This window comes from Dyella sp., from assembly GCF_035277725.1.
In the GTDB taxonomy this organism is placed as follows: domain Bacteria; phylum Pseudomonadota; class Gammaproteobacteria; order Xanthomonadales; family Rhodanobacteraceae; genus Dyella_B.
Window position 1 is genome coordinate 1 of record NZ_DATEJY010000057.1, and the last position, 56,735, is coordinate 56,735.

Sequence of the window (56,735 nt, forward strand, 5' to 3'; positions counted from 1 at the left end):
CTTCGCCGATGTCACCGCGGATTTCGTCTATGCACGGTTGATGCGCTCGCGCAGCGAGATCGCCACGGGCTACGACAGCGACGAGCTGGATGGCTGGGCGAAACGTGCACACGCGTGGGCAGATGGCGCGCAGCCGGCGGATCTTCCCTATCTTGATAAAGAGCGCGCACCGCAGCGCACGCGCGATGTCTTTGTTTTCTTCATCAGTGCTGCCAAAGAGCGCAACCCGGCCGCAGCCATGGCGCTGATCGAGCGACTGGGTAGCTAGGTAGGTCGGGTTAGCGCTAATGGCACTAACTTAGGCACTTTTATCCCGAATACTGCAAAAAATTTTGAACCCGTCGTCCCGGCGAAAGCCGGGACCCAGTGACGTTTTTAGGCGCCCAAGTCACTAGGCCCCGGCTTTCGCCGGGGCGACGATGCCTAAGTTAGTGCCGCTGGGGGTAGCGCAGCGCAACCCAACGAATTTGGTTTCGAGGCGATATCGTGGGGTTACCCGATCAAGTCCTGGGTAACCCAACCTGCAAGAGCGCTCGTAACGAGTCTTCCCGCTGCGCCTTACGCTCCTTCGCCAGCGCACGCACGCGCTCAAAGAACGGCGTCCATTGATTACCTGCTTGCTTGAACAACACGGCAAACGCCGGCTTCCACTGATCGTACAGACCAAACGGCAGCAACGTGGCGTTGTTGATCGGCTGCGCCACCCACTTGTCGTAGCGATGATCGTTCGGCCAGTTCGCGTCGCGCCATGCGGTATAGCGCTTGCGGAAGTTCTCGATCTCCCGCTGCTTCCCTGCCGCCATCGCCTGTTCGTCCACGCCGCTGGCGTAAAGCTTCTTCAGGCGTTCGCGCAAATCGAGCACCAGTTGGGTGAAACCGTCATCCATCACCTGATCGTGATCATCGCCGACCGGCTCGCCCCGCGCACGATGCCATTCGCGCAGGCCTTCATCCTCCACGAACATCGCATAGCTTTCGTTGAAAGCCGTATCGCCTTTCACGTAGATCTTCTGATGCGCCAACTCATGGAAGACCGTGCCGACCAGTTCGTCGTCATCCCAGCGCATCATGCTGCTCAGAATGGGATCGGCAAACCAGCCCAGCGTCGAATAGGCCGATACACCTCCGATATAGACATCGTCGCCGTTCGCGCGCAAACGTTCGGCACTCGCCCTCGCCTTCTGCTCGTCGAACCAGCCACGGTACGCCACGCAACCGGCGATTGGAAAACACTGCGGAACAGCGTCCACCGAAAAGCGCGGCGTCGCAAAGACATTCCACACCACATAAGGACGATGCAGCGGCACGTAATAGGTGTAGCTGCGGTTGCGCGGCAGATCGAGCTGCTCGGATGCGAATTGCCGCGCCTGCTGGGAAAGCTTCAAGCGCGCCGCCAGCTTGGGATCGGTGGCCGGATCGCTGATGACCTTGCTAACGGAACGTCGCTTGAGCAACAAGGCGCTTTCGCCATGCGTGACGTGTGCGTAATAGCGCAGATCGGCACATGCACCCAGCAGAGCAACCACCATGATGCAGACAATCCATCGCGTGGCGGATAGAAAAAGGCGGGGACGAATCATCCCCGCATTCTGACAAAAGACGAGTACTCAGTGCCCGTGACCGTTCCAACCGCCGCCGTGGCCGCCGGACCAATGGCCACTGCTGTGACCCCCACTGCCATGCCAATTGCCGTGGCCGCCATGCCAGTCGTGGCCACCGCGTCCCCAGTAATGTCCTCGGCCGTACCAGCCGCCATAGCCGTAATAACCCACGCCGCCGTAATAGCCGTAGGGATAACCGTAATAGCCATACGGCTCATCGTAGACAACGGCAGGGGCGCTGCCGTAATACGCATCGCCCGCGTAACCGTTGCCTCGCACATAGCTATAGTCCGGGGCGACGTAACAGCCTGAAAGCAGGCTCATCAGGCCAGCCAGCACCATGCCGGCAAGCACACGTTTGACTGCGATGTTCATGGTGGGGACTCCATGCGCTCTACGGTTTGCAGCCTAGTCCTGCGGCGATAAATGCGCCCTGAGCAAAGCCGGTCCAGCATGACAACCTTGATGACATATCTGGGCACGTTGCGTCATCCCAGCGATGTGCCGGGATGACGACCATGCCGATCAGCTCTTGCCACTTTTGGTCTGATCGCCGCGGGCATGTGAAAGGTGATGCAACGGGCCACTGCCGGCATTGCCGCCGCCATGTTGGGCATGGCCGTTGGCCGCGCCCGGGTTCGACGTGGCTCCGGGCCAATTGGGCCCTTGTTTCAAGCGCTCCTGCTTGGCCCGCAACAGCGCCTGGATATGCGCGACGGCTTCTTCAGGACTGAGATGCGAGGGTTCCGGGGTGGGCGCTGCGGCAGGCTTGGCCGCAGTTTTTTTCGCCGGGTTGGTCTTGGCCGCCGGTGTCTTCGCTTTCGCTGTTTTTGGCTTGGCCGGCGCCCGCGATGCCGCCTGCTTGGCCGTTTTCTTCACGGCTGCTTTCTTGGCGGTTGCCTTCTTCACCGCTGTTTTCGCTGCCGGCTTGGCCGCCGCCTTCTTGACCGTTTTCTTGGGAGCAGGCTTTTTAGCGGCTTTTTTACTGACCGAGGCCGATGTACCGGCAAGCTTGTTCTTGGTCGAATCCTTACCCTGGCTTGCCTTGCGAGCCGCGGACTTCTTCGCAGCAGACTTGCGCGTCGTTGCCATGCGTACGTACTCCAGCGGTGGTAGGTACTCCCATCATCGCGAAGTGCGCGCGCGCGGCAAGTGCCAAACGCTGGCTACATGCCTGGCCGCAACAAGGCTCCCAGGAAATGCGGCAACACCGGCGGATTGGCCAGCACGGTAAACACCACGCCGTAGGCCGCGCCCCATAGATGAGCACTATGGTTGATGTTGTCTCGCCCTTGCCGATCCATGTAGATGGAATAGCCCACATACAGCACGGCATAGATGATCGCCGGCACCGGTATGAAGAACACCCAAATGCGCGTCCATGGCGCATACAGAATGAAACCGAACAACACCGCGGACACCGCGCCGGACGCACCCAGGCTGTGATAGTTCGTATTGCGGCGATTCTTCAAATAGGTCGGCAGGATCGACACGATCAACCCGCCCAGATAGAACAACGCAAAGCCGAACGCACCCAAGGCGCCGTTGTAAATCGGCTCCATGATTCGGCCGAAGAAAAACAGCGTCATCATGTTGAACAGCAAGTGCATGGGATCGGCATGCAGCAGGCCGTAGGTGACCAGCCGGTAATACTCGCGCTTACGTTCGATCGCGGGCGGCCACAGGATCAGATCATCCACCAGGCGCCGATTGTTGAACGCCATGAAGGAGACGATGCAGGTGGCGGCGAGGATGATGAGCAGCGTAATCGGTATGGACATATGACGAATTGGACGAACTTCGGAATCCGCCCATCTTGACGTTCACGCACCGAGTTGTCGACCGTTAGAATGCATGACCGCTCTCGCTTCGTGCTTCTCCTAGTCGTATGAACCCGATCCGCTACATGCACCTGGACGTTTTTGCCGCGAGCCCCGGCGGCGGCAACCACCTGGGAGTAGTCACCGACGCCAGCGGATGGAGCGAGGCCGATATGCAGCGCTATGCCCGCTGGACCGATCTGGTCGAAACCACCTTTCTGTTGCCGCCCGGCGATGCCAAAGCCAGCTATCGCGTGCGCATTTTCACGCCAGATAAGGAAATCGCCTTCGCCGGCCACCCCAGTGTGGGTAGTGCGCATGCAGTGCTCGAATGCGGTCTGGCCGAACCGAAAGACGGCGTGCTGTGGCAGGAATGCGGCGCCGGCGTGCTGCCGATCCGCGTCGAAGGCACCGGCGCGCAACGCGTGCTGATGCTGCAATCCCCTGAAGCACGCGTTGTAAAAACCGGCCTGCATGCGCATCCGCTGCTGGCCGCCACGCTCGACAGCATCGGCTTGGGCAAGCTACCGCCGGCCCTGGTGGACGGCGGCCGTCGCTGGTGGCTGGCCGAATGTGCGGATGAAGCGAGCCTGCGTGCGTGGACACCCGACCACAGCGCCATCGGTGCGCTGGCAGTTGCCAGCGGCAGCATGGGCTTGTGCGCGTTTGCACGCAGCAGCCATCCGGATTACCAACTTGTGGTGCGCGCCTTTCCGTCCGGCGTCGGCATTGTCGAGGACCCCGCCTCGGGTGCCGCCAATGGATTGATCGCCGCCTATATTGCGCACGCGGAACCTGACGGACCACTGGCGCGTGGCTATGCCGTCAGCCAGGGGCGCGAGATGGGACACGATGCGCAGCTGATCGCGCATATCGTGAATGGCACGATCTGGATTGGCGGGCGCACGAATACCGTCATCGACGGCACGCTGCATTGGAGCGCGCACCATTCGTAATCCACGGCCGTCATTCCCGCGGAGGCGGGAATCCATCTTGCTTTTCGTACCAGAGCAAATGGATTCCCGCTTTCGCGGGAATGACGGCGATACATTCCCGCGCATGGACATGGCGATGCTGGCATTTCATCCCAGCCTGCGTTGCCGTGCTACGCGCGGCGATCCAGATTCGCCCGACGCGCGGAGACCTGCGCCAACGCAGCAAGATCCAATCCCTCGGCACCATTGGCCAACGCTTCGATCAAGCTGTCGCGCAGCACGCTCGCCAACGGCATCGGCACCTTCTCCGCTTGCGCGGCATCCTGCGCCAGCATCACGTCCTTCAAGCCCAGCGGCAGTGCAAAACCCGGCGGCGTGAAACGCTCTTGCGCCATCGCTTTGCCATACCCCTGATACACCGGCGATGCGAACAAGGTGCTGGTCATCAGCTCAATGAAATCGACCGCGCTCACGCCATAAGCGCGTGCAAGCACCGATGCTTCGGCCATGCTTTCGATCGCCGACACGATCATGAAATTGCCGGCCAGCTTCACCGCATTGGCGCGTTCCGGGCTATCACCCATCGGCCATAGCTTTGCCGCCATGGTTTCAAGCAAGGGTCTCACTTTTTCGATAGCTCCGTGCGCGCCGGCCACCAGCATGTTGAGTTTGCCTGCGGCCGCCACGTCCGGACGGCCGAACACCGGCGCGGCGACGTAACTCAAGCCGCGCTTGGCATGTTCTTCGGCCAGTTGCTTGGCGAGCGCGACAGAAATGGTGGCGTGGTTGACGTGCACAGTGCCGGGATCCATCGCATCGAGCAGGCCGCTATCGAGGATCACGTCGCGCACGGCCTGATCGTTCGCCAGCATGCTGTGCAGCACCTCGCCCTGCGCGGCGCGATCCGGCGTGCTCATCACTTTGGCGCCCAGCGATTCCAATTTCTGAGCTGCCGCTTCGGAGCGATTCCACACCAGCACCTGATGGCCGGCCGCTACCAGGTTGCTGGCCATGGCGCTGCCCATCGCGCCGAGTCCGAGAAAACCGACTTTCATGAGGAATCTCCTAAATACAGATGCCTAGTGGAGCATGGCCGATGTCCAACCGAAGCGAAGTTCTAGACGACTTCGCCGGCCGCATGGCCCGACGCCCAGGCCCATTGGAAGTTGTAGCCGCCTAACCAGCCGGTGACGTCGACCACTTCACCGATGAAATACAACCCGGGCACGCGCTTGGACTGCATGGTCGCGGAAGAAAGCTCATCCGTATCCACGCCGCCGAGTGTAACTTCGGCCGTGCGGTAGCCTTCCGTACCGCTGGCAACGATCGGCCAATCATGCAATCGCGCGCCTGCATCGTGCAGTTCTGCATCGCGATACTGGCGCATCGGTTTGCTGCCCAGCCACAGCTCGCACAGACGCTGCGCCAACCGGCGCGGCAGCAGATCGCCCAATACATTGCGCAGTTCCGCTGCCGGACGCGCAGCGCGCTGGGCGACCAGCCAATCGCCGATGTCCTGCTCGGGCGACAAATCGATACGCAACTCGTCGCCCGCTTGCCAGTAGGAAGAAATCTGCAGCACGGCAGGCCCGCTGATACCGCGATGGGTAAACAACAATCCTGCGCGAAAACGCCGCTTGCCCACCCGCGTTTCGACTACCGGCAACGCCACGCCGGCCAACTCCTGGTAATGCTCCAGATGCTTGCCGCTCAAGGTCAGCGGCACCAGGCCTGCACGCGTCGGCAGCACGTTGTGGCCGAACTGCCGCGCCAGTTCATAGCCCAATCCAGTCGCGCCCATGCTGGGAATCGAAAGCCCCCCAGTGGCGATCACCAACGAGTCGGCATGCACTTCGCCGTGCGCGGTCACGACCGCAAAGCCTTCGTCCGTTTTGCGAACCCGCTCCACCGCGCAACCGGTTTCAACGCGCACGCCTGCCGCCGTGCATTCGTCCAGCAGCATGCGCACGATCAGCTTGGAGGATTCATCGCAAAACAGCTGCCCCAGCTCTTTCTCGTGATAGGCAATGCGATGCTTGTCCACCAGCGCAATGAAATCCCATTGGGTATAACGCGCCAGCGCGGATTTGCAGAAATGCGGGTTGGCCGACAGATATTGCGCCGGCGTCGCGCCCAGGTTGGTGAAGTTGCAGCGCCCGCCGCCGGACATCAGGATTTTCTTGCCCGGCTTGTTCGCATGATCCAGCAGCAGCACACGCCGCCCGCGTTGCCCGGCGGTGATCGCACACATCAAGCCAGCGGCACCGGCGCCGATCACCAGAACGTCCACTTTCACGCGAGCATCGCCCTTCTCATACGTCCGCCCATTATCCAATAAACTTGGCGCCTACCTTGCTACGGACTTAAAGACCATGCCTTCTTTCGACGTCATCTCCGAAGTCGACAAACACGAATTGACCAATGGGGTCGACCAGGCCAATCGCGAATTGTCCAACCGCTTCGACTTCAAGGGCAGCGATGCGAAGTTCGAGCTGGACAAGTCGGTGATCACGCAAAGCGCACCCAGCGAATTCCAGTTGCAGCAGATGCTGGACATCCTGCGCGGCCGCCTGGCAGCACGGAAGATCGACCTGCGCGCGCTCGACATCGCCGATCCGGAAGTGAACCTGGGCGGCGCGCGGCAGAAGATCACCGTGAAGCAAGGCATCGAGCAGCCCATCGCCAAGAAGCTGATTGCCACGTTGAAGGAAGCCAAGCTGAAAGTGGAAGCGCAGATCAATGGCGACAAATTGCGCGTGAGCGGCAAGAAGAAAGATGACCTGCAGTTGGCGATGGCGGTGCTGCGCAAGGCGGATGTGGAGCTGCCGTTGCAGTTCGATAATTTCCGCGATTAAGACATGCAGTCGCGTAGGCTGGGATGAAATCCCAGCATATACAGGCATGGTGATGCTGGGATTTCATCCCAGCCTACGCGCAGCGCCTCGCGTCTAGGCTAGGCCAGCGGCGATGTTCACGCTGATCGCAATAATGAACACGTTGAAGAAAAACGCCACCACGCTATGCAGCAGCGCCGTGCGGCGCAGCGTGCAACTGGTGATCTGCACATCCGACACCTGAAAGCACATGCCGATCACGAAGGCGAAATACAGGAAGTCCCAATAATCGGGATGGGTGGTACCGGGAAATTCCAGCCCTTCGTGCTGCTTGCCGAAATCGCCGTAATAGCCATGCGCATAGTGCAGCGCATACATGGTGTTCATGAACAGCCATGACAACACGATACTGAGTGCTGCCATGCCCAGCGCCTGAATGCCACCGCCCTTGGCGGCATGCAGCTCGGTGGTCAACGCCACCAGCACCACCACCGATAGCGTTACCGCCACCCACAGCGTGCCGCGCCGCCCGGTATCCTGGCATTGCGCCTGTCTTGCCATGTGTTCGGCGGTAGCGCGATGAAACATGCGCGCCACCATGCTCAGATAAAGCAGCGCACCGGCATCGAAGCCAAGCAGCAAGGCTGAGGCGGGTTTCGCGCCAGTGGCCAGCAGCGCAGCGCACACCGCCACGAACACGATGCTGGATATCGCCAACCACGGACGCGCACGCACAAAACGCACCGGCGCCCAGCGGTGAAGCGTCATGCGCTTTTCATGCGAAGTCGTATTCATGCGCGCAGGTCGCTGTAGGCCGGATGGCGTTCCATCCACACCTGCGCATAACTGCACGCCGGCACCACTTTCCAGCCTTCGCGGCGCGCGGTGTCGAGCGCGGTTCGCACCAGTTCGCTGGCAATGCCGCGTCCGCCTACCTGCTCGGGCACGCCGGTGTGGGTAATGGTCATCACCTGGCCATGCAGGTTGTAATCGAGCTCGCAGACATGCCCATCGACGGTGGTTTCAAAGCGATGTGCTGCAGCGAGGTGCCGGATATCCAAACCCATGATGCCGCTCCGCGGAAGTCGAAGGTGCAAAGCATAGAATGCCAGCCCCGCGTCGGGGAGAGGTGCGGCATCAGGCTGCCACGACCTGCCCCGCCACCCGCTCGCGGCGCACCCGTACCGCCTTGGCCAGGCGATCGAGCACCTCCACCGTGGTATCCCAGCCGATGCAGCCGTCGGTGATGCTCTGCCCGTAGATGAGTTCGCAGCCGGGCGTCAGGTCCTGGCGCCCGGCCACCAGATGGCTCTCCACCATCACGCCATGGATACGCGTTTGGCCACCTTCGAGCTGCGCGGCGATGTCGGCCACCACGCGCGGCTGGTTTTCCGGCTGCTTGGCGCTGTTGGCGTGACTGGCGTCGATCATCAGGCGCTGCGCGATGCCCGCTTTCGCCAGCACGCCGCAAGCACTGTCGACGCTGGCGGCATCGTAGTTGGGCAGCTTGCCGCCGCGCAGAATCACGTGGCAGTCCTCGTTGCCTGCCGTCGCCGCAATCGCCGTGCGCCCGTGCTTGGTCACCGCCATGAAATGATGCGGCCGTGCTGCAGCGAGCACGGCGTCCACGGCAATCTTCACGTTGCCATCGGTGCCGTTCTTGAAGCCCACCGGACACGACAGGCCAGAAGCAAGCTCACGATGCGATTGGCTTTCGGTCGTGCGCGCGCCGATCGCGCCCCACGCCACCAGGTCGGCGATGTATTGCGGCGTGATCAGGTCGAGGAATTCGGTACCGGCCGGCAAGCCCAACGCGTTGATGTCGCACAACAGGCGCCGCGCCAGATGCAGGCCTTTGTCGATGTGATAGCTCTCGTCCAGGTCCGGATCGTTGATCAGCCCTTTCCAGCCCACCGTGGTGCGCGGCTTTTCGAAATACACGCGCATCACGATTTCCAGCGTATCGGCATGCCTCGCGCGCTCGACGGCCAGGCGCCTGGCGTATTCCAGCGCGGCAGCGGGGTCGTGAATGGAGCACGGGCCGATCACGACGGCGAGGCGATCGTCCTGGCCATGCAGGATGCGGTGCAGCGCGTTGCGCGCATCCGCTACGGTGGCGAGGGCCTCATCGCTCGGCGGGCAATCCCGCATCACGTCGGCGGGGGTGGGTACTTCCTTGATTTCGCGGATGCGAAGGTCGTCGGTACGGCTGGTCATGGCAATGTGTTCCTGTTGGTTTCCCGGCGACTGAATGAAAAAAGCCGCCAGGGTGACTGGCGGCTTTTTGGAAAGTGGGTGATCTTGACTCGTTACGATCGCGCACCATGCTCCGCCGCCGGTTTCGGATGGCGATACCAAAAGTAATAGCGGCTGGAGGTGGTGAGAATCATGGAGGCCAGTGATACCACATCATTGCTGCAATGCAAACTGAGGGAATGGACTATGGTCGGCCGCTACGATGCGCTACTGTCCCGCCGCCATCACTTTTTTGGAGTTTTCCATGCCGCGTCCGTTCGCCTTCCTCGCCACCGTCCTGCTCGCCCTGGGCGCCCTCGGCTCGCAGCCGGCCCGGGCCGACGACGTGCCGTCGATGGTGATCAAAGACGTGGTGGTGGGCACCGGCAACACCGCGCGCGACGATTCAGAAGTGCGCATCCAGTACATCGGCTGGCTGTACGACGCCAAGACGCCCGACCACCATGGCGCGAAAATCGATAGTTCCTACGACAACGGCCGCCCGCTCACCTTCTCGGTCGGCGCGAACGAAGTCATCGAAGGCATGGATAGCGGCGTGCGCGGCATGAAAGTGGGCGGCAAGCGCACCGTCATCATTCCTTCCCGCATGGGTTACGGCCGCCGCGGCGCCGCGCCCGATGTACCGGGCAACAGTGCGCTGGTGTTCGACATCGAACTGGTGGATGTTCGCTAGGGCCACGTAGGTTGGGGTGGGCGGAACGCGAACCCCAACGTTGCAGATCATGTTGGGGTTCGCACCCCAACCTACGGCCTGCGTTTCAATTAGGAATCTTGGGCGCTAGGCGCCTATGCCGAATGGCGGCATGATGATCCGGCAGTGACGTCGTACGCCCCCATCCGGAGGATTGCTCGATGAAGCGAATGCTGTGGTCGTTGATCGCCGCCGTTTTCACCCTGGTTCCAGCAGCCGCGTTTGCGGCGCAGGGCTACACCGTCGCCACCGTGAACATGCTGGCTGGCCCTGATCCGCAATACCCGTTGATCTATACGCTCGATGCCGGCACGCCGGTGGACGTGCAAGGCTGCACGGACGGTTGGCAATGGTGCGACGTGATTGCCGGTGGCAGTCGCGGCTGGATCGCCGGTCCGTATATCGAATACCTGTACAACGACCAGCCGGTGATCGTGACCGACTATGGCGCACGCATCGGCATTCCGATCGTGACCTTTGCGATCGGGGCGTATTGGGGCCGCTATTACGTCAATCGACCTTTCTATCGCGATCGCACCCGCTGGTATGGACGACCCATTCCCGTTCGCCCCTACCCCGGGCCACGCCCACCGATCCGGCCGATGCCACGCCCACCGTACGGCGGCAACCGGCCCGGTCCCGGCAATCGCCCACCGGCAAAGCCCGGTACGGGCGGACAGGGCGGCAACTATCCGCCGCCCGGCAGCGGTGGGCACGGTGGCAACTACGGACCCGGCGGCAACCGTCCGACACCGCCGCCCTCCGGCGGCCAAGGCGGAAATGTCGGCCCGCGCCCTGGTAACAACGGCCAGCAAGGCGGCAACGCCGGCGCGCGTCCCAACAACGGCCGTGGCCCGCAAGGCAACCGGCCGGCACCGCAGCCCCGCAATCCGCCGCAACAGGGAAACAACGGCAACAACAACGGCGGCTAAGCTTTTTTATGGCGCAGGCCGGGCTATCCGGCCTGCGCTCAAAATCCGGGCAATGCAGGTTGCGCCAGCTCCGGGCGATCGCCGGCCAGGGCCTGAGCCTTGCTTCGATACTTCTCCCACGCCTGCATCTGTCCCAGCGCGCGATATACGCAGGCTTCCGCCCACGCGGCGCGCCAATCCAGTTCGCTCCAGCTTGAAAGACGGCCGCTGATCGCCACCGCCTGATCGACGTTGCCCGCACTCACCAACGCCAAGGCGTACGACTGTCCAACGCTGACGATAAGTTCTGGCACACCGAGCTTGTCCGCCACGGCCATGGCGAGCTTGAGCTGTTCGAGCGCCTGCTGGTGTTTCCCTTCGCTCCATGCCTGGGCAGCCGTGGCGCGCATGACGTAAAGCGCAATCCACTCATCCTGTTCCATCAGCGGCGCGGCCCAGGCCTTCATGGCTGCCACCGTGCGCTGCACATCATCCGCACGACCGGCGCGCAACAGGATGTTGATCTGGATAAGCCAGGCCTGCGCGACATTGCGCTTGTCATCGTCCTGCTTGAGTGCCGTGCCGTCCATCGCCTTCGTGATCCACGTCAACGCTGCCTGCGTTTCTCCGCGCTCCAACGCCAGTTGAGCCAACAAGGCTTGCGTGGATGCGCGCTGCGCCGGATCGTCGTCTGGCTTCAATTGCCCGAGCAGTTGTTCGAGCACCGTACTCGCTTCGGACGTGCGGCCGTTATCGGCCAACGCGACGGCGCGCAGGATCGCCAACGCATTGCGCACATAGTTGTCGCAAAACCGCATGTTCTTCTGTTCGAACGGCCAATACAGCTCGGTCGTCGCCAGCTCGTCGGGAAATTGCAGCAGCATCTTGTGCGAATACGTCAGCCCTTGCAGCGGCATCGACAACAGCTCGCGCATGCCCATGCGCTGGAAATGCTCATACGCCTGCTGCAGCAACATCAGCGCCTGCGCAAATTGCCCGCGTTGCATGGCAATTTCGGCCATCGATACATCTACTTTCGATTGGCCCACGGTGTCGCCTGCCAAGGTGTATTTGACGCGGGCAAGGCCAAGGTCCATCGCTGCCATATCCAGCTTGGCGTCAAAGAACTCCAGATGCGATCGGTCGAGATAGGCGGTCGCCAGGGCCTCGACATCCTTTTGGCCTTGCAACAGGTGAATCGCTTCGCTCAATGCCGCTTCGCCCTGCGCGTACTGATGCTTGCGGTAATAGCTGTACCAGAGGCTGGTCAACACCTTGGCGCGCAGCACCTGCTTGTCGGCCGGCAATTGCTTCAACAAATCATTGAACGCCTGTTCGCAACGTTCAAACTCGCCCGCATTGCAATGGAAATCCGCTTCCACGTACGCAAACTCGGGCGTGCGGCGCAGATCGGGCGGCGCCTGGGCAAGCAGCGATTGTGCAAGATCCGGATGGCCGGCCAGCTGCGCCGCCTCAATGCGCAACAAGTATTGCTGTTGCGTATCCCCGCCACGATGTTCGGTGCCTGCGCTATAGCCAAGCTGCGCCAGCAAGAGATCGCTCGCCGCGTGCGCCGCATCGAGCACATCGGCGGACGAGGATTCCACCTGCCAGGCTTGCCCCTCACGGCTCTTCGCATCCAGATGCACATGCCAGGTATTGGCAACCAGCGTCACGCGCGGACTGATGACCAGCGCAAACGATGCCAGGCTACCGCTTCCTTTATCCGCCTGGTTCAGCAGATTGAGCACGTATTGGCTGCTTTCGGTAGGCACCTTCGCCGTGCGCAGCTGATTGGAGATCAGATCCATCAAGCCGATCTGCAACCATTTCCAATCGTCTGGCCCGCTCACCGTGGCAGGCAGCACGACGGCGGAACGGTGGTCGAACTGCAATGCGGATGGTGCCGCTTTGGCACTGTGAAACTGCGATCCCCAATACATCGCTGCCAGTGCAACCGTAAACAACAATGCCGTCAGCAAGGCGGGACGCACGCGCTTCGTACGTTGCGGCACACCGCCGTTCTCCGCGATGACAGGCGCGGCAACCGTCGGTTGGGCTTGCGTTGAAGGCGGCTCGGTAGCCTGCACGACTACCGACGTCTCCAGCATCCAGCGATAACCCACGCGCGGCACCGTCTTGATGCAGCGCTGCTCGTTACCCGCATCACCCAGCGAGCGCCGCAAGCGCACGACGGTCTGCGCCAGCAAATTGTCGCTGACGTCGGCGCGTCCCCACACGGCGGAGATCAGCTCGTCCTTGCCGACCGGACGCGCCCGGTTCTCGATCAAGTACACCAGGCAATCGAATGCGCTGGCCGGCAACGCGACCGACACATCGTTTCGAGTCAATTCCCGCGCAAGAGGATCAAGACGACAATCGTCAAAGCAATAAACTGGATTCCCCATGCGGAAATTTTATCATCCAGGTACGTGTAGCCGTTATTTCAAACAGTCAGGATGCGAACTGCGTAAAGTTTTGCTTGCCTGACAAATAACGCAACAGCGATCGGCAGATATCGCAATATCGATTGCGTTCGGCACGCCTGTCACTTGCTTTGGTTTGGCTGCGAATCTTTGTTGCGCGCTCGGAAGCACGGCGTAGCGCATGGCAAGTCCGATCACCTTCTGTTTTGCGCTGTGGCGTATTCGCCGGAGCGACCCGTAGCGTCCTGGAAAGACAGCTTCCTGCAAGCCAACTTGTGATGCAGCCGGCATGTCGATCGCAGCTCTCGCGAACTGGTGGACAGACACGCGCGTAAGTTGGGGTGAGCGAACGCGAACCCCAACCTATGTCATGAGCTGCAGGAGAGCATGGAACAACCTGCGCGGTGCTTCGCCCACTCCGGCCGCTTCTGCGCAAACTGCTCGCAGCCTGGTTGTTCTTCGTACGGGTGACGCAGTACCTCAAGCAACGTATGGATACCTTCGTAATCACCTTGCGTTGCGCGATCGATCGCTTCCTGCGCCAGATAATTGCGCAGCACATAACACGGGTTCGCCGCATTCATGCGCTGCAGACGCTGTTCCGGCGTCCAGGCATCTTCACGCACACGCACGACGTAGTCGTCCAGCCAGCGCAGGAAATCGGCTTCCGCCGCTTCACGCTTGGCACCGTCGTAGAACGCATGCCGCAGTGGCTGCAGTTGCGGTGCGTGAAGATCGACATGGCTGAGTGCGCGGAAGAACAAGGTCATGTCCACTTCCGCCTGGTGCATCAGCCGTTGCAGCGTTTCCATGCGCGTAACATCATCGTCGCGGCATTCCATCAGGCCGAGTTTTGCGGCGATATCGCGGCGTGTCTGCAAACTGTATTCGGCCGCATAGCGATCCAACCCTGCTTGCAAGGGCGCGATGTCGCCGAACAACGGTGCAATCGCTGCCGCCAGGCGGCTGAGATTCCACCACGCCACGTTCGGTTGCTGGCCGAAACGATAACGCCGGCGCATGGCGTCGGTGGTGTTGGGTGTCCAGTCCGGATCGAAATCATCCACCCAACCGTAGGGACCGTAGTCGATAGTGAGGCCGAGTATCGACATGTTGTCGGTATTCATCACGCCATGCACGAAACCCACGCGCATCCAGTGCGCGATCATCGTCGCCGTGCGCGCACAAACCTCGCCAAACCAATCGGCGTACAGCGTTTCGCCTTCGCCGCGCAGATGCGGGAAATCCCGGCGAATCGTGAAGTCGGCCAGTTGGCGCAGCAGGTCGATCTCGCCACGTGACGCCGGCAGTTCGAAATGCCCGAAGCGAATGAACGACGGCGCCACGCGGCAGACGATCGCACCGGGCTCGTTCTGCGGGTGGCCGTCGTAGAACATGTCGCGCTCCACCATGTCGCCCGTCATCACCAGGCTCAGTGCGCGCGTCGTGGGCACGCCGAGATGGTGCATGGCTTCGCTGCACAGAAATTCGCGGACCGATGAGCGCAGTACCGCGCGTCCGTCTGCTCCGCGCGAATACGGCGTGGTGCCTGCGCCTTTGAGTTGCAGTTCCCAGCGCTTGCCTTGCGCCGTCACGACCTCGCCGAGCGACATGGCACGTCCGTCGCCGAGCTGTCCCGCCCACACGCCAAACTGATGGCCACCGTAATTGGATGCCCACGGCTGCATGCCTTCGAGCACGCCATTTCCACCGAATACTTGCGCAAAAAACGGACTGGCGATGTCGGCATGCGTAAAGCTCAACTCCGCCGCCATCTCGGGCGACCAGGCGATGGTGTGCGGCGCGGACACCGGGCTGGGATCGACATGGGAATACAGCGCGCCAGTGACTTGGCGCGCGCCACGACCGTGGTCCGGATCGCCGGGCAAATCACGGATGAATGCGTTATCGAAGTGGAGAGGCGTCAGCGTCATGAAAGTCATATTCGGTCGGGACCATGCTTGTGCAAGGCAGCAAAATTGCGAGCGGCAGCACGTTCTTCACGGCACCTATACATCCGCCGTTAAAGCTTGATACAGTTTGCTCGCGGCTACGCAGGGGTAGTCGGTGGAGTAAAAAATTATGCACATGCTTCTCGCTCGTTCCGCCCTCGTACGCGGAATGCAGCTGGTAGCAGGGATGCTTTCAAACCACACGCAGGACAGTCACACGCACGCCGTCAGCGACGCGCTTGCGGAATTCAAGCTGGTCTCCTGGACATCCAACGCACGGTCGCGACGCGAAGACGAACTGGCTCGCAGTCATGAGATGCAAGCCAAGTCTTAAATGACAAGTCCGGCAACTCATGGAGCTGCCGGTTCAAAGATTCGCGCTATGTCATCCTCTCCCAGCCGACGCCATTCGCCCGGCGGCAAATTTTCCATCTGCAACTGACCGACAGCCGTGCGCTGCAAGGTTTCGACATGGTTGCCGGTAGCGGCGAACATCCGACGCACTTGGTGGTAGCGCCCTTCGGTGATCGACAGCCGCACATGTCGCGGCGCCAGCACGTCCAGCGTGGCCGGCAATAACGGCGTGGTTTCCGATTCCAGCAGCAACGTGCCACTGGCAAACAGCGCCTGTTCGTCGCCGCGCAGATCCTGCGCGAGCGTGGCTTCGTACACCTTGGTGATGTTCGCGCGCGGTGAGATGACCCGATGCAACAACGCACCATCGTCGGTGATGAGCAGCAAGCCCGAAGTGTCGCGGTCCAGCCGGCCAACCGTGGAAAGCGCGGGACTGCGCTGGCGATAACGTGGCGGCAGCAGGTCATACACCACGCGCCCCGGATCCTTGCGCGAACACGTCACACCCAGCGGCTTGTGCAACATCAGCATGATGCCGGCCGGCGGATCGAGCGGTTCGCCATCGATATGGATCTGCGCGTGCTCCACCTTGTCATCAGCGTACAAGACCTCGCCATCGGGACTGGTAATGCGTCCTTCGCGGAACATCCAGGCAACGTCTTTGCGGCTGCCATAGCCGAGATTGGCGATCAGCTTGACCAGCCTCATGTGCGTACATCCTTTGCTTCAATCACTTTGAAACCATCCCGCATGGCCACGCTGCGCACGTGCTCGAAGTGCGTAGCGAGCGTTGCCTCGTAGGGCAGATGGCGATTGGCCACCAGCCACAGACGCCCTTGCGGTAGCAGCGCCTGTGCGGCCTGCGTAATAAAGGCACGGCCCAGGTCTGGCAAGTCCGCCCTACCCTGATGGAACGGCGGATTGCACACCACGGCATCAAAGCGCCGCACGACGCCTTGCGTGACGTCGTGCCAATGCAGCTCGAAGGCAAGCTCGCGTGCGTGCTCGCGCAGGGCGTATTCGATATTCAGCCGCGCAGGCTCCAGCGCGCGCGCTTCGGCTTCGTACAGCGCCAGCGCGGTGACCTTGGGGCAACGCGCGATGATCTGCGCCGCGAGATAACCGTAGCCCGCACCGAAGTCGGCGACGCGGCCGTGCAAGTCCGCCGGCAGATGTTCCGCCAGCAACGCCGACGCGGTATCCACGCGATCCCAGGCAAACAAACCCGGGCGGCTGACGTAACCGGCGCCATTGGCGCGCGGACGATCCAACGCGAGCCATGCTTCAAGCAGCGCCTGGTCGCACGACGCATCCGAGACACCCCAGAACACGCGGCATTTGTGCTTGGAGAGATGGCTTACCGAGCCCAGCAATGCCGAGAGATCGGCCTGCGCGGATTTCGCGCCTTCGGCATTCGGTACGCACGTCACCACCACGCCGCCGCCTTCGGCATAACGCGCCGCCTTGGCGAACCAGGCACGCGCCTCATCACGCTGCCGTGGCGGCAAGACCAGCACCAGCCTGAAGCGTGCATCGGCATCAGCCTCACCCACGTTGCAGCCGCTGCGAATCAGGGCATCGGCAAACGGCTTGAAGCTTTGCTCGCATAACCAGTTGCGCTGCGCGACTTCGCGCAGGCGAAAGCCGTCACGTGCGCGCAGAAACAGTACGCTGTCATCGGCGGGGAGTTGCAGCAGGCCATCCGCGAAAGGCAGGAAGAGTGCATCGAGCACTGCTTCGGGAGCGGATACGTGAAAACCTGGCGTAGTCAAAGCGGTGCCTGAAATTGCGTAGGCTGGGATGACATCCCAGCATGAGGAAGCCAAGGAAAGCTGGGATTCCATCCCAGCCTACTTTCAAAGCCTCGAGCTTAAGAATGCTTCGGCCAATACATGCATGCGATGTTGGGGTTCGGCTGCGCCTAACCCCAACCTACTTGCTCTGCACGTCAGCTATTGCGCCCCATCCGCGCAATCCAGCGATACATCGCAAACGTCACTGCCGCAAAGGCGATCGTGCCGATCCACACCGAGGTGTTCTCAAAACTGTCACCCACCAGTGCGAGCGGCGCCGGCTTGCCGGAGAACACCACGATGGCCGCCACCACCACGCCGATGATGCTTTCGCCCACGATCAGGCCGGAGGCGAGCAACACGCCCAGCTGCTTGGTGGCTTCCGCCTTCGGCGTGCGATCGGCGCGCTTGTCGAAATACCAGCCGACGATGGCGCCGACCACGATCATCAACGTGGTGGACGTCGGCAGATACATGCCCAGGCCGACGGCAAGCGGCGGCAGGCGCACGGACTTGGTGGTGCCCGCAAGCATCGCATCCAGCACGATCAGGCCCGCGCCGATGACGGCACCGATGATGATCAGGCTCCAGTCGATATTGTTCTGGATCACGCCCTGTGCCAGCGCGGAGATCAAGCCGGCCTGCGGTGCCGGCAGCGCATGCGCGGGATTGACGCCGGGCGCGCCGAGGAAGCCATAGGCTTCGTTGAGCAACCCCAGCACCGGCGGAATCACCACCGCGCCGGCGATCACGCCGATCACCAGCGCCACCTGCTGGCGCCACGGCGTGGCGTTCACCAACTGGCCGGTCTTTAGGTCCTGCAGGTTGTTGTTGGCGATCGCCGCGACCGCGAACACCACCGAGGTAATGAACAGCGCAAACGCCACCAGCGCCTTGCCCGAATCGACCGGCAGATCGGACTTCACACCGGCCACCAGCAGCAGCGCCGCGATGATCACCACCAGGATGCCGATGCCGGAGAGCGGACTGTTGGACGAACCGATCAGGCCCGCCATGTAGCCGCACACCGTCGACACCAGGAAGCTCAGGATCAACACGAACACCACGCCGCCGATCACCAGCAGCGTGGTGTGCGAAGCCAGCCCGCTGACCACGCTGAAGTGTCCCAGCAGATACGCCACCGGGATCATGCACAACAGCACGATCAAGCCGACGATGCCGATCGGCATGTCGCGCTCGGTCAGCGGCAGCGTGTCGCCCTTGCCGGCCTTGCGCACGCGCGAAGCGGCCATCGCCGAGGTGAGGCCGCTGACCACCGGCTTGACCAGTTTGAGCAAGGTCCAGATCGCCGCCACGCCGATCGTGCCGGCACCGACGAAGCGCACGTATTTGCTCCAGATGCCCTGCGCAACGTCCGCCACGTCACCGACGCCCGGATGCAGCAGGCTGAAATGCGGCACCGCCCAGCCCCAGCTGATGATGGCGCCGACCAGCATCGCGACGCCCACCCACAGGCCGACCAGATGCCCCACCGCAAACAGCGCGAACGAGAGCGAAAAGTCGTAGCCGCTGGACGCACCCCGGTCGCCGATGCGGAAATATTGCGCGAGGTCCGACGCGAACAGCTTGGTCTGCACCACCACGTAGAACAGCGCCGAGACGATCGAGCCGACCACCACCGCCTTGAGGCCCGCGCTGCCGCCTTCCACCGCGGCCGAGTCGGAGGCTTCCACCTCTTCGCCCGAACCCACCTTCAACACTTCGGCGCAGGCCACGCCTTCCGGATACGGCAGGTCGGAATCGGTGACCAGCGCGCGGCGCAGCGGGATGGTGTACATCACGCCGAGAATGCCGCCCGCCGCGCAGATACCGAACGACACCCAGAACGGAAAGCCGGTCCACCAGCCGACGATGATCAGGCCCGGCAGCACGAAGATGATCGACGACAGCGTGCCGGCCGCCGAGGCGACGGTCTGCACGATGTTGTTTTCCTGGATCGTCGCGTCCTTCATCGCGCGCAGGATGGCCATCGAGATCACCGCCGCGGGAATCGAGGTGGCGAAGGTCAGGCCGGCCTTGAGGCCGAAGAACACGTTGGCCGCCGTAAACACCAGCGTGATCACGATGCCGATGATCAGGCCGCGTACGGTCAATTCGGCGCGTTCCGCACCGGGTCGGGGTACTGCATTCACGGGTGGTCTCCCCAGGATGTCCAGCGCGGAAGATTAGCGTGGATCGCCCTGAGGTTGTTGCCGCATCGCAGGATCACCCAACGCCTTGGTAGGCTGGGATGACATCCCAGCATCGCCATGCCAACACATGCCGGGATTTCATCCCAGCCTACGGACTTGCTATTCCCTCAAGGCCGATCAACGCGCCACTTTGCGAATGTCCCCACGCATCTGCGCGGCGATATCTTCCGCGCCATCGGCCAGCAGCTTGGGCAGCGCCTGGGCATACGCCTGATCGCCCACGCCGCCCGCTACCGACGCCGACGGCTGTGTCTTGTAGTCGTGATCGGTCTGGAAGCCATGCGCCCACAGCGAGCAATGCAGGCCCAATTCCATCGCGACGTTGCCGGGCGACTTGTCTTCATTGACGCGCAGGCTGGTGGTCAGGCCGTTGCAGGTCACGACCAGGTCCTGCACGTAGTTGGAGGCCAGTTGCGTGCCCAGCTGCGATTGCACGGCTGCCGCCAGATCCGGCGACGGTTCCAGCGTGAGCTTGTGGTCCAGCCCGCGCACCTCGAGTTTGTCCGCGCCGCCGGTCACCGTCAGCCAAGGCGCTGTGCCCGGCTTGACCAGATCGCCGAGCGATGCCGCTTCGTGCACGTTCTGTCCACCGCAGGCAGCAAGCAGCGCGGTAGTGGCGATCACCAGAAAACGTTTCATGTGCAACCCCTGTCTCCCCAAAATCAAGCGCCGAATTTAATGCAGCGCAGCAACTGCTTCAATCTCTGATTCCGCAAAAACGTGATCCATGCCTTTGGGCACAATGCCGCGGACGCCCGCTTGGCTACTCTTGCTGGATTTCATGCACCTGAAGGAACCCTCGTGCGCAAAGCTCTCCCATCCACCCTCCTCGCCGCGCTGCTGGTTGCTGCAGCACCTTTTGTTCACGCCGCCGACGATGCCAAACCGGCATCGTCGCAAGATGGCGCAGGTGGCGATGCTTTCCATCTACCGCCGCTGCCGGCCGATGCGCACGTAAGCCAAGCCGTCGACGTGGACGGACGCACGCTGAAGTACACCGTCACCGTCGGCAAGCTGCCGGTGCGCGACGAAAAAGGCACGGTCACCGGGCAAGTGGTGTTTACCGCGTACACGATGCCCGGCAAGAACCGGCCGGTGACCTTTGCGCTCAATGGTGGCCCGGGCGCGTCGTCGGTCTACCTCAATTTCGGCGCGATCGGCCCGAAGCGGGTGAACTTCGGCGTGGACGGCGCCAACCCTTCCGACCCCGCCGTGCTGCATGACAACCCGGGCACCTGGCTTGGCTTCACCGACCTGATCTTCATCGATCCGATCGGCACCGGCTACAGCCGTGCGCTGGTGCCGCAGGACAAGGCCACCAAGCTGTTCTACAGCACCGACAGCGACATCAGCTATCTGTCGCGCATCATCTACGACTGGCTGGTGAAGAACGGCCGCATGGAATCGCGCAAATACCTGGTGGGCGAAAGCTACGGCGGCTTCCGCGGGCCGCGCATCACCGAATACCTGCAGACCCAGCTCGGCGTGGCGATGAATGGCGTGGTGTTGCTATCGCCCTATCTGGACGCTGGCGCATCCGACAACGAGAACGTTTCGCCGCTGCCGTGGATGCTCACCCTGCCCTCCATCGCCGCCGCGCACCTGGAGCGCGAGCACCGGCTGACGGCCGATGCGATGGCGCCGATCATCGACTACACGCGTGGCGATTACGCTGTCACGCTGATGCGCGGCCACACTGATCAGGCCGCCACCGATGCGATGATCAAGAAAGTGACGGAACTCACCGGCCTGGATCCCGTGTTCGTCAAACGCTCCGGCGGACGCCTGGAAACGCAGGCCTATCTGCGCGAGGTGTATCGCAGCGAAGGCAAGCTCGGCAGCCGCTACGACTCCAACGTCACCGCATGGGATCCGTTTCCGTATGCGCCGCACCAGGTCGGCGGCGACCCGATCCTCAACGGCATCATCGCGCCGACCACCACCGCCATGGTCAACTTCGTCACGCAGACGGTGGGCTGGAAATACGACGGCCGCTACAGCGCGTTGAGCTATGACGTGAACAAGGCCTGGCACGATGACGACGACGCCAACGAAGGCTCAGTAAAACAGCTGCGCGAAGCAGTGGCGAATGATCCCAACCTGCACGTACTGATTGCGCATGGCTGGGACGATCTGTCCTGCCCGTTCATGGCCTCCGTGCTGATCGTGGACCAGATGCCTGACATGGGCGATCCCACGCGTGTACAGGTCAAGGAATATCCCGGCGGCCACATGTTCTACACGCGGCCGAGCAGCCAGGCGGCGTTTCTGCAAGACGTCAAGGCCATGTACGGCGTGCGCTGATCAACGCGGCGCGAGCGTTTCCGGATCCACGCCGGGATGACGCTCGCGCCATGCCGCCAGTGCCTGGCGATAGTGCTGCCGCGCCTCCTCGTACAGGTCGAAGATGCACGGATCGCAGCCGTTGCCGCAGCAGTCGCCAGCATCGGGCTCGACCGGCGGACGCGGTGGCGGATCGTCGTGCAGGCGTTTTTCGGTTGGGGAAGATGTGTCGTTCATGGGCAAGCGGAAATCAGACATCATCAACATGGTAGCCCGCCGCCGCGGCATCAAGCGCCCGGTGAATCATCGAATGAATTGAAAGGAGTGTAGTGATGCATAACGTTCCGCCTCGAGCAGGCCGATGGATGGCCGCCCTGCTGTTGCCGCTGCTGTGCGCGGCAAGCAGCGTCGCCATCGCCGACGCTTCGCCGTCGTCATATCGCGTCGTCGGCTACGCCACCGGTTGGGAACCGGCGCAGACCAAGGACGTCGGCAAGATCGACACGCTGATCTTCGCGTTTGCGCAGTTCAAGGACGGTCGCGTGACGCTCGACGACAAGCACGCGGCAGACTTGCAGAAATTGCTCGCGCTCAAGGCCAAGAATCCCAAGCTCAAGGTGGACGTGTCGGTTGGCGGCTGGACTACCGGCGGCTTTTCGGAAGCCGCCAGCACGGCCGAAGGGCGCCAGCTGTTCGCCGACACCGCCGCGCAAATGCTCTCCAGCCGGCATGCCGATGGCCTCGACGTGGACTGGGAATATCCCGGCCACCATGAATCGGGTATCAAGTCCAGCCCCGACGACAAGGCCAACTTCACCCTGCTGCTCAAGGCGGTCCGCACCAGCCTCGATCGCATCGGCAAAGCAGATGGCAAGCACTACACCCTAAGTGTGGCGATTGCGGATGGTCCGTTCGTCAGCGGCATCGATATTCCAGCGATCAATCCGCTATTGGATTGGTTCAATTTGATGACCTACGACTTCGTCAACGCGAACACCCCCACCACCGGCCATCACACCGGCTTGCATGCCTCGCCGCTGATCAAGGGCGACGGCCGCACCACCGACCGCGCCGTGCAGGAGTTCCTCGCTGCGGGTGTTCCGCCGCAGAAATTGCTGATTGGTGCGGCGATGTATGGCCGCGAGTTTGCAGATGTGAAACCTGAGCACGATGGCTTGTATCAAACCTATGGACATTTCCAGGACATGGTCCCGTGGCCCGTGCTGAAGCAACATTTCATCAACAAGCAAGGCTACGTGCGTCATTGGGATGACGTGGCGCAGGCGCCGTGGCTATGGAATGCGAAGACGCATAGCTTCATTACCTACGACGATCCGCAATCGATGGCGGCGAAAGCGGCTTACGTGAAAGCAGAGCATCTTGGCGGGATCATGTATTGGGAGCAGACGACGGATCCCACGGATGAGTTGCTGGATGCGATTTGGAAAGGGTTGAATAACTGACGGTACATCTGCTGTACGAAACGTCATCTCTTCTGCGCTGGCAGCAATGCTCGGAACTTAGGCATGTAGCAACCGGCGTAGACTGCGATGCCCGTCATTGTGAAACAGGAATTCCCGGCAATACCCTGCCTCTTGTTTCACAACGAGCGTTAAAAAAAAAGGTGGCGCAGTTGCGCCACCTCAGTGTTGCATTGAATGATGCCGAACACGAACAGCCATTTGTGGTTCGCACAGGTGCGGGCCATTCTACTGGATCCACATCACCCTTTACTTCCCGTTACTTAGTTTTCGATGGCCTTCACTACCGCCGCATGCGCATCCAAAATGCCGCTGCCGATGGGCTGGTCGGGCGTGCTGGGGAAATGGCGCGCGCTGCTGGTCAGCCAGTCTCTGATTTGAGCGGGCGTAGCGGCAGGAAGTCCAACGTTCTGCCGAGCACTGATCATGAGCGCTACCGTGCCTGTGACCAACGGCGCGGCAAATGATGTACCCACATCTACCGCTATGTAGGGCGACTCATCAGGACTGGGGGCATAAGTACCCGAATTGCTCAGCATCCATGAACACCCCCACCACTCCTGGTTCTTGGCGCAAGTTGGATAATTGCCCGTTGAATCAGGCCGTGCCCCACCCGCGGGCGCCGCCAGCGCAACGGCCTCGCCATAGTTGGAATACCAGGCCCGTGCACCAAAAAAATCCGTGGCGCCAACGGCGATCACGCCAGGGCAACTGGACGGTATGTGGGTGGCATTGTTGGCATTGTTGTTGCCAGCTGAAGCTACCAGAACAACGTTGCGTGCGACCGCGTCCTGGACAGCTCGAACGAGGGTTGGGTAATTATCCGCGCATGTCTGCCCCACTGGTAACAAATTCCCGAAGCTCATGTTGATGACCTGAGCGGGATACGCGGCATCCTCGAAGCCCTCAACGTGACCGCCTGATGCCCATTCAATGGAATTGGCGACGTCTGAAACGTAGGCACCATCATAGGGAACGGTACGGAGCGGCACCAACCTGGCGTTATAGGCCACGCCGGCCAAACCTATGCCGTTGTTGGTCTTGGCGTTGATCACTCCGGCGACCTTTGTGCCATGCCAAGTGCTAGGCCCGATGGGGTTTCCCGGAGGATGGCCCGGATCCCACGCACATTTTTCTCCATACGCAGCATCATCCGAGGAAAAGTTGTAGCCATCACATACCCACGTATCGTTGCTATCAGGGTTAGGCGCCATGCCGGAATCTATGACGGCTATCGTCACGTTCGTGCCGTTCGCCAAGTTCCATCCATTGTTGATGTTTGCGCTACTGGACCCGGGTGCGTAGAAGTTCCATTGAAACGGATCGTAGTCGGGGTCGTTCGGGTCGAACTTCAACGGCACGGTGGAGGATGCCTTACTGCCAACCTCAGCGCGCGGCGGATGAGAGTCCGGCACGGCCGCGACTTCGATGCGTAATTTTCGATCGGGTTCCACGTAAACGACGTCCGGGTTCATTGCAATTTTTTGCATCAACGCGTTGGCTTCGGCCGGATCGAGCTTGCGCGAGGTTTGAACCAGCTCGGCGCCCACACCCAACTTACGTTTATAGGTTGCGGTTAACGGTGATCCCCTTGCGCCAGAGCGAGCAGACACCATGCTACCTACGCCTGAAGTGGTTATCGCAAACTGGACGTCCTTCGCTACTTCCGCGGGGTTGTTGCGAATACCGCTGCCTTCGCGGTAGGAGATGATGAACCTGTCATAGGTGTCAGTCTCCTGATTGCTCACTGCCGATATTTTCGAGGCAGCGGTCTGCTGCCTATTGGTGGCATAGGCGGCTGGCAAGATCAACAACATGGCTGCCATCAGTACTGTATGGCGACGATTGAAAAACGACTTCATATGCGCTTTTCCTTGTGGCAATTGGCTCTTGAGCCAAGGAGCCGGCTATCCCGAATTCCCCGCAAATGGATTGAGCAAACAGCTCAATCCTTCCTTCCTCGCAAGCGCGGAAGGGCAACAAGCATGGTGATGCTAGGCGCGGGGACTCGTCCGAGTCAGTACTACAAGAGCTATACCATTTGTAATACAAGCACTTCGCGCATGTAGGTGCCTCGACCAGACTTCCATAGATACTCACGAGCCCCTTTGCGGATAGCGCTGGTCAAACGCTATCAGTGACAGTCGTACTCAAACGCACTCAACCCTGGTGCTCAGCCTGGCGCTTTCTCAATTCCTTGTAGATCGCCTTCTTTCGATACTTCGGGATGAATACCACGTAGTATTTGTACTCCCACTTGGTGTGACTTAGGCTCTCGGCTTCGTCCTTCGCGACTCTCCTTTCGTGTGCTTGGCGGCTCACGTGGGAGTTGCCGCGGTGGACTCCCGTAAATATCAAATTCGTCCAGCCACCCCGGCAATGCCGGGGGTTTCTTGTTTCACGACGATGAGATGCTAATGCACACGGAGGATATATTGGATGTTATCTGGCGACATTTTGATAGCACGCTAAAGTACCCCCACTACCGCAGGGGAGAGGGCCAATCACGACAGGCGCCAGCCCTCCGGCCTGAGTGACACCATTTACCCCTTCAGCTCGCAGCGTTAGCCCCGGCCCTCCCCTACTGTACGTAGGGGAGGGCTTAAATCACGCTGAAACATGTATCAACCCGGCTTGCGGAACCGATACATAAACTGATCCGTATGTCCCTGGATCGATTTATCGAACACCTTGATCGTGTGCGGATCGTTCGGATTGCGCAGCACGCTGCTTTCGCCCGCAAACACAAAACCCGCTGACTCCACCTGCTTCTTCACCAGCGCCGGGTCGATGCGATGCAAGGTATCGGTATCGGCCATGCCTGACCCCGCCGGCGCAACGTGATCGATCACGATGAACAAACCACCCGGCTTCAGCGCGTTGTAAACCTGCTTGTCGAACGCCACCGTATCGACCTTGCCCATGAACTTGTCCGGATAATCGTGATAGTTCTGCGAGGTGAACACGATATCCACCGGCTCCGGCACGCTCAGTTGCGCGGCAGGCTGCTTGAGTATGCTCACGTTCGAATAATGCGGATCGGCCGTCAGCTTCTGGAATGGCGGAAATTCATCGCCGTCGACCTTGACGTATTCATCGGGCCATAGCGCATAGACATGGCCGTTCGCGCCGACGATGTTGCTGAACACGCGCGTGAAATAACCACTGCCGGGAATCAGTTCCAATACTTTTTCACCAGGTTTCACTTCGCTGAAAACCATCACATCGGTGATCTTGCGGCGTGCATCGTTGCTGGTGTCTTGCCCGCGTGCCGGGTCAGCGACTGCGGCGTGGATATAAGGTGGCACGTACTGTAGCGCGTGCACGTGATTCGCTTGCGGTGTCTGTGCCAGCAGGGCTGCTGCTGGCACGGCCAATGCCGCAAGCAGTACGACAGATATCGAACGCATGACGACCTCCTGAGGGTTGGGAGCCCGTGGATTGTGCTACCGGCTCATAAGGGCCGCCTAGGTGACTTGTGGCCCATTCGCTGGACTACCCAGATAGCCCCCAAGTTCCCAGAACCTGGTAATTGCCTTTTCCCACTACGTTATGGACCAGCACAAAGCGGTCAATCTGCCAAACGACAGGCGGCACTACTGGCACGGCTTGCGGCAGCTCATGCCGGGCGTAAGCCAGCGTGACATGTGGCGTGAACTGGCGTTCGTCGCGTAGCCGCAAACCTGTCTCGACAAGTGTTGTGTGCATGTTGCGCCACAACGCCAGCAACGGCTCCGGCATTTGCGAACCACGCAGTACGCAAGGCGGCTCGCGGCCACGGAAACTGGCGACGTAGTCCAGCATCCAGGCAAATGCTGCTGCACGCATGCCATTTGCCGCGGCCCTCGCCTTCTCCACCACGTCATCCGGCAGCGCTGGAAAATCGCCGAGAAAGTTCAGGGTGGCATGGAAACGCTCGGGCCTTACCCAGCGCGCGCGCAATTCGGGATGCTGTTGCTGCACCAACGCGGCGGCATGATTGATCTCATGACGCGTGGCGGCATCCGGCATCAATGCAAAGAACAGACGATGCGTTTCGGTACGCGCGGCAACCTGAGACGCGGAGGGTTCGATCCTGCTCATGCGCGCAGGGTAACGCATTCGTCATGCAGGCATGCAGGCATGCAGGCATGCACTACGATGCGCAACGGTTCACGACGGATAAATCGCCATGCCCAAGGCACCTGCCATCACCGCCTACGATGCTCAGCCGCTGCACGATCGCGTGGTGTTGATCACGGGCGGTGCACAAGGTATCGGCCGTGGCATTGCGCAGGCCGTGCTCGGCGCGGGCGGCAGCGTGATGATCGGCGACCTGGATGCTGATGCTGGAAAAGCCTGTCTGCAGGGATGGCAAGCAGGCGATCGCGCCGCTTTTCGCCCACTCGACGTGTCGCGCGAAAGCAGTGTGCGCAGCTGGACCAAAGCCGCGCTCGATCGCTTCGGGCAACTCCACGGCCTGGTGAACAACGCCGGCATCGCCGATCCGCATCAAGGCCCCTTGCACGAATTGCCGCTGGAAACCTGGAACCGCTACCTCGCCACCAACCTCACCGGCGCCTTCCTATGCAGCAAACATGCGTTGCCGGCGTTGCAAGCCGCGGGCGGCGCGATCATCCACATCGCCTCCACGCGCGCATTGCAATCCGAACCGGATACCGAAGCCTACGCGGCCACCAAAGGCGGGCTGGTGGCGCTTACGCATGCCATGGCCGTAAGCAAGGGACCGCGCGTGCGCGTGAACACGATCCTGCCCGGCTGGATTGCCACCGACGCCTGGAAGAAACCGCCCGAACGCCATGCACCCAAGCTGAGCAAGCAGGATCATGCCCAGCATCCCGCCGGACGCGTGGGCACACCGGAAGACATCGGCGCGCTGGCCGTCTATCTGCTTAGCGATGCCGCGCGTTTTGTTACCGGCCAACGTTTTGTCGTCGACGGCGGCATGACGATCAAGATGCAGTACGTGTAACCGCTCACCCCGCATCACGCAGAAAGACGGGAAGATCAGTCGTTGGCGGCGGCACCGACATGCCGTACATCATCATCGCCACATGCCCGCGATGATAGGTTGCATGATTGACCACGTGCAGAAGAATGTCGCCACGGCGCATCTCGCCTTCGCCGCCACCGATGAAGGTGAATCCCACGACGTCATCGCACGTCTGCGCATCAAGCGTTTCGGCATAGCGCATATACCATTCGTCGATCTCCGCCTGGGCATTGCGCAGCACGGCGAAGGAGGGACAGGCCTCCGGATTGCGCGAGGTGTAGCCATGCGGCACGCCTTGCAGATGCGTGGCCCATACCTTGTCCATGCAATAGGCGTGATGCAATGTGCGCAGCAAGCTGCCGAACACGATCGGCTGAGTGGCAGTCAACGACGCTTCGGGCACGTCGGCCAATGCCTGAAAAAGCAGGCGATCGGCCCACGCGCGGTAACGGGTAAGCATTTGAAGATGGCGAAGCGGCGGCATGTCTAATCCTTGGTTTTCTGATTGGCATTGAACCCAGCAAATCTGGCTTTGCCGTCTCGACGTTTGATGGGACGATCAGCCTTGAATAAGCGGTATCACGCAGGTCCAACTAGGCAACATTTACGCTTTTTCGTTTAGCAACGATTCGAAAACCGCCAAATCCATCCGGCACAAGGCGTTGCACGCTATATATCAGTGACGGCATGCCTATGCTGCTGAACCGCTACGAACTTGTCACGCGCCGTGAAGGCAACGTGGCGATTCTTCCTGCGTTTTCTCTAGTACGGTGCAGACCCAGGAGGAAACGCCATGAAAACCATCAGCCTTACGCAGCATGTTTCCATGAAGCGGACTCTGCTCGTGCGCGCGCTGGCGGGTCTGCTTGGTGCGATTGCCGCACTCGCTGCGTTGCCACAAAAAGCGGAGGCGGGGGTGTATATCGGCGTCGGCGTTTCAGTGGGCGTCCCGCCACCGCCACTGCCGGTGTATGAGCAACCGCCGATTCCCGGTCCCGGCTACATCTGGACGCCTGGCTATTGGGCATGGGATGGCGCCGAGTATTACTGGGTGCCCGGTACGTGGGTGATTGCACCGTTCTACGGTGCGTTGTGGACACCCGGCTATTGGGGCTGGAATGACGGTTTCTACGTATTCCATCGCGGTTACTGGGGTTACCACGTGGGCTTCTACGGCGGCATCAATTACGGCTGCGGTTATACCGGCGTGGGTTATGCCGGCGGCTACTGGGGCCACGGCGGTTTTTATTACAACCGCACCGTCAACCGCATCAACAACGTGCACATCACCAACGTCTATAACAAGACGGTGATCAACAACGTCAACGTCAACCGCGTCAGCTACAACGGCGGCCGCGGCGGTGTCATGGCGCACGCAACGCCGCAAGAGGCTGCCTTCGCCCGCCAGTCGCGCATGGGACCGATCGCCGCGCAACAACGGCAGATGACCCTGGCCAGCCATAACCCGGCTATGCGCGCCAGCTTCAATCATGGGGATCCGCCGATCGCCGCCACGCAACGCCCCGGTGCGTTCAATGGTGCAGGCGTGACACCGGCGCACGGTAGCCAGTTCACGCCGACGGCATTCAACGCGCAGCGCATGAACAACAACGTGGTGCACGCACCGCAAACGGCGAATAACGGGCCGGCCTTGCGTTCGGCAAACTTTGCGCCGCATGCGAATACGCCGGCCACGGCGAACATGGCGCGTCCCGGCGGCAGCTACAGCAATGTCTATCGGCCTGGCGGCGTTACCGGCGTTGCCCCTGCAAGCCATGCGGCACGGCCGGCCATGAACACCTACCGCGCACCGACGACGGCTTATCGCCCCGCACCGGCATTCCATGCAGCGCCTGCGTATCGCCCGCAGCCTCAATACCGCGCTCCCGCAGCGCCGCAATACCACGCGTTTCGCCCGGCGCCTGCGCCGCATCCGTCAGGTGGTGCACCGCACGGCGGTGGTGGCGGACATGATTCGCGTCACGGGTAACGCATGGCGGAGATTCTGATGGTCATGAAAAAGGCCCGCATGTTGCGGGCCTTTTTCGTCGTTTCAGCACCGCGAAAACGGTCCCCCTGCATTGGCAGGGAAGGTAGTGCATCACCGGCCTCAGCTCAGCACGACACGCATGAACTAATGCCCCACCTGCCCACCCGCCAGCAGCGCGCGGATCATGCGCAGCTTCGCCTTGAACTGCGCTTCGTTCGCAGGTCCCATTCGCACCATCAGCTTCTGGCCATTGGACAGCGCTTGCAACTGCGGATCGACGAAATGGTAATGAGCACCTGACCGCACCACCGCGACAGGTTCATGCACATCCGGTGCGGTCAGCATGTCGTCGATCGCGACGATCAAGCGATCGTTGAAGTAGCCATGCGGATAACCCAGCTCCCGATACGCTTCCTGAAACAACGGGTAATTGTGCTTGTACCAGGTCACCAGCATGTGCGGATCGACGTCGTTCAACACCGTTATGTAGGTCGCATAACGCTCTGCATTGCGGGCGTTAATGACGGTGGCGCCGTTGGCCTCTTCCGTCAGTATGGCGCCGCTTGGCGTGCGCAACGGCAGGATGTTGGTGCTGCCCATGCCTTGGCGCGGCAGCGCATCGACGGTTGCAACCACGCGCGAAATGATCTGGCTTTGCAGCAGCGAGCCAAGGTTGCCGCTGTGGACCATGCCCTGCAGCGCTTCGCGCACACTGGCGTCGCTATCCATAAGGGCCGGCAATGCTACCGTGGATGTTGGCGCCGGTCCTGCGTTTGCTTCTGCAATCGGATGCTGGATGACTGACGACGCCCTGGCAGGTTGTTGCGTCGTTTGCGCAGGTGCCGGCGTTGCCAAAGGACTGGGTGACGCCACCGGATGCATGGCGCGCTGCACCAGATAAATACCCGCCGCCACCACGGCGAAGACGACAATGACGGCTGCGATCCAGCCGCCGTACGAAGTCTGCTTGGGGACTCTACGATTCACGATACTGCCTGTTTCACGGAGGGGAGTGCCCATTGTGACAGGCGTGCACCGTATTCGTTCGGCATGAAGCGCACCGCTTCATGCTGCATCCATCAAGCGACGCGGAAACGCCCTTCCTTGGCGATCGCCGCAAGTGCATCGGCTTCAACAGCAGTTTTGTCCTCGCGCTTTTTCAGGGGTGCGAGTACCGGCATGCTGAAGCTGTCATCGCGGTTGTAGGCCAGGCTGCTGGCGGCATACAGGTCTTCGTAGCTGCTCAGTTTTTCGCGCAGCCATTCGCGCAATTGCGGGCCAAACAACTGTTCCACCTTGCTGTCCGCTTGCTGCGGCAGGCCACTCAGCGCGGCCTGTTTCCACGGCTCCGCCGTGGGATCGGCAATATGCTGATGGCAGGTCTGATCCAGTTCGAGATCAGTCGGGAGTTCCAGGAATTTGCACAGTCGCTGCCATTCCACCGCCGGCTGGCGCACCAGATCTTCCAGGAAAACGAAATAATGATTGCGCACGCCGATGCAGGTGCGATGGATGTCCACCGCGCGATTCCAGCGGCGCGTCCACAACCGCAAGCCACCACTGAACGAGGTGTTGTTGTAGCGCAGATGCGCATCCATGATCGAGGCCAGCACGTCCATGCCGGGACGGATCACATGGATGAAGCGCGCATCCGGCAGGTAGCGTTCGATCTCGGGCAGGTACAGCAAGTGATGCGGCGTTTTTTCGATCCACGCGGCGCGGCCTGCGCGCTCCGCGAGTTGATCCAGCATGGCGAAGAAGCGCTTTACGCACGTGTCCACCCGCCACGGCGCGCGCGCCGAAGCCTGATCGTCACCCAGCAGCGAACGCTGCAAGGCGATGTATTGGCGCCGGCCATAGCGGCGCGTCAGCCCCAGGCGACGCGCGATATTGCGTCGGCGCGGTTGCGCACCCTCATCGCCGAAGCGGTGGTCGAGACCGCCTAGCAAACGAGGAAAGAAATCGGTTTCCGGAAGGGTGAAGATTTGCGGATGCCGCGCCAGCATGGCCTGCACGATCGTGGTGCCCGAGCGCGGGCACCCCACAACAAACGTTCTTTGCATGAGCAGCGACGCCCCCTGCTTATTTTTATTGGCTGCTGAAACCTGGGCCGTGCACCCGGCAAGCGGGCGAACACGTCAGGCTGCCGTAAGTTGACACAACTTACACATCCCTCTTCGCGCTGTCCACAAAAAATACTTACGTTGCAAAACGTTAAGTCGAGTCCGGCCGCTTGCTGACAACCGCCGGCCCGGCACTCCCGTTCAGCTATCCCCTCCCGACCGCCCCCTTCGGCAGCAATGCGCACACTAACGTGCTGGATGTCACAGACGCGTGTTCGTCTGCTCGTGCTTCAGAAAACCGTGCTGGCCAGGCGGCCAGCACGGTTTGCGCGGTCCTGCTTATTATTATTTGCCGATGTCCTTGAGGATTTCGTTGGTGTACCCCAGCTGGCCCACGCTCGGATACGAGTTGCAGGTGGACGATGCCGAACCCGCCGCGCACGGTGTATCGCGATCGAGCGACCAGAAGTGCACGCCGGCCAGACCATTCGCGGTGGCGTAGTTGGTGATGGTGTCGATATCTGCCAGCGTGGTGATTTCACCGGCCGCATCGTTCTGGCCGATCATCGGCGTCAGTTCGATGTGGCTGGCCGGCACGCCATAGGAGTGCTCCAGGTTCTTGACCGCCTGCACCGCCGACTGCCCCATCTCGCAGACGCCGCTCACCACCACGCAGTTGGAAGCGATGGCGCTGCCGTAATCCATCGTCATCAGGTTGATGGTGTAGTTCTTGAGGGCAGGATTGGATGCCTGGATCGCCTGCACCACCCATTGGCCCAACTGATTCACGCCACCGTAGCTGCCATCCGATGCCGCCAACGTTGCCAGCGTGAAAGAGAAACGCAGATTCGGATACTGCGATTGCGCTGCGGCAACGTCGGCCACCAACTGCTGGATTTCCGCTTGCGATTGCCCACCTTCAATATCGAAATCCACGCCGATCATCTGCGCGGTGTAGTACTTGGCAATGAAGCTTTCGAAGGCGGACGGCGATCCGCAGGTAAATACGCCATTGGCGCCGCCAGTCGAGACGATGTAGCTCAAGCCGGCGCTGGCGAGCGAATTGGCCGCCCCTGGCGTGATGTTGGCGGAGATGAACTCCGAGGGCGTCACGCCGGCCCAGTTTTCGCTACCGCATTCGCCGGTCGCGAATGCAAGCGAAATCGCCGGCAACTTCGGCACGTAGTTGGAATACAGGCTGCCGCTGCCCACCACCGGGATGGTCGAACCGGTGACCGCCGTACCCATGGCATAGGTATTCCAGTTCATGTTGATGCTCATGTCCTTGTACGGACTGAACACGAAACCGCTGGGTGTTGGGGTCGGCGTCGGCGTCGGTGTGGGTGTAGGTGTGGGTGTAGGTGTGGGTGTAGGCGTGGGTGTAGGCGTGGGTGTAGGCGTGGGTGTCGGAGTAGGTGTCGGCGTTGGCGTGGGGGTTGGAGTCGGCGTGGGGGTCGGCGTCGGTGAACCGCTGCATGCGCCGAGCGACGTCCACGGTGCACCGCTGCCGGCCGCTCCATTGTTGGTGGCGGGGTTCTGGTTCTGCGTCCAGAAATTCGCCTTGTAGTTGACGCTGTTCTCGCTGACCAGCGCACCGCCGTTGTAAGCCGTGGAAGCGCTCCACACCGGATCGCAACCCGTGGGCGTCGGCGTCGGCGTCGGAGAGCCACTACACGAGCCTTGCGCCGTCCACGGTTCGCCACTGCCCGCACCGCCATTGTTGGTGGCCGGATCATTGCCTTGCGTCCAGAAATTCGCGACATAGTTGACGCCGTTCTCACTGGCCTGGTTGCCGGCGACATACACATCGGTCGATACCCACGGTGCTGCACAAGTAGCTTGCGCATGCACGGTTTGCACGGGCGCCACAGTGAGCACGGTGGTGGAAAGCGCCGCGCAGACGGCGGTGCCCAACGAACTCATAGTCAGGGTGGACCACTTCGTTGATCTCTTCACTTGCATGGGACTGTCTCCACAATTGGATGAACCGTTACAGGTGAGAAATAGCGGCGTGGTGATGACCGCATTCCGGGCGGCCATGCGGGAGCGGACGCCGTCACGCATCCATGCACCGGTATTGCGTTGAAAGAGTTTTGCGATCGCTCACATCGACACGCGGCGCGCTTCCGCCAATCCGCCTTCCGCGCTGTTGCATCCACGACGGTCCGGCACGCATGCCGGACCGTCACGGAGAACTCCCCTGATATCCCTGCTTGTTATTTGCCGAGATCCTTCAGGATCTCATTGGTGTATCCCAACGCCCCCACACTGGGATACGAATTGCATGTAGCCGAAGCCGAACCCGCTGCGCACGGCATGTCGCGATCCAGCGACCAGAAGTGCACGCCAGCCAGGCCGTTGGCCGTGGCGTAGTTGGTGATGCTGTCGATATCGGCCAACGTGGTGATTTCGCCTTGTGAATCGTTCTGGCCGATCATCGGCGTCAATTCGATGTGGCTGGCCGGAATACCGTAGGTGTGCTCCACATTGGTCGCCGCTTGAATCGCGGATTGCCCCATCTCGCACGCGCCATTCACTACTACGCAATTGGCTGCACTGGTGCCGCCGTAATCCATCGTCATCAGGTTGATGGTGTAGTGGTTGATCGCGGGGCTGGATGCCTTAACCGCCTGGATCACCCATTGCCCCAATTGGTTGACGCTGCCGTAGCTGCCATCCGATGCACCCAGCGTTGCCACGGTGAAGGAGAAGCGCAGGTTCGGATACTGCGATTGCGCCGCTGCCACGTTGGCGACCAATTGCTGGATATCCGCCTGCGTCTGGCCGCCTTCGATGTCGAAGTCCACGCCGATCATGTGCGAGGTGTAATACCTCGCAATGAAACTCTCGAAGGCCGATGGCGATCCGCAGGTAAACGTACCCGCCTGGCCACCGGTCGATACGATGTAGTTCAACCCGGCGCTATTGAGCGCATTGATGTTGCCGGAGACGAAACCGGACGCCGATACGCCGCCCCAGTTTTCACTGCCGCACGTGCCGGTGGCGAACGCCAGCGTGATCGCCGGCAGGTTCGGCTCGTAGTTGGAATACAAGCTGCCGCTGCCCACGACCGGAATCGCGGAACCGGTCACCGCCGTCTGCATGACGTTGGTGTTCCAGTTGAGATTGATAGTGATGTCCTTGTACGGACTGAATACGAAGCCGCTCGGTGCAGGCGTGGGCGTCGGGGTAGGCGTTGGCGTGGGCGTTGGTGTCGGGGTCGGGGTTGGCGTCGGAGTGGGTGTTGGCGTCGGCGTCGATGTACACGAGCCCTGCGACGTCCACGGCTGGCCGCTGCCCGGACCACCGTTGTTGGTGGCCGGGTCGTTGCCCTGTGTCCACCAGTTCGCCTTGTAGTTGATGCCGTTCTCGCTGGCCGTATTGCCAGCGGTGTAAATGGTGCTTGCGCTCCACGGCGCGGCGCACGTGCTTTGTGCATGCACGGTTTGCACTGGCGCCGCCGTCAGCACGGTGGTGGAAATCGCTGCACCGACGGCGGTGCTCAGCGAACTCAAGGCCAGGGTGGACCACTTCGTCGACTTCTTCTTCTCAAGCATGTGACTGTCTCCAGACGGATGAACGGACAAGTGAAAAGAACATCGGCGATTCACGACCGCATTCCGGACGGCCATGGGGGACAGTCGCCAACCGCTTCCTGCGCGGCACCGCGTGTTGTCATGAAGCTGCAAAGTGGCGCGAGTATTGGCCCTATATGACAACGTTGTCCAGTGTGATTGGCCGATTTGCCCACGCTAGAACGTGATTCCTATCGCAAAGGAAAAAATGTCATGTGATGCGCGGCATGCATTCACATCGCATGCACATCGCTCACGCTCAACGCGCTGGAAACGCAGGTTTTTGCCGTTGCATCGCAGCAGTCGCCGCATGCGAGCGATGCACGGCCCGCAATGATCCTGGGCAGGCGCGCTCCATGCCGCATCAAAACGGCGCAGCAGGAGGGACGCGAAGGGCCCGTTTTCGCGGCATGCGAAAAACCAGACATGCGTGACAACGATGGCCAGCATGTCCGGCTTTTGTTCGATTCAAAAACCTCGGCGCCGTTGTCGATCCCGGGCAACTACGCTCGTCGCATGGACAAGGCCCTTCCCCCACGGAGACATCCGTCATGAACAACCGCTTTCAACGTATCTCGCCCTTCCTGTGGTTCAACGAGGAAGCCGAGCAAGCCGCGAACTATTACGTATCGGTGTTCAACAACTCCCGCATCCTCGCCACCACTCGCTACAACAGCGAAAGCGCCAGGGCCGCACGCCGCCCTGAAGGCTCGGTGATGACCGTGGCGTTTGAATTGGATGGCCAACACTTCACCGCGCTCAATGGCGGGCCAGTGTTTGCGTTCAATCCCGCCATGTCGCTGGTGGTGAACTGCCGCACCCAGGCCGAGGTGGATCACTACTGGAACGCGCTATCGAAAGGCGGGGAGCCAGCTGCGCAGCAATGCGGCTGGCTGCGGGATCGCTTTGGGGTTTCCTGGCAGGTGGTACCAGTGCAATTGATCGAACTGCTGACGTCTTGCGATCCGGAAAAAGCGCAACGCGTGATGAAAGCGGTGTTGGCGATGAAGAAGCTGGAGTTGGATGTGTTGCAGGACGCGGCTGCGTAGGTTTCGCGCAAAACCGAAAGCCGGACGGCCAAGCAACTGCCTTTGATGAATTGGCGTAGGTTGGGTTAGCGCGGCGTAACCCAACGCGTCGCGCCGAAAATGTTGGGTTACGCTGCGCTAACCCAACCTACCGCTTCCGCCCACCGCCCACCATTCATGGTTGCCTGCGAGAGCGGGGCGGCCTTTCGATGAATAAGCAAGCATCGCGTCACTTCGTGCATGACGCACCGCACCATGGCGGCCTATAATGGTCACCGCCCCCGGCCTTTCCTGCCTTTCCCATCATGGCTGATGCCTCACATCCTTCAGCGACCCAGGAAGGTCGTCACTCCGGCGTACTGCTGTCGATCCTCAGCACCGTCGCGTTCACCTTCGCGGCGTATCTGACCATCGGCCTGTCGCTGGCCGTGCTGCCCGGTTTCGTGAATACGAATCTCGGTTTCGGCGCGATGCTCGCGGGCCTGGCGATCAGCATTCAATACGTAGCCACCCTGCTCAGCCGCCCGCATGCCGGGCGCATGGCCGATGCCAAGGGCCCCAAGCGCACCGTGATGACCGGGCTCATGATGTGCGCTGCCAGCGGCGGGCTTTTGTTGCTGGCCGCGTTGGCCACCCGCGTGCCGTGGCTGAGCCTGTGCCTGATCTTCATCGCGCGTTTGGCGCTCGGATGCGCGGAAAGCTGTGTCGGTACCGGCGCCATCGCCTGGGGCATGGGCCAGGTGGGACATCGCCATACCGCCCGCGTGATTTCGTGGAACGGCGTGGCCACCTATGGCGCGCTGGCGGCAGGCGCACCGCTGGGCGTGCTGCTCGACCATCACTATGGCTTTGCCATCATCGGCACCGTGACCTTGCTGCTGGCGCTCGCCGCCTTGCCGCTGGCGCAACTGAAGCGCGCCACCATCACCGTCACCGGCGAGCGCGCATCGTTCCGCACCGTGGCGGCGCGTGTGGTGCCATACGGCATCGGGTTGGCGCTCGGCTCGATCGGCTTCGGCTGCATCGCTACCTTCATCACACTGTTCTATGCCGCGCACGGTTGGTCGAACGCGGCGCTGGCGCTGACGGTATTCGGCGTGGTGTTCGTGGGTGTCCGCTTCATCTTTGCCCGCACCATTCCGACAGTGGGCGGCTATCGTGTTGCGATGGTGTCGCTATCCGTGGAAGCCATCGGCCTGATCGTGTTGTGCCTGGCCCATACCGCTGTGATGGCCGGCATGGGCGCCGCCATCGCCGGCCTCGGCTTTTCGCTGGTGTTTCCCGCGCTAGGCGTGGAAGCCGTGCACCGCGTGCCCGCACATAGCAGCGGTTCGGCACTCGGCGTCTATTCGGTATTCATGGATGTCGCCATGGCGCTGACCGGCCCACTCGGCGGCTGGGTGGCCGGCGGCATGGGTTACAACGCCATCTACGGCTTTGCCGCGCTGGCGGCGATGGCTTCCGTCGTGCTTGCGCTGGTGTTGCAGATGCAGGCGATGAAGGAGCATGCGCAGGCGCAAACGCAACAACGGGATGTGGCTACGTAGGCCGGGATTTCATCCCAGCCTACGTCGACTCGAACGGCTCAGCCCACGTGCAACCAATGCACGTACACGCCGTTCTCCTTGTCCTCTTCCCGAAATCCTTCGCGCCCTTCCGCCACCACGCCCCATACGGTGCGCATGCTGCCGGCGGCAATGCGATCCACGCGCACGTGCTCGCCTTGCGGAATCAGGAACTTCGCTTCCAGCACCATTACGCGATCGGCTTCCCACACCAGCACCGCCTTACGCACCGCGCTGGCACCCCAGCCGAGATGGATCTGCACATCCTGCGCGGGAAAACCACCGCGATTGTCGAGTTTCCATTCCTCGGTTTTGCGCAATAGCGCTTCCAGGCGCGGATCGCTCCAGTCCACCTGCGTGTTCGACACCTTTGGCATGGATTTTATGTGGCTCATACCGCGTTACGTTTCCTGCAAGCATCACGCCAGCAGCTTCCCGTTGCCGCATGCAGCAAGCCGAGTAAACGCTTTGGACGGCTGACGTGCTCAAGCCAGTTATCGGCCTGCCGCCGCCTTTCTTTAGAACGAATCGTTGGGCTTGTTCAGCACCTGCAGCCAATACACGTGGATGCCTTTGCGGCGATCCTCATCACGGTAACCCTCGCGCCCATCCACCACCACGCCCCACAACGTGCGGATGCGATCACCCAGATGCTTGTCCACGCGCACCTGCTCGCCTTGCGGAAGGGCGAACGTGGCTTCCACCACCACGGCGCTGTCGCGCTCCCATACCAGGGTGGCCGATCGGCCCACCGAACCGCTCCAGCCGAGATAGACCTGCACATGCTGCGGCGTGAAACCGCCGCGGTTGTCGATGCTCCAGCTTTCGCTGCGGCTCAGCAGCGAAACCAGCTGCGGATCGTCCCAGTTGACGGGGGTGTTGCGGGTCCAGGTGTCGGTCTTGCTCATAGCCATGCTTCCCCATCGAAGGCAGATTGACGAGGCGGCGATGCCGCGTGTCCGGTGTGGCATGCGAGATGTGAAAAAGCCGTGGAAATCCAGTCGTTGGCCGTTGACGGGTCAGAGCATACCGCTGCGGCCCGTGGCATGGAGAAAACGTGAAAAGCCAGGCGACAGCTGGCCTTCATGTCATCCACCGGCCTGCGTTGGCATGAAAAATATCGCTGCATTGCACCAAAGCACCCTCATAAAACGCGCCACGCCGCGACAGAACAGCACTGCGGCTGAATGCCGCGCTGCACGCTGATCTCAAGAATGGTCCGCGCTAAGGTCGACTCGCGGTTCAGTAGCAACGTTCACAGCTCGGGGGAGTTGATGGCGAAGCAGAGAACACATCGCATTGAGCGATTCATCCGGGTGCATTGGCCCGCCGGGGCATTGCTCGGTGTGAGCGTTTACCTGGACGTCCACTACGGGCGCGGCGCGCACAGCGCCAGCTACATGACCTTGTTGTGGATGGCCCTGATCGCTTGCTGGTTCACCGCTTTCGCCACGTGCGTCGGTTACCGCAAACGCATGCATCGCCTGATCGTGCGCGATCAACTGGCGGACCTGAGCGAGATGCACTGGCGCGTATTCGAGGAGCGCATGGCACAGGCCTTTCGCTTTCGCGGCTACACGGTAGAGCGCGCCGGTCGCGCGGACGCGGACGATGGCCTCGACCTCATCCTGCACAAGCACAGCATGACCACCCTGGTGCAGTGCCGTCACTGGAAACATCGCAACGTCGACGTGAAAGACGTGCGCGAGATGCACAACCTGATGAAGTACCACCACGCTTCCGCCGTGAAGATCGTCGCTTGCGGCGACTACACCGAGGATGCGTGGAAATTCGTCACCGGCAAGCCGTTCGAGCTGATCTATGGCGAAACGCTGCTGGCCATGTTGAGTGACGCGCAATTGCCGATCCATGCTGGCGTGGTGCCATTCCGCGCACCTTCCTCGCCACCGCCGATGCATCATCGGCCGCGTACGGCGGCGCAAACTTGATGGATGAAAAACCGCGCGATGCGCGGTTTTTCTTTTTACCTTGAAAAAGTAATCCCTCCCCTGCTTTCGTAGGGGAGGGAGCAGATCACGCAAGTGTCGTCACACCGCATCATGAAAAATAATCCCCACCGTATGCCGATGCCCCGAGCGAAGCCGGCTCACCCCGTGCCGCATCATCACTCGATACACCCCGCGCGTGCCTTGCACCGGCCGGTGATGTACGGCAAACACCACCGCGTCGCCTTGCTTTAGCGGCACCACTTCCGCCCGCGATTGCATGCGTGGCCGTTGCTCGGTGAGCACGAATTCGCCACCGGTAAAATCCTTGCCGGGCTGCGAAAGCAGAATCGCCATCTGCAACGGAAACACGTGTTCGCCATAGAGATCCTGATGCAGACAGTTGTAATCGCCAGCCGCGTATTGCAGCAGCAACGGTGTCGGACGACGCTGGCCTGCCGCATGACAGCGCTCAACGTATTGCGCGTGGGTAGCCGGATAACGCACGTCGATATTCATCGCCTGGTTCCAGCGATTGGCGATCTCGGCCAGCGGTGGATAGAAGCGAGTACGAAATTGCTGGATCAACGCAGGCAGCGGATAGGCGAAATACTTGTATTCGCCGCTGCCGAACCCGTGCCGCGCCATCACCACACGGCTTCTGAAATGACGATCCTCGCCATACAACGCAGTCAACGCATGACATGCATCTGCCGGCAGCAATCCAGAAATATGGGCGACGCCATAACGGTCGAGGTCCTCCCCAAGGCGATGCCAGTCAAGCTGATCCTGATCGTTCTTGCGCGTCTGTGCAGCCCATTCGGCGTGATGGATCTTCATCGGCAATCTCCTCATGAAACGGCACAAGCTAACGTGCGCATCGACGCATGACACTCCGATTATTGCCATGGCTGCGCCTTCGCAAGCAGCAGATCATTTTTTCACGTGGCGCTGCGGCCCTCGTAAGGCATGCGCAAGCGATGGCCGCATCACCGTTTTGCGTGTTGCTGGTGATTCATGTGCAAATTACGCAAGCGGTACAAGTGCTTGCGTGTCAACGCAGCGTCGAACCTCACAACACTGCTTAATTGAACGGGAACGACACCGGCGCTCGCTCAGTATTCCGTGGCATGGCATGCGCTAGCTTCTCTCCACGCACCCCGCCAGGAGAGGAACACCCATGAAACACCATGTTCTGATGCGCAAGGCCGCAACGCGTTGCAGTGCGCTCGCGCTTGGCGCCTGCGTGCTGACGGCTACGGCTTTTGCGTTCGTAACGACGCCGGTGCAGGCACAGGTATCGATCGGCGTCACCATCACGGCGGGTTCGCCGCCGCCGCCGTTGCCGGTTTACGACCAACCACCCATTCCGGATGACGGTTACATCTGGGTGCCTGGCTATTGGGCCTGGGATGGCGCCGAGTACTACTGGGTGCCGGGCACGTGGGTGATGGCGCCCTACACCGGCGCCTTGTGGACGCCGGCCTATTGGGCCTGGAACGACGACGGCGTGTACGTCTTCCATGAAGGGTATTGGGGCCCCGAGGTGGGTTACTACGGCGGCATCGACTACGGCTACGGCTACACCGGCCGCGGCTACGAAGGTGGACGCTGGGGACCGCACGGCTTCTATTACAACCGCACAGTCAACAACATCAGCAACGTGCACGTCACCAACGTGTACAACCAGACCGTGGTCAACAACATCACCGTCAATCGCGTGAGCTACAACGGCGGCAACGGTGGCGTACGCGCCGCGCCGACGTCACAGCAGATGGCATACCAGCGTGCCCAGCACACGCCGCCGGTCGCGGCACAACGGCAGCAGATGACGATGGCGAGAGAGAACCGTGCACTGCGTGCTTCGGAAAACCATGGCGCTCCGCCGATTGCAGCGACGGCGCGACCAGCTGCATTCACCGGCGCAGGTATCGTCGCGGCGCGTGGGGCGCATGCGGCGGAAGGTGGCGCGCCGCATCCAGGTCCGGGACCGCGTCCCGTTCCGGAAGGACATTCGCAACCCACGCAACGTCCAGGCCTGCCCTCGGAGCATTTCGCACCGCATCCGGGACAAAACCCGAACGCCGAGCCCTCGCGTGCGCCGGTGACACCGAACCGTCCGCTCGAACGACCGGAGAACGTCGGCGCCCCGCACATGCAACCGCGCCCCGAAGCAGCGCCTGCGCCGCGCGAGGCCCCACGCGAAGCGCCCGCCCCGCGCGAAGTCCCGCACTATGCACCGCCGCCGCGCGAGATGGCGCCGGAGCGGCCGCGTCCTGAGCCGCAGCCTGCATATCACCCTGCGCCGCAACCGGCACCGGCTTATCACCCGGCACCGCACCCTGAGCAGGCGCCCCACCCCGCCGAGCCGCCGCGCCAGGCACCACCGCCGCATGAAAACAAACACGAGGAACAACACCCGCCTGGCGGATAAGCCGCTTGTAACGACAAAGCCCTGGCCGCTCGCGCTGGCCAGGGCTTCTTTTTCTCGGCAACCTGAAATGGCTACATCGTCTCGCGCGGTTTCGCGAGCAAAGCCAGCAACGTCAGCACCGCCGCCGCGGACAAGTAATAGCCCACGTACGCCAAGCCATAGGTCTTGGCCAGCCACGTGGCGACATACGGCGCCAACGACGCGCCGAAAATACCCGCGAGGTTGAACGCCAGCGATGCGCCCGTGTAGCGCACGGCGGTGGGAAACATCTGCGCCAGCACCGTGCCCAGCGGTCCGTACGTGATGCCGACGATGCACATGCCCACCACCATGAACAGCATGCCGCTCTGCGCGAACAACGGTGCATAGGCAATGCCGAAGACAAAGATCAGCACCGTCGCCAGCAGCATCACGAAACGTCCGCTCCGCTTGTCCGCCAGCCACGCCGAGAACGGAATGAACAACGCGAAGAACAACACGCCAACCATCTGCACGATCAGGAACGCCTCGCGCGAGTAACTCAGCTTGGACGTCGCCCAGCTCAACGCGAACACCGTCATCAAGTAGAAGATCACGAAGGTCGCCAACGACGCGAACGTGCCCGCGATCAGCGCGCCCGGATGCTGCGTGAGCACGTTGAGCATCGGCACTTTCACCCGTTCATGCTTCGCCATCGCTTGCGCGAACGCCGGCGTTTCGGTCAAGCGCAAACGCATCCACAGGCCAATCAGCACCAGCGCGGAACTGGCCAGGAACGGCACGCGCCATCCCCATGCGAAAAACGCGGCATCGCCCATTTTTTCCGTGATCCACAGAAAAAGACTCGTTGCGGCAAGAAAGCCAAGCGGTGCGCCAAGCTGCGGAAACATGCCGTACCACGCACGCTTGCCAGGCGGCGCATTCTCGATCGCCAGCAACACCGCACCGCCCCACTCGCCGCCTAAACCCAGGCCTTGCCCCAACCGGCACAACGCCAGCAACACCGGCGCCAGCAGGCCGATATGGTCATACGTCGGCAACAGGCCGATCACGACCGTGGAAATACCCATGGTGAGCAAGGCCGCCACCAGCGTTGCCTTGCGGCCGATGCGATCGCCGAAGTGGCCGAACAGTGCCGAACCGATCGGCCGCGCGACAAACGCCAGCGCGAACGTGGCGAAGGATTGCAACGTCGCCGTCGCGGCATCGCTGGCGGGAAAGAACAACTTCGGAAACACCAGCACTGCCGCCGTGGCATAAATGTAGAAATCGAAAAACTCGATGGTGGTGCCGATCAGGCTGGCAAACAGAACCCGGCCCGGTGAGTTGGCCGAAGTGGTGACGGCATCACGCATGTGTTTTGACTTCCCGGTAAGCGGAGCGCCGATTCTGCCAGACACGAGCGCCGGTGGGTTGTCATGAAGCGCGCGTTCTCGCTACCCCGTCGCCCCGGCAAACGCCGGAGCCCGTGTCTTTGCTTTTGATGCACGCCACAAGTCGCTGGGCCCCGGCGTTCGCCGGGGCGACGGTAAGCGATTTTCATGGCGAGGCGCGCCAAGCGCTGCGCGATGTCGGGGTTTGCGTCCCGCTCACCCCAGCCTGCCAAACCTTTTTGCACATTCCGCTTGCCGTCGCTGCAAAAAACGCCGCACCGCGGGATCGTGCGCAAGACCGATCGCCATGTCATACGCATGCAAGCTCTCGCGCTCGTTGCCGATGCGTGCGAACAAGGCCGCACGCGCTGCCCAATACGGTTGATACTCGGCCAGGCGTTTGTCGTCGGACAACACGCGCAAGATCGCCATGGCGGCCTCGGGCCCTTCCAGCTCCGCCACGGCCAACGCACGATTGAGCGCGACGACCGGCGAATACGTGAGTGCATACAACGCGTCGTAAAGTTGTACCTCGGGTGTCCAGTCGCCGCGCCCGGAACGTTGGCGCTCGATGTGCGCCGACTGCAACGCGGCTTCCAATTGATAGCGGCCGATGCGGCCAAACGTGCTTGCACGCTGCAGCAAGGTTTCGGCTTCATCGATCATGCCGGCATCCCACAAGCGCGTGTCCTGCTCGGCCAACGGCACGTACTCGCCTTCCGCGCTACGGCGCGCGCGACGGCGGGCTTCGGTGTACAGCATGCCGGCGAGCAAGCCGAGCGTTTCCGGTTCCTGCGGCAACAGCTCCGCCAGCAGGCGTGCGAGAAAGACGGCTTCTTCGACCAGGTCGCGGCGTGCGAGGTCGGCGTCGTCCGGTTCGCTCCAGCCTTCCGCGTACGTCGCATAGATCGCGGCCAGCACGGCTTCCAGCCGTTCGTTCCACGCATCGCGCTCGGGAATGGCGAAGGGAATGCCGGCTTCGCGAATCTTCTGCTTGGCGCGGCTCAAGCGCCTGCCCATTGCATCGGGTGACACCAGAAACGCGGAGGCGATGGTTTTCGCTTCCAAGCCCAGCACGGTCTGCAGCATCAGCGGGGCACGGATGTTCACGTCGATGGCCGGATGCGCGCAGGCGAACAGCAAGCCAAGGCGGCGATCCGGAAAGGATTCGTCCTCGTGCGTGTCGACGCATTCGGCATGCATGTCCGCGATCGCCTGCAATTGCACCGAGGCCGCCTCGCCACTGCGCTTTCGCCGCGCACCATCGATGCCTTTGCGACGCGCCACCGTCATCAGCCATGACTCCGGATTGTCGGGGCAGCCATGCAGCGGCCAATCCGCCAGCGCCGCGGCAAAAGCTTCCGACAAGGCATCCTCGGCCGCCGACACGTCACGCATGTCGGCGGCGAGATACGCAAGCAGCTTGCCGTAGCTGCGTCGCGCTACGTCATTGGCTGCTGCCCGCGCTGCGTCGGTCACGCTGCGCTGCTCCCGGGCATCGCCCATACCGGGCGCACCTCGACCACACCGTGGCTGGCGGTGGGGCAACGCGCCGCCCAACCCAGCGCTGCGTCCAAGTCGGCGGCGTCGATCAGGTAATAGCCGGCGAGTTGTTCCTTGGTTTCCACATACGGTCCATCCAGCACCTGCGACTTGCCATTGGCGAGCCGCACCGTGGTCGCCGTGGCCGTGTCCTGCAGCCGGTTGGAGCCCACCCACGCGCCGGCCTTTTTCAACGCTTCCGTATAGGCGGTGTAGGCCGCCCCTTGATGCGCCTTTTCGTCATCGGACATGCGGTGCCAGGCACTTTCTTCGACAAACAGCATCAGTAGGTATTGCATGGACATTCTCCGTCGGGTTGGAGCGGGCAACGTGCACCGCCACTCCGATGACGCGCGAGCCGGCGCCGATCGGACATCCTCGCTCAGCATAGCCAGCCCCTTGCCGGCCGGCACGGCCGCAAAGAGCAACCAGATGATTGCATGACGTACCATGCCAGGACTAATATGCAACCAGGAGGTTGCCCATGAACACATCGACAGATCGCATCGAACGACAGATCCACATCAAAGCGCCGCGTGCGAAAGTGTGGCGTGCCTTGGCGAATGCCGAATCCTTCGGCGAATGGTTCGGCGTTGCGCTGAAAGGAAAGCATTTCGTCGCCGGCGAGCCTTGCGAAGGCAACATCACCTATCCAGGCTATGAACACCTGACCTGGAACGTGACCGTGGAACACCTCGAACCGGAACGCCTGCTTTCCTTCCGCTGGCATCCGTACGCCGTCGATCCCAACGTGGATTACTCGCAGGAACCCACCACCCTGGTCAGTTTCGAACTGGAAGAAACCACCGACGGCACGCTGCTGCGCCTGGTGGAATCCGGTTTCGACCAGATCCCCGCACATCGCCGGCTGGAAGCCTTCCGCATGAACAGCGGTGGCTGGGATCAGCAGATGACCAACATCGACACGTATGTCGCTTCGCACTAGCGCACGCAACGCCGGCGCGAAGTTTCCACTGCTGCGCAAGGCCGTGCCGGTCTTCGCAGCATTGGGCGACGAAACGCGCCTGCGCCTGATCGCCCTGCTCTGCACCGGCAGCGCGCTATCCATTGCCCAGCTGACGGCCGGCACCGACATTACACGGCAAGCCGTCACCAAGCATCTGCAAGTGCTCGCCGACGCCGGCCTGGTCCGCGATCTTCGCCAGGGGCGTGAGCGCTTGTGGGAATTGCAGGCGTCGCGCCTGGACGAAGCGCGCCGTTCGCTCGATGTGATTACCGCGCAATGGGACCAGGCGCTGCTGCGGCTGAAGGCAACACTGGAACCATAGCCGTTTCTTACTGCAGCAGTTGCGGCTGCTTGCGCGGCCGGTGTGCTGGCCTTGCGCGCGCATACCGCCCAAGCGTCGCCTCCACCCGCGCCTGGAAGGCCAGCGATCCCAATGCGCGCTGCTGCTGGATGTACATGCGGATATCCCGCAACACGTCCGGCTCGATATCCAGCTCAAACGATTGGCGATACGCCCGCATGTATTGCTCGCGGTAACTGCCGAGCGCGAGATATCTGGCATGCGGAACGATGACGGGATCAGGCAGGCCGAGCGCATTGCAGGCGTAGCTGGACCACGCATAGGCCGATGGCTCGCCCACCAACCCGGCACGCACCGGGTTGAGTTCGATGTAGCGTTGGCAAACCAGCAGATAGTCCTCGCCGATCAAGCAGGATTTGAAACGCCCTTCCCAGAGCGTGCCCGCACGATGGTAAGTGGCGTTGAAGTAACTGACATAGTTGCGGCCGATGGCCTGCATCATGTGCGCGAGCGCACCCACGTGCGCGGGCGTTACCAGAAGATGCACGTGATTGGGCATCAGCACATAAGCATGCACGGCGCAATCCCAGCGCGAGCTGGCGTGCAGCAATTGCACGAGATAGCAGCGGTAATCCGCCGGACTGTAAAAACAGGCATGCCCATCGTGCCCGCGCTGGATGATGTGCTGAGGCACATAGGCAAGGTCGAACCGTGGCGATCGTGGCATCGTGTAGCCTCCATGCGGCGATGCGTGTGTTAGGTCGCGTTATGAAAGATGTCGCCCTGTTGCTTCGAGACCGTGGCACGCGAAAGCGTCGCGTTATTCTGCGAATTTGCGTGGATCGAAATCGAATAGCGCCTGCCTCACGACATGACCGAAGCAGGTTGACACCGAAGCTGCGCAGCTAGCCTTATCGCCCCGCGGTGAAAGGATCGTGACGGCAATCGCACAGTGTGATGCAGCGCAAACGGGGACAGATCGACTTAACGGGGACAGGGAAAGAGACTGATGCGCGCCGGCTCAGTACTATCCCTATCCATGCGGAAAAACTTGAGGAACGGCATGCCTAACGCCATGACCACGATGCGTCTGTTTGCCGGCTGGCTGACCGTGGCCTTGTTCTTGCTGTTCGGCTCGTCCTGGGCCGGCAACATCAGCAGTCCGCTGGCCGCCCTCATCCTCTTCGTATGGTTGTTCCTGGTGATCGTATGGGTTGCCTTCGGCGTGGTGCACGAGGCCGAGGAGCTGGCCCATATGCTGGACGAACCGCTCGGCACGCTGGTGCTGACGCTGTCCATCGTGATCATCGAAGTAGTGCTGATTTCCGCCGTGATGCTCGGTTCGAGCGGCAGTTCCACGCTGGCGCGCGACACCATGTATGCGGTGCTGATGATCGTGCTCAACGGCGTGGTGGGGCTCAGTCTGTTGCTCGGCGGCTTTCGCCACTACGAACAGACGTACAACTTGAAAGGCGCGTCGGCATATCTGTCGGTGATCATTCCGCTGACCATCATCGCGCTGGTGCTGCCAAACTTCACCACCTCCACACCCGATGGCTCCTTGGCGCGGCCACAAGCCCTGGCGTTCTCGCTGCTCACCATTGCCCTGTACGGCGTGTTCCTTTGGTTGCAGACGGGACGGCACCGCGGCTACTTCGTCACGGCTGACGAAGATTCCGTCGAACACGCGGCGCATCAGCCCGCAGCCACGGCCAGCAAGAAACCGTTGTTGCTGCACTTCGGGCTGCTGCTGTTGAACATCCTGCCCATCATCATTCTGTCCAAGAGCCTGGCGAAAATTCTCGACTATGGCATCGACGTCGCGGGTGCGCCCAAGGCCTTGGGTGGCATCATCATCGCCATCCTGGTGTTCGCGCCGGAAGGCATTTCCGCCCTGATTGCCGCGCGTGCGGACCGGATGACGCGCGCCATCAATCTTTGCCTGGGCTCTGTCGCTTCCACACTGGGGCTGACCGTGCCCGCCGTGCTCGCCATCAGCCTTTTCAGCGGCCAATCCGTGCTCCTCGGCGTACCGCCATCAAGCATCGTGATGTTGATGGCAACGCTGATACTCAGCGCCATGACGTTTTCCAATGCGCGCACCACCATGCTGGAAGGCGCGGTGCATCTGTCATTGTTCGCCGTATTCATCGTGCTGGTGTTCAGCCCGTAACCTGCATGTAGGCTGGGATGAAATCCCAGCATCGCCATGCATAAAAGCTGGGATTTCATCCCAGCCTACGAGAAAACCCAAAACACTCAACCGCGGAAAAACAGATAAACCGCGCTATAGGGCACGCGCACTTCCGCGCTCGCATGAGCAGCATCGCAACCAGTCGCAGGCGCCGCGCCACCTTCGGTACGCGTGCGAACAATGTACTGCACACTCGCCATGTCCCCCTTGCCACTATGCGACTTGGCATGCAGCACAAGCCACGCAACCGCACCTGCATCCGGTGACGGCGAGGCGCTCAACATCTCGCCCACCACCACGCTGCCATCCTCGGCTTGCCAGCTTGGGCCGGCGAAATGCCTGCCAATGGCATGGCCTTTCGCATCGCTCAAGGTCGCGTCCGGCCCTTTCAACGTCCACGCATAACTGTTGCCGGCGTCTTTGCAGCTGTAGATCTGCACGCCCTTGGCGAACGCTTCGATGGCGTGCGGTCTGGCTGGCGATGCTTGCGCATGGATGCCGACTGCGAACGCAGGCAACGCAAAAAGCAAACAGGTTCGGAAATTCCGCACGGTGTTCTCCTGATGAGCCTCGACAAGGCAGGCAAGGATAAGCGGCAATGGTGTCGATTGTGCTGCACTGTGCACTACATGAACCGTTGCCAGCGACACCGGCCGATTCATCATCAACCTGCATGGCGTTTGGCATAGACTCCGGCCACGGTTGTCCACCGCAAAGCTCATCCGTTGCGGCGTATTTTGTTGCGACGACCATCTTCGCACGCATCCCAAGCTGGCCCGATGCATGCGACACACATTGCGTAGTGAGGAGGGTAAGTAGATGACTCGCACCCCGCTATATCGGCAGCTTGCTGCCCTGGCCATTGCCGTGGCGGTGATCGCGCCATGCATGCCGGCCCAAGCCCAGTACCGTCGTCCTGATCGCGGCTGGCATCGGCCACCGCCGCCGCCACCGCCGCGTTGGGATAACCGCCATCGTCGCGGCAACGACAACGCCGGCGTTGCCATCGCCGCCGGCCTGCTCGGCGTCGTGGCTGGCGCCGTGATCGCCAACTCCGCCGCTTCCGCCTCGCAGCCGCCTCCGGGGGTGGTCTATCAGTCGTCCGCACCACCACCGCCGCCACCGCCCGGCGTGGTCTATTACGACAACGGCTATGCGCCGCCCCAGGGATATTGATCTGCCCGCATCCAGGCATTAATGCCCGCACTCATGCATCGGAGCATCCCATCATGAAAAATTTTTTCAGCAAGGCTGCCTTACCCATTGCACTCTCCCTGGCCCTGCTTGGCGGCACCAGCATGGCGCAGAGCACGGCGCCGGCTTCGGCCTCCTCGTCCAGCACCGCACCGACGGCCAAGAAATCGCACATGCAGCGACGCATGGACGAAGTGGAACAGCAGATCACCGATCTGCACGAAGAGCTTGGCATCACCGATGCCGAATCGAGCCAGTGGAACGCGTATGCGCAGGTCATGCGCGACAACGCGCAAAACACCGGCAAGGCACTGCACGAGCGCCATCAGAAAATGGAAAGCATGAGCGCGGACGACTCCATGAAGTCCTACGCACAGCTCGCCCAGCTCAATGCGGACAACATGCAGAAACTGTCGTCCGCGTTCACCTCGCTGTACGCCGTGCTGTCGCCCGAACAAAAGCAGACCGCCGATGAGCTGTTCCGCAATCGTCCGCCGAAGCAACGGATGGGCGGGCATAAGGAACGCGAGAGCAAGCCGGCCAGCGCATCGTCGACATCCGGCGGCTGACCCGCATTTCGCATCACGCAAAAGGCCGGAGGCGTCACCGCCTCCGGCCCTTTTTATTTGCACATGTAACTGTAGGCTGGGATGACAATCCCAGCATCGAAAGACCGCCTGAAAAGCTGGGATTTCATCCCAGCCTACCCTCGAGCCAGGCACTGCGCTACGCTGGCCTCGCCCGGTTCCCCAACCATCTGCCGGGCACACATCGACATCCACACGTTCGCTCAGGAGGAAGTATGACTTTCTCTGCTCGTGTCTCGAATAACGTCATGGCCCAGATCAACGTGACGCCTCTGGTCGACGTGATGCTGGTATTGCTGATCATCTTCATGATCAGCGCGCCGGTCATTACGCATAAGACGAAACTGGATCTTCCTCAACGCTCCAGCAAAATCATGGAGACGCCGCCGTCCGTCCATCTTGCGATCCAGGCGGATGGCACGATGTATTGGAACGGCACGCCGGTCAGTTCGGATCAGCTGCGAACGCAGTTGAGTATTGCCGCGATGCAGTCCACGCAACCTGCTTTGGAAATCGATGCCGCGGATGGCGCGGCTTACGATGCGGTGGCGAAAGTGATGGCGGAAGCGAAGGCACAAGGCTTGGCCAGGATAGACATGCTTGGCGTGCAGTGAGTGTGCACGTGGATTGCGCGGCATCCGAAGCGCACATTTATACGCTTGCGATAATCCACTTCCTCCCCTGCAAAAGCAGGGGAGGGTTGGGGCTGAGGTATCCCCACGTTTTTGCCGTCGTTCCGTTTAGGGGAATTGAAGTTCACGTCAAGCCCATTTCAGAGCGAGTCGTCATTCCAGCTTTCGCTGGAATGACGGGTTGGGGCTCTGCGGCAGCTGAAGAATTTTTTAAATTCGGAGCATTGATCCTGGCCATCCCCTACTTCGCAAGAGAGGGGACTGTCCTTCGCGATGACCGCGATGCGCGCTTAAACAAACGCTTTTCGGCGCAACTTACGAAGAGCTACAAAGCCACGGCTGTATACTGCCGTGATGCAAAGCCCCATCCCTTCGCCTGTCTCCACGCTGCTCGACGCCGTAAAGCGCGACGGCTTTTCGTTCGTCACCGCGGATGTCATGCAACCGCTATTGCAAACATCGGGCGATCTAGCGGATTGGGATGCGTTCACTGCCAGCTGGGACTACCTCGGCCCTGACCCCTACCTTGCCGCAACCGGACGGCAGCGCCGCCGCCGTCACGCCACCTATGTCGCCAAGGCACATGGCAGCGTCGCGCTTGCTCCGCATCAACCGCATTACCAGGCGCTGCAATACAACCGGCTGCAAGGCAATATCGAGCGCTGGTTCGAACCGCTCGATCCCGCCATCGCGAACGGTCCAAGCCTTCGCGCCATCCTTGCCTTCTGCAACGATTTCTTCAGCTCGCTCGCGCCTTCCGTTCCAAACTGGCATGTGGAAGTGCACCAGTTCCGTATCGAAGCAAATGCCGATGCGGCGGGCGAGCCCACGCCCGAAGGCAGTCATCGCGATGGCGTGGATTTTGTGCTGGTGCTGCTGATCGATCGCCACAACATTGCCAGCGGCACCACCACCATCCACACGCCGGACGGCAAGCCGCTCGGCGATTTCACCCTCACCCATCCGTTCGACGCCGCGCTGATCCACGATCCGCGCGTGTTCCACGGCGTCACGCCAGTCACGCCACTGGTGCCTGGCGAACCAGCGCATCGCGACGTGTTGGTAGCCACGTTCCGGGCCAGACCCTGACCTCACCCGATTGAAGACAAAGCACGGGTTCGGCATGACTTTCCATATAGTTGCCAAAAGCAACTATATGGATTTAGAGTCGCGCCATGAGCACCAAGCCGATGCCACCGCAGTTTGCCGAGCAGATTGCTGCGATACGTGAGTTCAACCGCTTCTACACCGCCCACCTCGGCCTGTTGCGCCGTCGACACCTGGATGGCGAATTTGCGCTGACAGAAGCCCGCATCCTGTACGAGATCAGCGCGCAGCCAAAGGTGACTGCCGCCACGCTGCAGGACACCTTGGAATTGGATGCCGGCTACATGAGCCGGCTGCTGTCGGGGCTGATCCGGCGCAAGCTGATACGCCGCGTCACGTCAGATACGGATGCGCGTGAAAAACCGCTGGTACTCACCGCCACCGGGCAAAAGGCTGTCGCGCGGCTCAATGAGCAATCCATGCGGCACATCCGCGACATGCTCGCGCATCTCAATACGGCCGATCGCGACGCCTTGGTGGCGTCGCTTGCAGGTGTTCGCAGCTTGCTCGAAGGCCGTACGCCACCCTTGCGCATCGTTCGCCTCACCGAGGTCAACGATGACGCGCTCGCCATCCTCCACGAATACTACGAAGCCGTGCACGTGGTGCAGCGGGACAAACCCGGCAGCATCCAGAAGCTGATCGACACGCCCGCGTCAGGTGTGTGGCTGGCGTATCTGGGTGACGAGGTGGCGGGATGCGTCGTACTGCGCAAGCTGGCGAATCTGCGCGGCGCCAGCGAATGCAAGCGCCTCTACGTCAAACCCGGTGCGCGTGGAAAACATATCGCCGACAAACTGCTCGACGCGCAGGAAGCGTTTGCCCGCGATGAAGGTATCGAATGGATCTACCTCGACAGCTACGATGATTTGAAAGCCGCCATTGCGCTGTACGAAAAGCGCGGGTACGAGCATTGCGAGCGCTATAACGACAATCCGCAGGCAACGGTTTTCATGCGCAAATACGTAGGCTGGGATGGCACTCCCAGCTTTTCCGCCGAGCCCTGACGCTGGGATTGTCATCCCGGCCTACGTGCCGCTTATCGGTTGCGATGCGCCTTCCACGCGTCCACGCGCTGCTTGATATACCGATCGTAGTCATCCCCCGTTTCCAGCTTCGCAATACCCGGTTGTGCACCGGGCGCCGGGTCAGGCATCGGCAAATGTCCGGCGAGTTCGGCATACACCTGCTGCAGATGCGAGGGTTTGTTCGCCGAGGGATTCGTGCCCTTCGACTGCGGCACTACGACACCAGATAGCGGATCATCCGTACGCGGCGTGGCCAGGCTGAGCACCGCGCTCACATCCGGTGCGGCGGCATCGCGCGCCGTCAGTGCCGGCAAACCCCAACGCAACTCCACTGTCTTCAGAATCGACGTGTGATCGAACGGCATAGCGCCCGAGGCGCGGAACACCGTACCTGCCGGAATCAGCGGCGAGATCAGCAGCGTCGGCACGCGTGGCCCGAAGCGCTTGAAATCAAAACCGTATTCGCCGGCCGTGCTGTCCGGCGGCACCGCATTAGTGGGCGGCGCGACATGGTCATAGCAGCCGCCATGTTCGTCATAGGTAATGATCAACAAGGTTTCATTCCACGCCGGGCCGTTGCGCAACGCGTTATACACGTCATGGATAAACTGCTCGCCGAGCGCAACGTCGTAGTTCGGATGCTGGCTGTTGCCCTTCGAACCCCAGCTAGGCTCAAGAAAGCTGTACGCCGACAACGAACCGTTCGCCGCATCCGCCTGGAAATCCTTGAACTGCCCGAAGTACGTCTCGGCCAGATTGGTAATATCGGTGAAGGTGTGCCGGGTCAGCGGCTCGGCGTTATAGCCATAGATTTTCCAGCTAACGTTCTTCTGGCTGAGCGCTGCATAGATGGTGGGCGCGGTGAAGGTCTTGGTCTTGTCGTCCATGTGGCCTTGCGACGTGGCCGCATGCACGAAGGCGCGGTTGGGCAGCGTTTCCGTCGGCACCGAACCGTACCAGTGATCGCACACCGCAAAGCCACGCGCCAGCGCGGAAAGCACCGGCAAGGTCTGCGGCGTGTGCATGCCCATGATGTCGTTGGCGGTGGTGCCCGGAAGGATCGAATAGCCTTTGCTTTTCGATTCCCAACTCAAGGTATAGGCGAAATTGGTAACGAAGCCCTGATGGGTCGCCACCGGCGGTGTCGGCGCGGTGTTGCTGCCGAACAACTGCGAATTTGTCGCGGTATAGCCTTCGCCGGGATCGGCGCCTGGCAAGAAGTAAGTGCTGGTAGTGCCAGCCTGGATCTTGTAAACACTGACCGGCTTGCCACTGGCATCGGGATTCGACTCGTTGCCGGTCAGCCCCTCATACGCTTGTCCGGCCGGCGAAACATTGCCCGCATCGGCATACAGAAACCCGAGCATGTGATCGAACGAGCGGTTCTCCAGCATCAACACCACAATGTGATTGATTGCGGACAACGCCTTGCCGGAAGTCGCCATGACATGCAGCCTCGTGTGTGAAGGAAACGTCACGGCGCTGCGCAAGCGCCACTGACCGCCGCTACCTTAGTCAATCGTGATGACAGTTTTCCGCGAATGCCGTCAGCGATTCACACGCGATCCAGATACGGCACCAGCATGTTGGTCAGCCAATCCATGAACACTTGCACGCGTACCGACAGGTTGCGCCGTTGTGCGTACAGCAGCGACACCGGCATCGGCTCGGCTTCGTAGTGCGGCAACACTTCTACCAGTCCGCCGGAACGCAATAAATGTGCAACGCCCGCGCGCGGCGTCTGCGTGATACCCAGGCCGGCTGCGCAACCGCTGGCATAGGCCTCCACGCTGTTGACGGTAAGCACGCCTTGCATGGGCACGTAGCGACACTCGCCACCTTCCAGGTATTCAAAACCCGGCGGCCGCTGCCCCAACACAGACACGTAATGGATCAGTTTGTGATGGGCCAGGTCCTCCAGCGTCTGCGGCACGCCGTGTTCGGCCAGATAGGCAGGGCTGGCGCAATTGACGATGCGGTACTGGCCCAGCGGCCGCATGATCAGGCTGGAATCGGTGAGGGTGCCCACGCGTACCACGCAATCGAAACCTTCCGCGACGACGTCGACGCGGCGATCGCTGCAGCTCAGTTCCACCTGGATGCCCGGATGCTCGCGCAGGAATTGCGGCAAGTGCTCGATCACATGCCTGGCGACGCCGCTGTTGGTATCCACGCGCACGCGTCCGCTCAAGGCTTGCGGGGCTTGCTGGAACATCGTGCTTAATTCATCGAGATCGGCCAGCACGTCCTTGCAACGCTCGTAGAAACGCTGGCCGTCTTGCGTCAGCTGCACACGGCGTGTCGTACGGTGCAAAAGTTGCGTGCCGAGCTGTGCTTCCAGGTGCTGCACGGCGGCGGAAGTGCTGGCCTTGGGGCACCCCAGGCTGTCGGCCGCCTTGGTGAAACTGGCCAGCTCCGCCACCCGCGCGAAGATATGCATGGCTTCGATCCGGTTCATCGCCTGCCTCGCCCGATTGTTCGTCATTTACGAACACAGCACTCATGATCGGACGATTTATGCGCTGAGTACAGATCAATATCCTGCTCACCGTTGGTTACCTCGCTTCCCTTCAAGGAGACACCCATGAGCACGAACACTCCCATTGTCCTGATCACCGGCGGCAGCCGCGGCCTCGGCAAGAACATGGCGCTGAAGCTGGCCGAGCACGGCACCGACGTGGTGCTGA

56 protein-coding genes (1 of these 56 running past the window's edge) are annotated in these 56,735 nt (G+C 61.4%); 22 read left to right on the forward strand and 34 right to left on the reverse strand.

What is annotated here, in order from left to right; translation table 11 throughout:
- On the forward strand, positions 1–268 hold a 268-nt coding region (locus tag VJR68_RS04895; protein ID WP_324146445.1), incomplete at its 5' end, for a DUF72 domain-containing protein.
- 232 nt (positions 269–500) lie between these two features.
- Here VJR68_RS04895 and VJR68_RS04900 read toward each other — a convergent pair.
- The 4 genes from VJR68_RS04900 to VJR68_RS04915 form a co-directional block, all read right to left on the reverse strand.
- Positions 501–1,529, reverse strand: a complete 1,029-nt coding sequence (locus VJR68_RS04900; RefSeq protein ID WP_324146446.1) for an aminopeptidase — start codon at positions 1,527–1,529, stop codon at positions 501–503.
- 78 nt (positions 1,530–1,607) lie between these two features.
- Complete coding sequence (locus tag VJR68_RS04905) at positions 1,608–1,976, reverse strand: hypothetical protein (protein WP_324146447.1); 369 nt, start codon at positions 1,974–1,976, stop codon at positions 1,608–1,610.
- Positions 1,977–2,126: 150 nt separating this feature from the next.
- Positions 2,127–2,693: a hypothetical protein gene (locus VJR68_RS04910; protein WP_324146448.1), complete on the reverse strand. Its 567-nt coding sequence runs from the start codon at positions 2,691–2,693 to the stop codon at positions 2,127–2,129.
- A gap of 74 nt (positions 2,694–2,767) precedes the next feature.
- Complete coding sequence (locus tag VJR68_RS04915; RefSeq protein ID WP_414647739.1) at positions 2,768–3,382, reverse strand: rhomboid family intramembrane serine protease; 615 nt, start codon at positions 3,380–3,382, stop codon at positions 2,768–2,770.
- Between the two features lie 107 nt (positions 3,383–3,489).
- Here VJR68_RS04915 and VJR68_RS04920 point away from each other — a divergent pair, with 107 nt between their 5' ends.
- The gene (locus VJR68_RS04920) at positions 3,490–4,377 is read left to right on the forward strand and encodes a PhzF family phenazine biosynthesis protein (protein ID WP_324146449.1); all 888 of its coding nucleotides are present in this window, start codon (positions 3,490–3,492) and stop codon (positions 4,375–4,377) included.
- A gap of 149 nt (positions 4,378–4,526) precedes the next feature.
- Here the strand turns inward: VJR68_RS04920 and VJR68_RS04925 are convergent, their stop codons facing one another.
- Positions 4,527–5,411: an NAD(P)-dependent oxidoreductase gene (locus tag VJR68_RS04925; protein ID WP_324146450.1), complete on the reverse strand. Its 885-nt coding sequence runs from the start codon at positions 5,409–5,411 to the stop codon at positions 4,527–4,529.
- Positions 5,412–5,473: 62 nt separating this feature from the next.
- The gene (locus VJR68_RS04930; RefSeq protein WP_324146451.1) at positions 5,474–6,652 is read right to left on the reverse strand and encodes an NAD(P)/FAD-dependent oxidoreductase; all 1,179 of its coding nucleotides are present in this window, start codon (positions 6,650–6,652) and stop codon (positions 5,474–5,476) included.
- A 76-nt stretch (positions 6,653–6,728) separates the two neighbouring features.
- Between VJR68_RS04930 and VJR68_RS04935 the strand changes: the two genes are divergently transcribed.
- Positions 6,729–7,211 (forward strand): YajQ family cyclic di-GMP-binding protein, encoded by a 483-nt coding sequence (locus tag VJR68_RS04935; protein ID WP_324146452.1) that lies wholly within the window; start codon positions 6,729–6,731, stop codon positions 7,209–7,211.
- A 93-nt stretch (positions 7,212–7,304) separates the two neighbouring features.
- Here VJR68_RS04935 and VJR68_RS04940 read toward each other — a convergent pair whose 3' ends face one another.
- The 3 genes from VJR68_RS04940 to VJR68_RS04950 all read right to left on the reverse strand — a co-directional run bounded on the left by VJR68_RS04940 (position 7,305) and on the right by VJR68_RS04950 (position 9,407).
- Complete coding sequence (locus VJR68_RS04940; RefSeq protein WP_324146453.1) at positions 7,305–7,958, reverse strand: DUF1345 domain-containing protein; 654 nt, start codon at positions 7,956–7,958, stop codon at positions 7,305–7,307.
- 23 nt (positions 7,959–7,981) lie between these two features.
- Entirely contained in the window at positions 7,982–8,257 is a 276-nt protein-coding gene (locus VJR68_RS04945) for a GNAT family N-acetyltransferase (protein WP_324146454.1), read from the reverse strand.
- A 70-nt stretch (positions 8,258–8,327) separates the two neighbouring features.
- Positions 8,328–9,407 (reverse strand): 3-deoxy-7-phosphoheptulonate synthase, encoded by a 1,080-nt coding sequence (locus VJR68_RS04950; RefSeq protein WP_324146455.1) that lies wholly within the window; start codon positions 9,405–9,407, stop codon positions 8,328–8,330.
- Positions 9,408–9,690: 283 nt separating this feature from the next.
- Here VJR68_RS04950 and VJR68_RS04955 point away from each other — a divergent pair, with 283 nt between their 5' ends.
- Both VJR68_RS04955 and VJR68_RS04960 read left to right on the forward strand, forming a co-directional pair.
- Positions 9,691–10,119 (forward strand): FKBP-type peptidyl-prolyl cis-trans isomerase, encoded by a 429-nt coding sequence (locus tag VJR68_RS04955; protein ID WP_324146456.1) that lies wholly within the window; start codon positions 9,691–9,693, stop codon positions 10,117–10,119.
- 179 nt (positions 10,120–10,298) lie between these two features.
- Positions 10,299–11,069, forward strand: a complete 771-nt coding sequence (locus tag VJR68_RS04960) for an SH3 domain-containing protein (RefSeq protein WP_324146457.1) — start codon at positions 10,299–10,301, stop codon at positions 11,067–11,069.
- 38 nt (positions 11,070–11,107) lie between these two features.
- Here VJR68_RS04960 and VJR68_RS04965 read toward each other — a convergent pair whose 3' ends face one another.
- From VJR68_RS04965 to VJR68_RS04990, 6 genes are all read right to left on the reverse strand, one after another.
- Positions 11,108–13,384: a winged helix-turn-helix domain-containing protein gene (locus VJR68_RS04965; RefSeq protein ID WP_324146458.1), complete on the reverse strand. Its 2,277-nt coding sequence runs from the start codon at positions 13,382–13,384 to the stop codon at positions 11,108–11,110.
- A gap of 458 nt (positions 13,385–13,842) precedes the next feature.
- Positions 13,843–15,402 (reverse strand): protein adenylyltransferase SelO, encoded by a 1,560-nt coding sequence (locus VJR68_RS04970; RefSeq protein ID WP_422653414.1) that lies wholly within the window; start codon positions 15,400–15,402, stop codon positions 13,843–13,845.
- Between the two features lie 375 nt (positions 15,403–15,777).
- Positions 15,778–16,488, reverse strand: coding sequence for a pseudouridine synthase (locus VJR68_RS04975; RefSeq protein ID WP_324146460.1), 711 nt, complete (start codon positions 16,486–16,488; stop codon positions 15,778–15,780).
- A complete protein-coding gene (locus VJR68_RS04980) occupies positions 16,485–17,552 on the reverse strand; it encodes a class I SAM-dependent methyltransferase (RefSeq protein ID WP_324146461.1) in 1,068 nt (355 codons plus the stop codon). Before VJR68_RS04980 ends, VJR68_RS04975 begins: the two co-directional genes overlap by 4 nt.
- A 176-nt stretch (positions 17,553–17,728) precedes the next feature.
- Positions 17,729–19,726 carry an OPT family oligopeptide transporter gene (locus tag VJR68_RS04985; protein WP_324146462.1) on the reverse strand — a complete coding sequence of 666 codons (1,998 nt, stop codon included), beginning with the start codon at positions 19,724–19,726 and terminating at the stop codon, positions 17,729–17,731.
- A gap of 177 nt (positions 19,727–19,903) precedes the next feature.
- Positions 19,904–20,425: a hypothetical protein gene (locus VJR68_RS04990; protein ID WP_324146463.1), complete on the reverse strand. Its 522-nt coding sequence runs from the start codon at positions 20,423–20,425 to the stop codon at positions 19,904–19,906.
- 162 nt (positions 20,426–20,587) lie between these two features.
- Between VJR68_RS04990 and VJR68_RS04995 the strand changes: the two genes are divergently transcribed.
- On the forward strand, positions 20,588–22,090 hold the full coding sequence (locus VJR68_RS04995; RefSeq protein WP_324146464.1) for a S10 family peptidase: 1,503 nt from the start codon (positions 20,588–20,590) through the stop codon (positions 22,088–22,090).
- Here VJR68_RS04995 and VJR68_RS05000 read toward each other — a convergent pair whose 3' ends face one another.
- Positions 22,091–22,336, reverse strand: coding sequence for an oxidoreductase-like domain-containing protein (locus tag VJR68_RS05000; protein WP_324146465.1), 246 nt, complete (start codon positions 22,334–22,336; stop codon positions 22,091–22,093).
- A 98-nt stretch (positions 22,337–22,434) separates the two neighbouring features.
- Between VJR68_RS05000 and VJR68_RS05005 the strand changes: the two genes are divergently transcribed.
- The gene (locus VJR68_RS05005; RefSeq protein WP_324146466.1) at positions 22,435–23,532 is read left to right on the forward strand and encodes a glycoside hydrolase family 18 protein; all 1,098 of its coding nucleotides are present in this window, start codon (positions 22,435–22,437) and stop codon (positions 23,530–23,532) included.
- 281 nt (positions 23,533–23,813) lie between these two features.
- Here VJR68_RS05005 and VJR68_RS05010 read toward each other — a convergent pair whose 3' ends face one another.
- The 3 genes from VJR68_RS05010 to thpR all read right to left on the reverse strand — a co-directional run bounded on the left by VJR68_RS05010 (position 23,814) and on the right by thpR (position 27,633).
- Positions 23,814–25,412, reverse strand: a complete 1,599-nt coding sequence (locus VJR68_RS05010; protein WP_324146467.1) for a S8 family serine peptidase — start codon at positions 25,410–25,412, stop codon at positions 23,814–23,816.
- A 762-nt stretch (positions 25,413–26,174) separates the two neighbouring features.
- Positions 26,175–26,960, reverse strand: a complete 786-nt coding sequence (locus VJR68_RS05015; protein ID WP_324146468.1) for a methyltransferase — start codon at positions 26,958–26,960, stop codon at positions 26,175–26,177.
- Positions 26,961–27,045: 85 nt separating this feature from the next.
- A complete protein-coding gene (thpR, locus tag VJR68_RS05020; protein WP_324146469.1) occupies positions 27,046–27,633 on the reverse strand; it encodes an RNA 2',3'-cyclic phosphodiesterase in 588 nt (195 codons plus the stop codon).
- 88 nt (positions 27,634–27,721) lie between these two features.
- On the opposite strand from thpR, the gene VJR68_RS05025 reads away from it, so the two are divergent.
- Complete coding sequence (locus VJR68_RS05025; RefSeq protein WP_324146470.1) at positions 27,722–28,522, forward strand: SDR family oxidoreductase; 801 nt, start codon at positions 27,722–27,724, stop codon at positions 28,520–28,522.
- Between the two features lie 4 nt (positions 28,523–28,526).
- On the opposite strand, the gene VJR68_RS05030 is transcribed toward VJR68_RS05025, so the two are convergent.
- Complete coding sequence (locus tag VJR68_RS05030) at positions 28,527–29,027, reverse strand: DinB family protein (RefSeq protein ID WP_324146471.1); 501 nt, start codon at positions 29,025–29,027, stop codon at positions 28,527–28,529.
- 309 nt (positions 29,028–29,336) lie between these two features.
- Here VJR68_RS05030 and VJR68_RS05035 point away from each other — a divergent pair, with 309 nt between their 5' ends.
- Positions 29,337–30,533 (forward strand): hypothetical protein, encoded by a 1,197-nt coding sequence (locus VJR68_RS05035; protein WP_324146472.1) that lies wholly within the window; start codon positions 29,337–29,339, stop codon positions 30,531–30,533.
- Between the two features lie 144 nt (positions 30,534–30,677).
- On the opposite strand, the gene VJR68_RS05040 is transcribed toward VJR68_RS05035, so the two are convergent.
- From VJR68_RS05040 to VJR68_RS05055, 4 genes are all read right to left on the reverse strand, one after another.
- Positions 30,678–31,520 (reverse strand): DUF3014 domain-containing protein, encoded by an 843-nt coding sequence (locus VJR68_RS05040; RefSeq protein WP_324146473.1) that lies wholly within the window; start codon positions 31,518–31,520, stop codon positions 30,678–30,680.
- A gap of 92 nt (positions 31,521–31,612) precedes the next feature.
- Positions 31,613–32,596, reverse strand: a complete 984-nt coding sequence (locus VJR68_RS05045) for a sulfotransferase (protein ID WP_324146474.1) — start codon at positions 32,594–32,596, stop codon at positions 31,613–31,615.
- A gap of 345 nt (positions 32,597–32,941) precedes the next feature.
- Complete coding sequence (locus tag VJR68_RS05050) at positions 32,942–34,558, reverse strand: carbohydrate-binding protein (RefSeq protein ID WP_324146475.1); 1,617 nt, start codon at positions 34,556–34,558, stop codon at positions 32,942–32,944.
- 254 nt (positions 34,559–34,812) lie between these two features.
- The gene (locus VJR68_RS05055; RefSeq protein WP_324146476.1) at positions 34,813–36,153 is read right to left on the reverse strand and encodes a carbohydrate-binding protein; all 1,341 of its coding nucleotides are present in this window, start codon (positions 36,151–36,153) and stop codon (positions 34,813–34,815) included.
- A gap of 569 nt (positions 36,154–36,722) precedes the next feature.
- Here VJR68_RS05055 and VJR68_RS05060 point away from each other — a divergent pair.
- Together VJR68_RS05060 and VJR68_RS05065 are read left to right on the forward strand one after the other, a co-directional pair.
- Positions 36,723–37,220 (forward strand): VOC family protein, encoded by a 498-nt coding sequence (locus tag VJR68_RS05060; RefSeq protein ID WP_324146477.1) that lies wholly within the window; start codon positions 36,723–36,725, stop codon positions 37,218–37,220.
- 284 nt (positions 37,221–37,504) lie between these two features.
- Positions 37,505–38,746 carry an MFS transporter gene (locus VJR68_RS05065; protein ID WP_324146478.1) on the forward strand — a complete coding sequence of 414 codons (1,242 nt, stop codon included), beginning with the start codon at positions 37,505–37,507 and terminating at the stop codon, positions 38,744–38,746.
- Between the two features lie 38 nt (positions 38,747–38,784).
- On the opposite strand, the gene VJR68_RS05070 is transcribed toward VJR68_RS05065, so the two are convergent.
- Together VJR68_RS05070 and VJR68_RS05075 are read right to left on the reverse strand one after the other, a co-directional pair.
- Entirely contained in the window at positions 38,785–39,159 is a 375-nt protein-coding gene (locus tag VJR68_RS05070) for a hypothetical protein (protein ID WP_324146479.1), read from the reverse strand.
- A 123-nt stretch (positions 39,160–39,282) separates the two neighbouring features.
- A complete protein-coding gene (locus VJR68_RS05075) occupies positions 39,283–39,672 on the reverse strand; it encodes a hypothetical protein (protein WP_324146480.1) in 390 nt (129 codons plus the stop codon).
- Positions 39,673–40,110: 438 nt separating this feature from the next.
- Between VJR68_RS05075 and VJR68_RS05080 the strand changes: the two genes are divergently transcribed.
- Positions 40,111–40,713: a restriction endonuclease gene (locus VJR68_RS05080; protein WP_324146481.1), complete on the forward strand. Its 603-nt coding sequence runs from the start codon at positions 40,111–40,113 to the stop codon at positions 40,711–40,713.
- Between the two features lie 99 nt (positions 40,714–40,812).
- Here the strand turns inward: VJR68_RS05080 and VJR68_RS05085 are convergent, their stop codons facing one another.
- A complete protein-coding gene (locus VJR68_RS05085) occupies positions 40,813–41,550 on the reverse strand; it encodes a 2OG-Fe(II) oxygenase (protein ID WP_324146482.1) in 738 nt (245 codons plus the stop codon).
- A 340-nt stretch (positions 41,551–41,890) separates the two neighbouring features.
- Here VJR68_RS05085 and VJR68_RS05090 point away from each other — a divergent pair, with 340 nt between their 5' ends.
- The gene (locus tag VJR68_RS05090; protein ID WP_324146483.1) at positions 41,891–43,144 is read left to right on the forward strand and encodes a hypothetical protein; all 1,254 of its coding nucleotides are present in this window, start codon (positions 41,891–41,893) and stop codon (positions 43,142–43,144) included.
- Between the two features lie 71 nt (positions 43,145–43,215).
- On the opposite strand, the gene VJR68_RS05095 is transcribed toward VJR68_RS05090, so the two are convergent.
- The 3 genes from VJR68_RS05095 to VJR68_RS05105 all read right to left on the reverse strand — a co-directional run bounded on the left by VJR68_RS05095 (position 43,216) and on the right by VJR68_RS05105 (position 46,337).
- Positions 43,216–44,478: an MFS transporter gene (locus tag VJR68_RS05095; RefSeq protein WP_324146484.1), complete on the reverse strand. Its 1,263-nt coding sequence runs from the start codon at positions 44,476–44,478 to the stop codon at positions 43,216–43,218.
- A gap of 234 nt (positions 44,479–44,712) precedes the next feature.
- Complete coding sequence (locus VJR68_RS05100; RefSeq protein ID WP_324146485.1) at positions 44,713–46,002, reverse strand: RNA polymerase sigma factor; 1,290 nt, start codon at positions 46,000–46,002, stop codon at positions 44,713–44,715.
- Positions 45,972–46,337, reverse strand: a complete 366-nt coding sequence (locus VJR68_RS05105) for a YciI family protein (RefSeq protein ID WP_324146486.1) — start codon at positions 46,335–46,337, stop codon at positions 45,972–45,974. The genes VJR68_RS05100 and VJR68_RS05105 overlap by 31 nt, the downstream gene beginning before the upstream one ends.
- Positions 46,338–46,522: 185 nt before the next feature.
- On the opposite strand from VJR68_RS05105, the gene VJR68_RS05110 reads away from it, so the two are divergent.
- Both VJR68_RS05110 and VJR68_RS05115 read left to right on the forward strand, forming a co-directional pair.
- A complete protein-coding gene (locus VJR68_RS05110) occupies positions 46,523–46,984 on the forward strand; it encodes an SRPBCC family protein (RefSeq protein WP_324146487.1) in 462 nt (153 codons plus the stop codon).
- Positions 46,968–47,327 (forward strand): metalloregulator ArsR/SmtB family transcription factor, encoded by a 360-nt coding sequence (locus VJR68_RS05115; RefSeq protein ID WP_324146488.1) that lies wholly within the window; start codon positions 46,968–46,970, stop codon positions 47,325–47,327. The genes VJR68_RS05110 and VJR68_RS05115 overlap by 17 nt, the downstream gene beginning before the upstream one ends.
- A gap of 7 nt (positions 47,328–47,334) precedes the next feature.
- On the opposite strand, the gene VJR68_RS05120 is transcribed toward VJR68_RS05115, so the two are convergent.
- Entirely contained in the window at positions 47,335–48,033 is a 699-nt protein-coding gene (locus VJR68_RS05120; RefSeq protein ID WP_324146489.1) for a transposase, read from the reverse strand.
- Positions 48,034–48,369: 336 nt separating this feature from the next.
- Here VJR68_RS05120 and VJR68_RS05125 point away from each other — a divergent pair, with 336 nt between their 5' ends.
- On the forward strand, positions 48,370–49,479 hold the full coding sequence (locus VJR68_RS05125) for a calcium:proton antiporter (RefSeq protein WP_324146490.1): 1,110 nt from the start codon (positions 48,370–48,372) through the stop codon (positions 49,477–49,479).
- An 86-nt stretch (positions 49,480–49,565) separates the two neighbouring features.
- On the opposite strand, the gene VJR68_RS05130 is transcribed toward VJR68_RS05125, so the two are convergent.
- Positions 49,566–50,051 carry a DUF3455 domain-containing protein gene (locus VJR68_RS05130; protein WP_324146491.1) on the reverse strand — a complete coding sequence of 162 codons (486 nt, stop codon included), beginning with the start codon at positions 50,049–50,051 and terminating at the stop codon, positions 49,566–49,568.
- A gap of 268 nt (positions 50,052–50,319) precedes the next feature.
- Here VJR68_RS05130 and VJR68_RS05135 point away from each other — a divergent pair, with 268 nt between their 5' ends.
- The 5 genes from VJR68_RS05135 (at position 50,320) to VJR68_RS05155 (ending at position 54,027) form a co-directional block, all read left to right on the forward strand.
- On the forward strand, positions 50,320–50,676 hold the full coding sequence (locus VJR68_RS05135) for a hypothetical protein (protein WP_324146492.1): 357 nt from the start codon (positions 50,320–50,322) through the stop codon (positions 50,674–50,676).
- 53 nt (positions 50,677–50,729) lie between these two features.
- The gene (locus tag VJR68_RS05140) at positions 50,730–51,263 is read left to right on the forward strand and encodes a Spy/CpxP family protein refolding chaperone (RefSeq protein WP_324146493.1); all 534 of its coding nucleotides are present in this window, start codon (positions 50,730–50,732) and stop codon (positions 51,261–51,263) included.
- A 266-nt stretch (positions 51,264–51,529) separates the two neighbouring features.
- Positions 51,530–51,895, forward strand: a complete 366-nt coding sequence (locus VJR68_RS05145) for a biopolymer transporter ExbD (protein ID WP_324146494.1) — start codon at positions 51,530–51,532, stop codon at positions 51,893–51,895.
- 372 nt (positions 51,896–52,267) lie between these two features.
- A complete protein-coding gene (locus VJR68_RS05150; protein WP_324146495.1) occupies positions 52,268–53,002 on the forward strand; it encodes a 2OG-Fe dioxygenase family protein in 735 nt (244 codons plus the stop codon).
- Positions 53,003–53,088: 86 nt separating this feature from the next.
- Entirely contained in the window at positions 53,089–54,027 is a 939-nt protein-coding gene (locus tag VJR68_RS05155; protein WP_324146496.1) for a helix-turn-helix domain-containing GNAT family N-acetyltransferase, read from the forward strand.
- 32 nt (positions 54,028–54,059) lie between these two features.
- Here the strand turns inward: VJR68_RS05155 and VJR68_RS05160 are convergent, their stop codons facing one another.
- Positions 54,060–55,493, reverse strand: coding sequence for an alkaline phosphatase family protein (locus VJR68_RS05160; RefSeq protein ID WP_324146497.1), 1,434 nt, complete (start codon positions 55,491–55,493; stop codon positions 54,060–54,062).
- 110 nt (positions 55,494–55,603) lie between these two features.
- Positions 55,604–56,506: a LysR family transcriptional regulator gene (locus VJR68_RS05165; RefSeq protein ID WP_324146498.1), complete on the reverse strand. Its 903-nt coding sequence runs from the start codon at positions 56,504–56,506 to the stop codon at positions 55,604–55,606.
- Between the two features lie 126 nt (positions 56,507–56,632).
- On the opposite strand from VJR68_RS05165, the gene VJR68_RS05170 reads away from it, so the two are divergent.
- On the forward strand, positions 56,633–56,735 hold the start of the coding sequence (locus VJR68_RS05170) for an SDR family NAD(P)-dependent oxidoreductase (protein WP_324146499.1). It continues 662 nt past the right edge of the window; only the first 103 of its 765 coding nucleotides appear in the window; it begins with the start codon at positions 56,633–56,635; its stop codon lies beyond the right edge, outside the window.

Excerpts from the sequence above, each read along its gene's own strand:
- VJR68_RS05115 (WP_324146488.1), top strand. The coding sequence starts at position 46,968 with ATGTCGCTTCGCACTAGCGCACGCAACGCCGGCGCGAAGTTTCCACTG.
- VJR68_RS05120 (WP_324146489.1), bottom strand. The coding sequence starts at position 48,033 with ATGCCACGATCGCCACGGTTCGACCTTGCCTATGTGCCTCAGCACATC.
- VJR68_RS04960 (WP_324146457.1), top strand. The coding sequence starts at position 10,299 with ATGAAGCGAATGCTGTGGTCGTTGATCGCCGCCGTTTTCACCCTGGTT.
- VJR68_RS04905 (WP_324146447.1), bottom strand. The coding sequence starts at position 1,976 with ATGAACATCGCAGTCAAACGTGTGCTTGCCGGCATGGTGCTGGCTGGC.
- VJR68_RS05050 (WP_324146475.1), bottom strand. The coding sequence starts at position 34,558 with ATGCAAGTGAAGAGATCAACGAAGTGGTCCACCCTGACTATGAGTTCG.
- VJR68_RS04950 (WP_324146455.1), bottom strand. The coding sequence starts at position 9,407 with ATGACCAGCCGTACCGACGACCTTCGCATCCGCGAAATCAAGGAAGTA.
- VJR68_RS05030 (WP_324146471.1), bottom strand. The coding sequence starts at position 29,027 with ATGCCGCCGCTTCGCCATCTTCAAATGCTTACCCGTTACCGCGCGTGG.
- VJR68_RS05010 (WP_324146467.1), bottom strand. The coding sequence starts at position 25,412 with ATGAAGTCGTTTTTCAATCGTCGCCATACAGTACTGATGGCAGCCATG.
- VJR68_RS04915 (WP_414647739.1), bottom strand. The coding sequence starts at position 3,382 with ATGTCCATACCGATTACGCTGCTCATCATCCTCGCCGCCACCTGCATC.
- VJR68_RS05005 (WP_324146466.1), top strand. The coding sequence starts at position 22,435 with ATGGCCGCCCTGCTGTTGCCGCTGCTGTGCGCGGCAAGCAGCGTCGCC.
- VJR68_RS05045 (WP_324146474.1), bottom strand. The coding sequence starts at position 32,596 with ATGCAAAGAACGTTTGTTGTGGGGTGCCCGCGCTCGGGCACCACGATC.
- VJR68_RS05070 (WP_324146479.1), bottom strand. The coding sequence starts at position 39,159 with ATGAGCCACATAAAATCCATGCCAAAGGTGTCGAACACGCAGGTGGAC.
- VJR68_RS05060 (WP_324146477.1), top strand. The coding sequence starts at position 36,723 with ATGAACAACCGCTTTCAACGTATCTCGCCCTTCCTGTGGTTCAACGAG.
- VJR68_RS05000 (WP_324146465.1), bottom strand. The coding sequence starts at position 22,336 with ATGTTGATGATGTCTGATTTCCGCTTGCCCATGAACGACACATCTTCC.
- VJR68_RS05025 (WP_324146470.1), top strand. The coding sequence starts at position 27,722 with ATGCCCAAGGCACCTGCCATCACCGCCTACGATGCTCAGCCGCTGCAC.
- VJR68_RS05055 (WP_324146476.1), bottom strand. The coding sequence starts at position 36,153 with ATGCTTGAGAAGAAGAAGTCGACGAAGTGGTCCACCCTGGCCTTGAGT.
- VJR68_RS05145 (WP_324146494.1), top strand. The coding sequence starts at position 51,530 with ATGGCCCAGATCAACGTGACGCCTCTGGTCGACGTGATGCTGGTATTG.
- VJR68_RS05015 (WP_324146468.1), bottom strand. The coding sequence starts at position 26,960 with ATGCGTTCGATATCTGTCGTACTGCTTGCGGCATTGGCCGTGCCAGCA.
- VJR68_RS05155 (WP_324146496.1), top strand. The coding sequence starts at position 53,089 with ATGAGCACCAAGCCGATGCCACCGCAGTTTGCCGAGCAGATTGCTGCG.
- VJR68_RS04935 (WP_324146452.1), top strand. The coding sequence starts at position 6,729 with ATGCCTTCTTTCGACGTCATCTCCGAAGTCGACAAACACGAATTGACC.
- VJR68_RS04975 (WP_324146460.1), bottom strand. The coding sequence starts at position 16,488 with ATGAGGCTGGTCAAGCTGATCGCCAATCTCGGCTATGGCAGCCGCAAA.
- thpR (WP_324146469.1), bottom strand. The coding sequence starts at position 27,633 with ATGAGCAGGATCGAACCCTCCGCGTCTCAGGTTGCCGCGCGTACCGAA.
- VJR68_RS04955 (WP_324146456.1), top strand. The coding sequence starts at position 9,691 with ATGCCGCGTCCGTTCGCCTTCCTCGCCACCGTCCTGCTCGCCCTGGGC.
- VJR68_RS05160 (WP_324146497.1), bottom strand. The coding sequence starts at position 55,493 with ATGGCGACTTCCGGCAAGGCGTTGTCCGCAATCAATCACATTGTGGTG.
- VJR68_RS05140 (WP_324146493.1), top strand. The coding sequence starts at position 50,730 with ATGAAAAATTTTTTCAGCAAGGCTGCCTTACCCATTGCACTCTCCCTG.
- VJR68_RS05125 (WP_324146490.1), top strand. The coding sequence starts at position 48,370 with ATGCCTAACGCCATGACCACGATGCGTCTGTTTGCCGGCTGGCTGACC.
- VJR68_RS05150 (WP_324146495.1), top strand. The coding sequence starts at position 52,268 with ATGCAAAGCCCCATCCCTTCGCCTGTCTCCACGCTGCTCGACGCCGTA.
- VJR68_RS05075 (WP_324146480.1), bottom strand. The coding sequence starts at position 39,672 with ATGAGCAAGACCGACACCTGGACCCGCAACACCCCCGTCAACTGGGAC.
- VJR68_RS05105 (WP_324146486.1), bottom strand. The coding sequence starts at position 46,337 with ATGCAATACCTACTGATGCTGTTTGTCGAAGAAAGTGCCTGGCACCGC.
- VJR68_RS05110 (WP_324146487.1), top strand. The coding sequence starts at position 46,523 with ATGAACACATCGACAGATCGCATCGAACGACAGATCCACATCAAAGCG.
- VJR68_RS05035 (WP_324146472.1), top strand. The coding sequence starts at position 29,337 with ATGAAAACCATCAGCCTTACGCAGCATGTTTCCATGAAGCGGACTCTG.
- VJR68_RS04925 (WP_324146450.1), bottom strand. The coding sequence starts at position 5,411 with ATGAAAGTCGGTTTTCTCGGACTCGGCGCGATGGGCAGCGCCATGGCC.
- VJR68_RS04900 (WP_324146446.1), bottom strand. The coding sequence starts at position 1,529 with ATGGTGGTTGCTCTGCTGGGTGCATGTGCCGATCTGCGCTATTACGCA.
- VJR68_RS04990 (WP_324146463.1), bottom strand. The coding sequence starts at position 20,425 with ATGAAACGTTTTCTGGTGATCGCCACTACCGCGCTGCTTGCTGCCTGC.
- VJR68_RS05095 (WP_324146484.1), bottom strand. The coding sequence starts at position 44,478 with ATGCGTGATGCCGTCACCACTTCGGCCAACTCACCGGGCCGGGTTCTG.
- VJR68_RS05085 (WP_324146482.1), bottom strand. The coding sequence starts at position 41,550 with ATGAAGATCCATCACGCCGAATGGGCTGCACAGACGCGCAAGAACGAT.
- VJR68_RS04940 (WP_324146453.1), bottom strand. The coding sequence starts at position 7,958 with ATGACGCTTCACCGCTGGGCGCCGGTGCGTTTTGTGCGTGCGCGTCCG.
- VJR68_RS05065 (WP_324146478.1), top strand. The coding sequence starts at position 37,505 with ATGGCTGATGCCTCACATCCTTCAGCGACCCAGGAAGGTCGTCACTCC.
- VJR68_RS04910 (WP_324146448.1), bottom strand. The coding sequence starts at position 2,693 with ATGGCAACGACGCGCAAGTCTGCTGCGAAGAAGTCCGCGGCTCGCAAG.
- VJR68_RS04920 (WP_324146449.1), top strand. The coding sequence starts at position 3,490 with ATGAACCCGATCCGCTACATGCACCTGGACGTTTTTGCCGCGAGCCCC.
- VJR68_RS05100 (WP_324146485.1), bottom strand. The coding sequence starts at position 46,002 with ATGGGCGATGCCCGGGAGCAGCGCAGCGTGACCGACGCAGCGCGGGCA.
- VJR68_RS04945 (WP_324146454.1), bottom strand. The coding sequence starts at position 8,257 with ATGGGTTTGGATATCCGGCACCTCGCTGCAGCACATCGCTTTGAAACC.
- VJR68_RS05165 (WP_324146498.1), bottom strand. The coding sequence starts at position 56,506 with ATGAACCGGATCGAAGCCATGCATATCTTCGCGCGGGTGGCGGAGCTG.
- VJR68_RS05135 (WP_324146492.1), top strand. The coding sequence starts at position 50,320 with ATGACTCGCACCCCGCTATATCGGCAGCTTGCTGCCCTGGCCATTGCC.
- VJR68_RS05090 (WP_324146483.1), top strand. The coding sequence starts at position 41,891 with ATGAAACACCATGTTCTGATGCGCAAGGCCGCAACGCGTTGCAGTGCG.